52 protein-coding genes and 1 riboswitch (2 of these 53 only partly in view) are annotated in these 56,910 nt (G+C 70.0%); of the genes, 34 read left to right on the forward strand and 18 right to left on the reverse strand.

The genetic code is table 11. The features are described 5' to 3' along the window. On the reverse strand, nt 1–1,379 hold the 5' portion of the coding sequence (locus tag KLK06_RS42970; RefSeq protein WP_214641479.1) for a glycoside hydrolase 43 family protein. Its footprint begins 172 nt before the window's first position; only the first 1,379 of its 1,551 coding nucleotides appear in the window; it begins with the start codon at nt 1,377–1,379; its stop codon lies off the left edge, out of view. Nucleotides 1,380–1,526: 147 nt separating this feature from the next. On the opposite strand from KLK06_RS42970, the gene KLK06_RS42975 reads away from it, so the two are divergent. Both KLK06_RS42975 and KLK06_RS42980 read left to right on the forward strand, forming a co-directional pair. Beyond that, complete coding sequence (locus tag KLK06_RS42975; protein ID WP_214641480.1) at nt 1,527–2,027, forward strand: SigE family RNA polymerase sigma factor; 501 nt, start codon at nt 1,527–1,529, stop codon at nt 2,025–2,027. Beyond that, nucleotides 2,024–3,148 carry a hypothetical protein gene (locus KLK06_RS42980; RefSeq protein WP_214641481.1) on the forward strand — a complete coding sequence of 375 codons (1,125 nt, stop codon included), beginning with the start codon at nt 2,024–2,026 and terminating at the stop codon, nt 3,146–3,148. The genes KLK06_RS42975 and KLK06_RS42980 overlap by 4 nt, the downstream gene beginning before the upstream one ends. A gap of 46 nt (nt 3,149–3,194) precedes the next feature. On the opposite strand, the gene KLK06_RS42985 is transcribed toward KLK06_RS42980, so the two are convergent. The 5 genes from KLK06_RS42985 to KLK06_RS43005 are packed head-to-tail and all read right to left on the reverse strand — an operon-like array spanning nt 3,195 to nt 9,979. Then, nucleotides 3,195–4,439, reverse strand: a complete 1,245-nt coding sequence (locus KLK06_RS42985; protein ID WP_250906881.1) for a right-handed parallel beta-helix repeat-containing protein — start codon at nt 4,437–4,439, stop codon at nt 3,195–3,197. A gap of 56 nt (nt 4,440–4,495) precedes the next feature. Further along, nucleotides 4,496–6,280, reverse strand: a complete 1,785-nt coding sequence (locus tag KLK06_RS42990; RefSeq protein ID WP_214641482.1) for a glycoside hydrolase family 13 protein — start codon at nt 6,278–6,280, stop codon at nt 4,496–4,498. A 6-nt stretch (nt 6,281–6,286) separates the two neighbouring features. Then, on the reverse strand, nt 6,287–7,126 hold the full coding sequence (locus tag KLK06_RS42995; RefSeq protein ID WP_214641483.1) for a sugar ABC transporter permease: 840 nt from the start codon (nt 7,124–7,126) through the stop codon (nt 6,287–6,289). After that, on the reverse strand, nt 7,123–8,691 hold the full coding sequence (locus KLK06_RS43000; RefSeq protein WP_214641484.1) for an ABC transporter permease subunit: 1,569 nt from the start codon (nt 8,689–8,691) through the stop codon (nt 7,123–7,125). Before KLK06_RS43000 ends, KLK06_RS42995 begins: the two co-directional genes overlap by 4 nt. Before the next feature lie 4 nt (nt 8,692–8,695). Continuing rightward, the gene (locus tag KLK06_RS43005; RefSeq protein WP_214641485.1) at nt 8,696–9,979 is read right to left on the reverse strand and encodes a maltose ABC transporter substrate-binding protein; all 1,284 of its coding nucleotides are present in this window, start codon (nt 9,977–9,979) and stop codon (nt 8,696–8,698) included. Between the two features lie 266 nt (nt 9,980–10,245). Between KLK06_RS43005 and KLK06_RS43010 the strand changes: the two genes are divergently transcribed. From KLK06_RS43010 to KLK06_RS43020, 3 genes are all read left to right on the forward strand, one after another. Then, nucleotides 10,246–11,733 carry a glycoside hydrolase family 13 protein gene (locus KLK06_RS43010; RefSeq protein WP_214641486.1) on the forward strand — a complete coding sequence of 496 codons (1,488 nt, stop codon included), beginning with the start codon at nt 10,246–10,248 and terminating at the stop codon, nt 11,731–11,733. A 125-nt stretch (nt 11,734–11,858) separates the two neighbouring features. Beyond that, complete coding sequence (locus KLK06_RS43015; protein ID WP_214641487.1) at nt 11,859–13,199, forward strand: cell wall metabolism sensor histidine kinase WalK; 1,341 nt, start codon at nt 11,859–11,861, stop codon at nt 13,197–13,199. Nucleotides 13,200–13,276: 77 nt separating this feature from the next. After that, complete coding sequence (locus KLK06_RS43020) at nt 13,277–14,095, forward strand: SAM-dependent methyltransferase (RefSeq protein WP_214641488.1); 819 nt, start codon at nt 13,277–13,279, stop codon at nt 14,093–14,095. On the opposite strand, the gene KLK06_RS43025 is transcribed toward KLK06_RS43020, so the two are convergent. Next, a complete protein-coding gene (locus tag KLK06_RS43025) occupies nt 14,092–15,426 on the reverse strand; it encodes a cation:dicarboxylate symporter family transporter (RefSeq protein ID WP_214641489.1) in 1,335 nt (444 codons plus the stop codon). The two genes, KLK06_RS43020 and KLK06_RS43025, sit on opposite strands and share 4 nt — an antisense overlap. 105 nt (nt 15,427–15,531) lie before the next feature. On the opposite strand from KLK06_RS43025, the gene KLK06_RS43030 reads away from it, so the two are divergent. The 5 genes from KLK06_RS43030 (at nt 15,532) to KLK06_RS43050 (ending at nt 22,122) form a co-directional block, all read left to right on the forward strand. Beyond that, complete coding sequence (locus KLK06_RS43030) at nt 15,532–17,046, forward strand: ATP-binding protein (RefSeq protein WP_214641490.1); 1,515 nt, start codon at nt 15,532–15,534, stop codon at nt 17,044–17,046. Beyond that, nucleotides 17,043–17,708: a response regulator gene (locus KLK06_RS43035; RefSeq protein WP_214641491.1), complete on the forward strand. Its 666-nt coding sequence runs from the start codon at nt 17,043–17,045 to the stop codon at nt 17,706–17,708. The genes KLK06_RS43030 and KLK06_RS43035 overlap by 4 nt, the downstream gene beginning before the upstream one ends. Nucleotides 17,709–17,780: 72 nt before the next feature. Beyond that, nucleotides 17,781–19,817 carry an N-acetylneuraminate synthase family protein gene (locus KLK06_RS43040; protein ID WP_214641492.1) on the forward strand — a complete coding sequence of 679 codons (2,037 nt, stop codon included), beginning with the start codon at nt 17,781–17,783 and terminating at the stop codon, nt 19,815–19,817. 11 nt (nt 19,818–19,828) lie between these two features. Beyond that, on the forward strand, nt 19,829–20,887 hold the full coding sequence (locus tag KLK06_RS43045) for a glycosyltransferase family 2 protein (RefSeq protein ID WP_214641493.1): 1,059 nt from the start codon (nt 19,829–19,831) through the stop codon (nt 20,885–20,887). Further along, nucleotides 20,884–22,122, forward strand: a complete 1,239-nt coding sequence (locus KLK06_RS43050; RefSeq protein WP_214641494.1) for an alpha-2,8-polysialyltransferase family protein — start codon at nt 20,884–20,886, stop codon at nt 22,120–22,122. The genes KLK06_RS43045 and KLK06_RS43050 overlap by 4 nt, the downstream gene beginning before the upstream one ends. A gap of 37 nt (nt 22,123–22,159) precedes the next feature. Here the strand turns inward: KLK06_RS43050 and KLK06_RS43055 are convergent, their stop codons facing one another. Together KLK06_RS43055 and KLK06_RS43060 are read right to left on the reverse strand one after the other, a co-directional pair. After that, on the reverse strand, nt 22,160–23,326 hold the full coding sequence (locus KLK06_RS43055) for a DUF6716 putative glycosyltransferase (RefSeq protein ID WP_214641495.1): 1,167 nt from the start codon (nt 23,324–23,326) through the stop codon (nt 22,160–22,162). Between the two features lie 72 nt (nt 23,327–23,398). Beyond that, on the reverse strand, nt 23,399–24,343 hold the full coding sequence (locus KLK06_RS43060; RefSeq protein WP_308168707.1) for a hypothetical protein: 945 nt from the start codon (nt 24,341–24,343) through the stop codon (nt 23,399–23,401). 96 nt (nt 24,344–24,439) lie between these two features. Here KLK06_RS43060 and KLK06_RS43065 point away from each other — a divergent pair, with 96 nt between their 5' ends. From KLK06_RS43065 to KLK06_RS43125, 13 genes are all read left to right on the forward strand, one after another. Further along, nucleotides 24,440–25,267 carry an aldo/keto reductase gene (locus KLK06_RS43065; protein ID WP_214641497.1) on the forward strand — a complete coding sequence of 276 codons (828 nt, stop codon included), beginning with the start codon at nt 24,440–24,442 and terminating at the stop codon, nt 25,265–25,267. Between the two features lie 19 nt (nt 25,268–25,286). Beyond that, complete coding sequence (locus KLK06_RS43070; protein ID WP_214641498.1) at nt 25,287–26,240, forward strand: Gfo/Idh/MocA family protein; 954 nt, start codon at nt 25,287–25,289, stop codon at nt 26,238–26,240. A 119-nt stretch (nt 26,241–26,359) separates the two neighbouring features. Continuing rightward, nucleotides 26,360–26,500: riboswitch (cyclic di-AMP (ydaO/yuaA leader) on the forward strand. 12 nt (nt 26,501–26,512) lie between these two features. Further along, on the forward strand, nt 26,513–27,193 hold the full coding sequence (locus KLK06_RS43075) for a CHAP domain-containing protein (protein WP_214641499.1): 681 nt from the start codon (nt 26,513–26,515) through the stop codon (nt 27,191–27,193). 254 nt (nt 27,194–27,447) lie between these two features. Next, a complete protein-coding gene (locus KLK06_RS43080; RefSeq protein ID WP_214641500.1) occupies nt 27,448–27,612 on the forward strand; it encodes a hypothetical protein in 165 nt (54 codons plus the stop codon). Between the two features lie 173 nt (nt 27,613–27,785). Further along, entirely contained in the window at nt 27,786–28,226 is a 441-nt protein-coding gene (locus KLK06_RS43085) for a YciI family protein (protein WP_214641501.1), read from the forward strand. A 70-nt stretch (nt 28,227–28,296) separates the two neighbouring features. Next, a complete protein-coding gene (locus KLK06_RS43090) occupies nt 28,297–29,538 on the forward strand; it encodes an RNA polymerase sigma factor (protein ID WP_214641502.1) in 1,242 nt (413 codons plus the stop codon). 315 nt (nt 29,539–29,853) lie between these two features. Then, nucleotides 29,854–31,194 carry an extracellular solute-binding protein gene (locus tag KLK06_RS43095; protein ID WP_214641503.1) on the forward strand — a complete coding sequence of 447 codons (1,341 nt, stop codon included), beginning with the start codon at nt 29,854–29,856 and terminating at the stop codon, nt 31,192–31,194. Nucleotides 31,195–31,251: 57 nt separating this feature from the next. After that, nucleotides 31,252–32,202 (forward strand): carbohydrate ABC transporter permease, encoded by a 951-nt coding sequence (locus KLK06_RS43100; RefSeq protein WP_214641504.1) that lies wholly within the window; start codon nt 31,252–31,254, stop codon nt 32,200–32,202. After that, entirely contained in the window at nt 32,199–33,029 is an 831-nt protein-coding gene (locus tag KLK06_RS43105; protein WP_214641505.1) for a carbohydrate ABC transporter permease, read from the forward strand. Before KLK06_RS43100 ends, KLK06_RS43105 begins: the two co-directional genes overlap by 4 nt. Next, on the forward strand, nt 33,026–34,435 hold the full coding sequence (locus KLK06_RS43110) for a GH1 family beta-glucosidase (protein WP_214641506.1): 1,410 nt from the start codon (nt 33,026–33,028) through the stop codon (nt 34,433–34,435). Before KLK06_RS43105 ends, KLK06_RS43110 begins: the two co-directional genes overlap by 4 nt. Then, complete coding sequence (locus KLK06_RS43115; protein WP_214641507.1) at nt 34,416–35,417, forward strand: LacI family DNA-binding transcriptional regulator; 1,002 nt, start codon at nt 34,416–34,418, stop codon at nt 35,415–35,417. The genes KLK06_RS43110 and KLK06_RS43115 overlap by 20 nt, the downstream gene beginning before the upstream one ends. A gap of 48 nt (nt 35,418–35,465) precedes the next feature. Further along, nucleotides 35,466–36,293, forward strand: coding sequence for an aldose 1-epimerase family protein (locus KLK06_RS43120; RefSeq protein ID WP_214641508.1), 828 nt, complete (start codon nt 35,466–35,468; stop codon nt 36,291–36,293). A gap of 17 nt (nt 36,294–36,310) precedes the next feature. After that, nucleotides 36,311–37,306, forward strand: a complete 996-nt coding sequence (locus KLK06_RS43125) for a phosphotransferase family protein (RefSeq protein WP_214641509.1) — start codon at nt 36,311–36,313, stop codon at nt 37,304–37,306. On the opposite strand, the gene KLK06_RS43130 is transcribed toward KLK06_RS43125, so the two are convergent. Continuing rightward, nucleotides 37,250–39,508, reverse strand: coding sequence for a M64 family metallopeptidase (locus KLK06_RS43130; protein WP_214641510.1), 2,259 nt, complete (start codon nt 39,506–39,508; stop codon nt 37,250–37,252). The two genes, KLK06_RS43125 and KLK06_RS43130, sit on opposite strands and share 57 nt — an antisense overlap. Before the next feature lie 148 nt (nt 39,509–39,656). Next, nucleotides 39,657–40,757, reverse strand: coding sequence for an anti-sigma factor (locus tag KLK06_RS43135; RefSeq protein WP_214641511.1), 1,101 nt, complete (start codon nt 40,755–40,757; stop codon nt 39,657–39,659). A gap of 118 nt (nt 40,758–40,875) precedes the next feature. Here KLK06_RS43135 and KLK06_RS43140 point away from each other — a divergent pair, with 118 nt between their 5' ends. The 3 genes from KLK06_RS43140 (at nt 40,876) to KLK06_RS43150 (ending at nt 44,396) form a co-directional block, all read left to right on the forward strand. Next, complete coding sequence (locus KLK06_RS43140) at nt 40,876–42,072, forward strand: FAD-dependent oxidoreductase (protein ID WP_214641512.1); 1,197 nt, start codon at nt 40,876–40,878, stop codon at nt 42,070–42,072. 99 nt (nt 42,073–42,171) lie between these two features. Continuing rightward, nucleotides 42,172–43,509 carry a class II 3-deoxy-7-phosphoheptulonate synthase gene (locus tag KLK06_RS43145; protein ID WP_250906912.1) on the forward strand — a complete coding sequence of 446 codons (1,338 nt, stop codon included), beginning with the start codon at nt 42,172–42,174 and terminating at the stop codon, nt 43,507–43,509. A 119-nt stretch (nt 43,510–43,628) separates the two neighbouring features. After that, nucleotides 43,629–44,396 carry an SAM-dependent methyltransferase gene (locus KLK06_RS43150; RefSeq protein ID WP_308168708.1) on the forward strand — a complete coding sequence of 256 codons (768 nt, stop codon included), beginning with the start codon at nt 43,629–43,631 and terminating at the stop codon, nt 44,394–44,396. Between the two features lie 42 nt (nt 44,397–44,438). Here the strand turns inward: KLK06_RS43150 and trxA are convergent, their stop codons facing one another. Then, entirely contained in the window at nt 44,439–44,813 is a 375-nt protein-coding gene (gene trxA, locus KLK06_RS43155) for a thioredoxin (protein ID WP_214641515.1), read from the reverse strand. Nucleotides 44,814–45,167: 354 nt separating this feature from the next. On the opposite strand from trxA, the gene KLK06_RS43160 reads away from it, so the two are divergent. Further along, nucleotides 45,168–45,542, forward strand: a complete 375-nt coding sequence (locus KLK06_RS43160) for a hypothetical protein (RefSeq protein ID WP_214641516.1) — start codon at nt 45,168–45,170, stop codon at nt 45,540–45,542. On the opposite strand, the gene KLK06_RS43165 is transcribed toward KLK06_RS43160, so the two are convergent. Continuing rightward, entirely contained in the window at nt 45,504–46,157 is a 654-nt protein-coding gene (locus KLK06_RS43165) for a TetR/AcrR family transcriptional regulator (RefSeq protein WP_214641517.1), read from the reverse strand. The two genes, KLK06_RS43160 and KLK06_RS43165, sit on opposite strands and share 39 nt — an antisense overlap. A 109-nt stretch (nt 46,158–46,266) precedes the next feature. On the opposite strand from KLK06_RS43165, the gene KLK06_RS43170 reads away from it, so the two are divergent. After that, a complete protein-coding gene (locus KLK06_RS43170; RefSeq protein ID WP_214641518.1) occupies nt 46,267–47,226 on the forward strand; it encodes an SDR family NAD(P)-dependent oxidoreductase in 960 nt (319 codons plus the stop codon). Nucleotides 47,227–47,238: 12 nt separating this feature from the next. Next, nucleotides 47,239–47,898: a class I SAM-dependent methyltransferase gene (locus KLK06_RS43175; protein WP_214641519.1), complete on the forward strand. Its 660-nt coding sequence runs from the start codon at nt 47,239–47,241 to the stop codon at nt 47,896–47,898. Between the two features lie 34 nt (nt 47,899–47,932). On the opposite strand, the gene KLK06_RS43180 is transcribed toward KLK06_RS43175, so the two are convergent. The 3 genes from KLK06_RS43180 to KLK06_RS43190 form a co-directional block, all read right to left on the reverse strand. Next, a complete protein-coding gene (locus KLK06_RS43180; protein WP_214641520.1) occupies nt 47,933–48,427 on the reverse strand; it encodes a histidine phosphatase family protein in 495 nt (164 codons plus the stop codon). A gap of 15 nt (nt 48,428–48,442) precedes the next feature. After that, the gene (locus tag KLK06_RS43185) at nt 48,443–49,678 is read right to left on the reverse strand and encodes a glycosyltransferase (protein WP_214641521.1); all 1,236 of its coding nucleotides are present in this window, start codon (nt 49,676–49,678) and stop codon (nt 48,443–48,445) included. A 318-nt stretch (nt 49,679–49,996) separates the two neighbouring features. Continuing rightward, complete coding sequence (locus tag KLK06_RS43190; protein WP_214641522.1) at nt 49,997–51,679, reverse strand: ExeM/NucH family extracellular endonuclease; 1,683 nt, start codon at nt 51,677–51,679, stop codon at nt 49,997–49,999. 205 nt (nt 51,680–51,884) lie between these two features. Between KLK06_RS43190 and KLK06_RS43195 the strand changes: the two genes are divergently transcribed. Beyond that, nucleotides 51,885–53,219, forward strand: a complete 1,335-nt coding sequence (locus KLK06_RS43195; RefSeq protein WP_214641523.1) for a pentapeptide repeat-containing protein — start codon at nt 51,885–51,887, stop codon at nt 53,217–53,219. Between the two features lie 9 nt (nt 53,220–53,228). Here KLK06_RS43195 and KLK06_RS43200 read toward each other — a convergent pair whose 3' ends face one another. After that, a complete protein-coding gene (locus KLK06_RS43200) occupies nt 53,229–53,531 on the reverse strand; it encodes a helix-turn-helix transcriptional regulator (RefSeq protein WP_250906883.1) in 303 nt (100 codons plus the stop codon). Between the two features lie 92 nt (nt 53,532–53,623). Between KLK06_RS43200 and KLK06_RS43205 the strand changes: the two genes are divergently transcribed. Next, nucleotides 53,624–54,286, forward strand: coding sequence for a permease prefix domain 1-containing protein (locus KLK06_RS43205; RefSeq protein ID WP_214641524.1), 663 nt, complete (start codon nt 53,624–53,626; stop codon nt 54,284–54,286). Here the strand turns inward: KLK06_RS43205 and KLK06_RS43210 are convergent. Then, the gene (locus tag KLK06_RS43210) at nt 54,270–54,605 is read right to left on the reverse strand and encodes a helix-turn-helix transcriptional regulator (protein WP_214641525.1); all 336 of its coding nucleotides are present in this window, start codon (nt 54,603–54,605) and stop codon (nt 54,270–54,272) included. The two genes, KLK06_RS43205 and KLK06_RS43210, sit on opposite strands and share 17 nt — an antisense overlap. Before the next feature lie 104 nt (nt 54,606–54,709). On the opposite strand from KLK06_RS43210, the gene KLK06_RS43215 reads away from it, so the two are divergent. The 3 genes in view from KLK06_RS43215 to cydD are tightly spaced (at most 10 nt apart) and all read left to right on the forward strand, a layout consistent with a single transcriptional unit that may run on beyond the window. Further along, nucleotides 54,710–55,861 (forward strand): cytochrome ubiquinol oxidase subunit I, encoded by a 1,152-nt coding sequence (locus KLK06_RS43215; RefSeq protein ID WP_214641526.1) that lies wholly within the window; start codon nt 54,710–54,712, stop codon nt 55,859–55,861. A 10-nt stretch (nt 55,862–55,871) separates the two neighbouring features. After that, nucleotides 55,872–56,636 carry a cytochrome d ubiquinol oxidase subunit II gene (locus tag KLK06_RS43220; protein WP_214641527.1) on the forward strand — a complete coding sequence of 255 codons (765 nt, stop codon included), beginning with the start codon at nt 55,872–55,874 and terminating at the stop codon, nt 56,634–56,636. Between the two features lie 6 nt (nt 56,637–56,642). Further along, nucleotides 56,643–56,910, forward strand: the start of a protein-coding gene (gene cydD / locus KLK06_RS43225; RefSeq protein ID WP_214641528.1) for a thiol reductant ABC exporter subunit CydD. 1,418 nt of this gene lie beyond the right edge of the window; 268 of the gene's 1,686 nt are visible here — the first part of the coding sequence; it begins with the start codon at nt 56,643–56,645; its stop codon lies beyond the right edge, outside the window.

The following is a 56,910-nucleotide window of genomic DNA, read 5'->3' on the forward strand; positions in this document are numbered from 1 at the left end:
CGGAACCGCAACGTGCAGATCCCCTCGTCATCGGAGGCGATCCGCAGCCCGACGGTCGTGGCCTCATCGGGCAGCCGCGCGCTGAACCGCGTCACCTCACCCTCTTCACCCGCGTCGTACGTCCGAACCTCGACACTGACCCCGTCGCCGTCCCGAACCAGCCCCACATACGCGTAACAGGCGCCGAGCACGACCACCCCGGCCCTGGTCCCCGCCTCATCCGCCGCCAACCGGAGGGTGGTGGTGAACTGCGCGGCCACGCCGGGCAACTGCTGGCCAAGCACCTGTGGCAGGTCCCGCAGATTGCCCGGGTCGTTCGGCAGAGCACGCAGTCTCGCGTGACCGTCGCCGTCCAGGCGTAGCGCGCCAGGCACCGGATTCGCCTGCCAGTACCACTGCGGCCCGAGCTCCCCCGCGCGGAAGTCGTCGTCCCGCCGCGGCTCCCCACCGGGCTCGCCCAACTGAGCCTCCGATGCGCGCGCCGGTGCCAGGTGCTCCAGAACGGGACGTCCGCCCGACCCCATCACCGGCCACCCGTCGTCCCCCCAGCGCATCGGCTGCAGGTGGACCACCCGCCCGAACACCCCACGGTCCTGGAAGTGCAGGAACCAGTCCTCACCCTCCGGCGAGGTCACCCACGCCCCCTGGTGCGGCCCGTTGACCGGCGTGTCCCCCTGTTCCAGGACGACCCGATCCTCGTACGGCCCCGCCAGCGACCGCGACCGGAACACCGACTGCCAGCCTGTCGCGACACCCCCGGCGGGAGCGAAGATCCAGTACCAGCCCTCGCGCTTGTAGACCTTGGGCCCCTCCAGCGTCGAGTAGCCGGGCAGGTCGTCCCCCTCGATCACGGTGACGGGCGCGCCGATGATCTCGCGGGCGTTGGGCGTCATCTCCACCAGCGACAGCCGGTTGCTGATGCCACTGCGGCTCTTCGCCCACCCGAACACCAGCCACGCGCGCCCGTCATCGTCCCAGAACGGGCACGGGTCGATCACGCCCGGCCCGGGGAGCAGGAAGTGGGGCTCCGACCACGGCCCCGCGGGGTCCGCCGCGGTCAGCACGTGAACACCCTGGTCAGGGTCGGGGTAGAAGATCCAGAACAGGCCGTCGTGATGCCTGATGGAGGGCGCCCACACCCCGCCGCCGTGCCGGGGCACCAGGAACCGCTCCGCCGACGGCACGGCGGGCAGCGCGCGGCCGATCAGCTCCCAGCGCAGCAGGTCCGGCGAGCGCAGGATGGGCAGCCCCGGCGCGCGGTTGAAGCTCGACGCGACGAGGTAGTACGTCTCGCCGACGCGGATGACGTCGGGATCGGGCCAGTCGGCGTTGAGGATGGGATTGCGGTACGTGAGCCGCCCGGCCGGGTCGTCTGCCATGAATCCAAGCTCCGCAACTGGCTGAGAAAACGTTTCTTCACTATTCTCGCACGCACCGTGACACCCGAGCCGGTTGTGGGGCCGCGTTCAACAGTTCGGGCGCCTGGTCCGTCTATCTCGTGACGGACCAAGGAAAGGCATAGGCCATTGGATGAAATATCCCGCTTCGAGGACTTCGTCGCGGAACGGGCCGATGCCCTGCTGCGCTACGGATTCCTACTCAGCGGCAACCCGCACGACGCGGCCGACCTCACCCAGGAGGCGCTGATCCGGCTGCATCGCGCCTGGCCACGGGTGCGCCAGAAGCAGGCCCCGGAGAGCTACACCAGGATGATCATGGCCAGGCTGCACATCAGCATCTGGCGGCGGCGCAGGCGCGAGCGACTCGACTGGGCACTCCCCGAGACCGCCCAGCTCGACGTGCTGCCCTCCGGCGTCGAAGAGGACCTGTGGCAGGCGCTCGGCGCCCTGCCGCGCAAGCAGCGGGCCGTGCTCGTGCTGCGTTACTACGAGGACCTGACGGACGCGGAGATCGCCGACGTGCTCGCCGTCTCCCGGGGCACCGTGCGCAGCCACGCGTCGCTCGGGCTGGCCAAGCTCCGTTCCGCCGTACCCCACCCTTCAGAGATCGACGGGAGCTCCGCATGACCGATCAGTTGGAATCCCGCCTGCGGACGACGCTCGGCCACGCCGCCGAACACGCGCCGAAGGCGCCCTCCGAGCTGCGTACCCACGTCGTGGCGCGGTCGCGACGGCGCAGGACGCGCAGGCAGGCGCTCGTCGCGGCGGTGGCCGTCGCCGCGGTGGCGGTGCCGCTCACGCTGACGGCCGCCGGCGGGAAGGAAGGCGACGGCGTCGCCACCGGGACCATCGACACGCGCACCAGCCGTCCGAGCGTCATGGACGACAAGACCCCGCTGGGCGACCGCCTGATGATCGGCAACCCGTCCGAGGGGCGGCCCCTGACCATTTGGTACGCCAAGGGGAAGACGGGGACAGTCCTCTGCAGGGCCTACGAAAGCAGAAACGGCGGGGGCAACGAGAGTTGCGGCGAACCGCTCGACGTCCGGAAGGCTACTGAGCAGGGATCGACCGAGTCACTTCCCGCGCCGTCCACGGGCGTGGTGCTGTACTACGGAACCGCGCCGGCCGAAGTCGCCGGCGTCACCGCCGTGATCAAGGGTGGCGGCCGCGTCACCGGTACGATTCACCGGCCGCAGGGGGCTCCCCAGGGCATCTGGACCGTGTCCGCACCTGTGGGCAAGACGGTGACGACGTTCGAGTTCGCGGACGCCGAGGGCCGGACGAAGTCACGGTTCACCAGAAAACCCACCCTTTTCCCGGAGGCCAAGGCGGAGCCCATCGGTCCCGTCGTGCGGATGCCGGGCGGTCTCTCCGTGGATCTCTACGAGGTGCCGGGCAAGACGCTGCTCTGGAAGCTGGACGGACAGGTCGTCGGCCTGCATATCGTCGACGCCGGCCACCTGATGACCGATCTGGGCAGCAACAAGTACCCCGTGGAACTGCGGGACTACGGCAAGCACTGGTTGGGCATCGCGAGCGCGAAGACCGCCCGCGTCACCCTGATCTTCGCCGATGGCCGGTCCGTGTCGGCCGACACCCAGCCGGACCCGTGGAACCTCGACGTCAAGCTGTTCGCGGGGACGTATGACCGTACCGGCGACATCTACCGCGAGGGCTTCCAGGTCGTCGGCTACGACGACGCGGGCGTGGAGATCTGGCAGGACAAGCACCCCGCGCAGAAATGACCGCAGGCCCGGGCGGGGGCCCGGGCCTGCGGTCACATGGGGGTTTTCACCGCTGGTAGGCGCCGGCATTCGGGGCGGCGGGCAGGCCGGCGAGGTCCGTGCCGGACGATCTCCGGCCGAACCACGCCGGGCTGAGCCGGATCCCGTGGCCCAGGGCCGGAGAACCGGGCCGCAGATGGAGGTCCGTACGGGAGACGAAGCGGGGGTCCGCCTTCACCGACTTGGGCCCCAGCTTGAACCCGTACGTACGCCCCCGATAAACGCCGCCCGCGTCGTCGGCGCCCTTCCCGTCCTCGTACCCGGCCTGGCCGCCGACCGAGATCGCGTTGTTGCGCAGCTTGAGTATCGACGGCGAGCAGCCACCGTGGCAGGACCAGCCGATCGTCACCCGTCCGGGCAGGTAGACCGAGTTGTGCACCGCGATGGTGCCCCTGACCGGGCCGACGACGTGCTCGGGACCTCGGGTGACCAGGAACGATCCATTCTTGCGGGAGGAGGTGACCACGTTGAAGGCGAACACGTTCCCGGTGGCCGTGCTCCCCTTGCGGGCGCCGAGTTCGGTGAACGCCTCGTTGTCGCGGGCGGTGTTGTGCGTGATCAGGTTGCGGTCGCCGTTGAAGATCTCGACCGCGGCCCCGTCGAAGCCGTAGTCGACGCTCGGCGCGTAGCTGCCGGTGATGGTGTTGCCCGTCACCGTGTTGTCGTCGCCGTTCAGCAGGATGCCGAACGCCCCGGAGTCGTTGTCGGGTTCGGAGTCGTTCACGCTCATCCGGGCGTTGGCCGTGAGCCTGCTGTCCCTGATGATGTTGCGGGATCCGCTGGGGGTGACCAGGACGCCGGCGATGTTGTGGTCGGCCCCCACGCCGACGAGCTCGTTGCCGTCGCCGCTCAGCTCGAACCCCGCCCACTGGCAGCGGGAGGCACGCACGCCGCTGATGCGCCAGTGGTCGCCGCTGACGACGACGCAGTTGCCGTCCATGCCGGAGATCTTGGCCATGGGGCCGGTCCCGTACGGCTGGATGACGATGGGTTTGGCCGCCGTGCCCTTGGCGGTGAGGGTGAGCGAGCCGGTCCACTTGCTGCCACGTTTGACGCTGACCGCGTCGCCGGGTTTGAGGTCGGCCGAGCCGATCTTGTCGAGCGACTTCCACGGTTTGGTGGCGCTGGTGCCCGCCGCCGAGTCGTCGCCCGCACGCGAATCGACGTAGTAGGTGGTGCCGGCACGGCCGAGAGCCGGTAACGGCAGGGCGGGCACGAGTGAAGCGATGACGGCCACGGAGAGCAACCTCATGCGAACACACCACTATCTAGTTTAAATCTGAACGATGGGGCGCTTACGCTAGCGCGTCAGCGCGTGAGGCGCCAGACACGGAGCGAAGGGCCATCACCTGGCAACACATCGGTGTCAGAAGCGTTATAAACACCCGCCGCCCGGGTGGGCAGCGGCAGGGCACGGCCCGGTGCCCTACGCGCGCACACTAGCAGCGACTCGGCGCCGGTTTCCCGGAGAAAGACCAGGCAGTCGGTATCGGCATGCAACCACCGCAGCCCGCCGTGGCGCAGCGCGGGCTCGGCCCGGCGCAGCCCGAGCAGTTCCCGGTAGGAGGCCAGCGTGGCTAGGTCCTGGTCGGCGGGCCGGTCCCAGGGCATCGGGGTACGCGCGTGCTCGCCGTTCACGCCCGTCAGGCCGTACTCGCTGCCCGCGAACACCATCGGCGTGCCCGGCAGCGTGGCCTGCAGCCCGAGCGCGACGAGATGGCGGTCGGCCGAGCCGGTCACGGTGCGGATGCGCGGTGAGTCGTGCGAGTCGAGGAGCTGCCATGAGTTCGCCTGTGAGCGCCACGACAGGTGGGCGGCGAACGCGCGGAACGTCGCGTGCGTCTGGAGCCCGTCACGCGACGGCACGCCGCCGGGCACGCCGAGGAAGTTCGTCAGCTCCAGCTCGGGCGAGCGCAGCCAGGCCCACACGGGGCGGGTGAAGCCGCCGTAGTTCATCGTGCCGTGCCAGCCGTCGCGGTCCAGGTCGGGTGAGGCGTCGTGGCAGTGTTCGGCGATGAGCGCCGCGCCGGGGCCGATCTCGCGCCGCAGCAGGGCGGCGATCTCGTGGTTGTGGTCGTCGGGGCCGTGTCTGCCGGTCATGTTCGCGACGTCGACGCGCCAGCCGTCGAGCGGGCCCAGCCACTTCTTCAGTACGGCCGGTATCCGGGCACGCACCAGGTCGCTGCCCCAGTTGAGCTTGGGCAGCGACTTGACCCCGTACCAGGACTCGTAGTCGCCGGTGCCGGGATCGAAGTAGAACATCTCCTGCTCGGGCGCGCCCGGGTCGGACAGCGCGGCGGTGAACCAGGGGTGCGTGCGGCCGCAGTGGTTCGTGGTGATGTCGCCGATCAGCCGCATGCCGCGCGCGTGCAGCGCGCCGGCCAGCCGGTGCAGCGCCGCGTCGCCGCCGAGCAGCGGGTCGATCCGGTCGAAGTCGGCGGCGTCGTAACGGTGGTTGGAGCGGGCCGGGAAGATCGGCGTCAGGTAGACGGTGTCCACGCCGAGCGCCTGTACGTGGTCCAGCCGCTGGACGATGCCGTCGAGGTCGCCGCCGTAGAACTGCTGGGACGTGCCGGGGCCCGACGGGATGACCGGATCGCGGTCCCAGTCCCGCGGCAGCGCCCAGTCCGGCAGCTCCCGCATCGGCCTGGACCTGGCGAAACGGTCAGGGAAGATCTGGTAGACGATGGCGTCGGCCAGCCACGGGGGCGGCGGCTCGTGGCAGACCAGCCGGAAGTCGGTGGCGTCGGTGACGTCGTGCGTGACGAGCCCGGCCGCGGTCAGCCATGCCTGCCCGCCCGTGGTGTGCAAGAGGAAGCGGTAAGGAGTGACCGGATTGGCGGCGACGATGTCCGCGCGCCACCAGACGTCCGTCTCGCCGTACCCGCCGTACTCGCCGATGGCGCCGGGCGTGTCGGCCGACGCGGCGGTGAAGCGGGGTTCGCCGTCGCGGACCGTACGGACGTGCACGCCGGTGATCCCGGCGGACAGGGGCGCCCGCACCCGGACCGTCACCGTCGAGCCGGGTGACGGCGCCTGGGTGGAGACGTACAGAGCGGAGCCGTCGTGATGCGGCTCGCCGAGGAAGCGCAATGAGACCTATCCCTTGACGGCTCCGGCGGTGAGCCCGGAGACGATGTACTTCTGCAGCCATAGGAACACACCGACGGTGGGTACGGCGGTGAGCAGCGTGGCCGCGGCGAACATGCCGAAGTTGGCGTTCCGCTGGTCCCCCGCGATCATCCCGTACATGCCGACGGCCAGCGTCTTGCTCTCGGGATCGCGCAGGAAGACGTTGGCCATGATGAACTCGCTCATCGTGCCGATGAAGGCCAGCAGCGCCGTGACCGCGAGAATCGGCGTGACCAGCGGCATGATGACCCGCCAGAAGATCTGCGCGTGCGTGGCCCCGTCGACCGTGGCCGCCTCGTCCAGCTCCTTGGGGACCGTGTCGAGGAAGCCCTTCATCAGCCAGGTGTTCACGCCCAGCGCGCCGCCCAGATAGAGCAGCATGAGCCCCCACACGGTGTTGAACCCGAACGCCGGGTAGAGCTCGGTCACCCTGGTGAAGATCATGAAGATCGTCACGATGGCCAGGAACTGCGGGAACATCTGGATGAGCAGCAGCGCCAGCAGCCCGACCCGGCGCCCGCGGAACCGCATCCGGCTGAAGGCGTAGGCGGCGAACATCGACAGCAGCAGGCTGGCGAACGACGACGACAACGCGATGAACGTCGAGTTGAGGAACCACCTGGCGAACGGATACCTGTCGGAGGTGAACAGGTCCGCGAAGTTCCCCAGACTGGCCCCGGTCGGCAGCAGGTCGGTGGAGGCCAGCGTGCCCAGCGGGTTGATCGCGGCGGAGAACACGAACAGGATCGGGAACACCGCGAACGCGCACACCACCAGCACGAACACGTGCCGCAGCGCGAGTCTCATGCGTAGACCTCCTCCTGCTTACGGGTCCGGCGGAAGGCCACCGCGGAGATGAGCGCCACGATCGCGAAGATGAACACCGAGATCGAGGCGGCGAAGCCGAACTGCGCGCCATAGGTGCCGAACGCCAGCCGGAAGGTGTAGGTGATCAGCAGGTCGGTGGCCCCCACCTGCGGGCTCTCCGCCGGGAACGGGCCGCCCTCGCTGGTCAGCGCGATCGCGTTGAAGTTGTTGAAGTTGAAGGCGAACGACGAGATCAGCAGTGGCGTGAGCGCCACCAGCAGCAGTGGCAGCGTCACCCTGCGGAAGCCGTGCCACGGCGTCGCCCCGTCGATGGCGGCGGCCTCGGTCAGCTCGCGCGGGATCGCCTGGAGCGCGCCCGTGGTCACCAGGAACATGTACGGGAAGCCCAGCCAGAGGTTGACCAGGATGACCGCCAGCCTGGCGGTGGACGGCTGCCCCATCCAGTCGACGTCCAGCCCGAAGAGCTGGTTGATCAGCCCGAAGTCGCGGTTGAACATGTCCCGCCAGACCAGCAGCATCGCGAAGGCGGGCATGGCGTAGGGCAGGATCAGCGCGATCCGGTAGGCGTGGGTGCCGCGCATGCGCGGGTGGTGCAGCGCCAGCGCCACCGCCATGCCGAGCGCGAACGTGGAGGCCACGGACGCCAGCGCGAACACCACGTTCCACCCGAAGACCCCGATGAAGTACCCGGAGATCGTGGGGTTCGTCAGCACCCGGGCGAAGTTGGCGAAGCCGACGTTCACCTGCCAGCCCTGCGCGAGGTGCGCGCCCTTGGCGTTGACGAAGTAGCCCTGCCCCTCGTCGGCCGTCCACCGGTCGCCCTCGCCCTGGACGCAGTCGCAGCGCGCGTCGTAGACGAGCGCCGCCCGCCCCTCGACCGCGCGGCTCAGCCCGTTCGCCTTGATCAGCCCGCCGCGGGTCGGTACGGCCAGCGCCGCGATCTGCTGCGCCCTGGCCGCCGCCTGCGGGGCCGTCAGCACGGTGAAACCGGGCGCCCGCAACACCTTGCCCGTCACGCCCACCTGGGCGCCGGTCACCGGTGCGAGCCCGGCCGGGTCGCCCGACTGGACCTGCTTGGTCTCCGGGTCCACCAGGAGGAAGACCAGTTTGTCGCCCTTCAGCGCGCTGGTCAGGTTGTACTCGGGCGAGCCGGGCGCCTGCCGCACGGAGCCCGTCTCGATCGCCGTGATGGCCGCCGTCTTGTCGCCGCGGTGGCCGTCGCCGAAGTTCGTGAACGCCGTGCTCACCGTGTAGAGGACCGGGAACACCTGGAAGGCGATCAGGAAGAGGGTGCCGGGGATCAGGTATTTGGCCGGGATGAACCGGCGGGTCAGATAGAGGTAGGCGATCACCGCCGTGGCGCCGCCCAGGATCACCAGGGCGGGCCACGACCCGGCCGCCACCAGGGGCGGCGCCGCGTACACCAGGAGCGCCGCCGCCACCGCGAGCACCGCGATCCTGCTCACCAGGAAGGCCGTGGTGATCTCGCGGCGGGGCCGCGGGGGAGCATGCGCCCCCGGGGCCTCACGCACGTCCAGGGTCATGGCGTCAGTTCTTGAGCGAGCTGTCGATGGCCTTCTGCGCGGCCGCCGCGGCCTTGGCCGGGTCACCGCCCTTGACCACCGCCGCCTCGGCGATGCCGAACGGCTCCCAGACCGCCTGCATCTCGGGGATGGCCGGCATCGGCAGGCCGTTCTTGCCCGCGTCCATGAACTTGCCCGCGTCGGGGTCGCTCGCGCCGACCTCCTGCAGCGCCTCGGTCAGCGCCGGGGGCCGCGGGTCGGCCGCGTACAGGGCCTTGGCCACGTCCTTGTTGGTCACGTAGTTGGCGACGAACTCCTGCGCGAGGGTCTTGTTCTTGCCCTTGGAGGCCACGAAGAACGACTGGACGCCGACGAACGGCGTGGCGGGCTTGCCGTCCTTGAACGACGGGACGGGCGTGATGTCGTAGGTGATGCCGCCCTTCTTCACGTCGCCCATGGCCCAGGGGCCGGAGATCAGGAACGCGCACTTGCCGCCCGCGAAACTGGCGACGTAGTTCTCGTTGGTGATCGACGTCTTGAGCGCGCCGTCACCCTTCTCCCCCAGCTCCTTCAGCTTGCCGAACGCCTTGACCGAGTCGGGTGAGCCGAGCAGCACCTTCTTCGGGTCCGGGTCGCCGGAGGCGGTGGTGCCGAACAGTGAGCCGCCGCCCGCCGCGAAGAGCGGGTAGACGTGGAAGGCGTCGCCCTTCTGCGCCACCGGCAGGCAGAGCACCTCCTTGACCTTGCCCGCCGCCTTGAGCGCCTTGCCCTGCTTGACCAGGTCCTCCAGCGTCGCGGGGGCCTCGGGCGCGAGCTTGGTGTTGCGGATCAGCGCGATGTTCTCCACCGCGTACGGCGCGGCCATCACCTGCCCGTCGAACGTGACCGCCTTCATGGCGATCTCCGGGAACGCCGCCTTCTGCGCGTCGGTGAGGTTGACCGGGTCGATGGCGCCGTTCTGCACCAGGTTGCCGATCCAGTCATGCGCGCCGACCATGATGTCCGGGCCGCTGCCCTGCTGGGAGGCGGTGAGGAAGGTCTGCTGGTTGTCCTTGCTGATCTCCTTCACCTCGACGGCCACGCCGTTCTCGGTGCCGAACTGGTCGGCGAAGGGCTTGAGCGCCTTGACCCGGTTGGGGTCGGCCCAGATCACGAGCTTGCCGCTGCCCTTGTCGGCGGCGGGGGCCGAGGCCGAGGCGGCGGAACCGCTGGGGGCGGCGGAGGGGGTGCCGGGCTGCGAACCGCCGCACGCCGTGGCGGCCAACGCCAGGGACGTGAGAGCGGCCACACCCAGAGCTCGCTTGCGCATGGGACCTCCTGAGGTCACGGAGGGAGCATTGACCGCTTTCGCGGCTTATATTTCCGGGACGTTAGCGAGTCTTTGCAAGAATTGGAAGAACTTGCGAAAGAGCGTTACCTGATCCAGATGCGCTGGATACTCCCTTGACCTCGCCACCTGGTCTCCCGGGAGAAGTACGGTGTTATCTGCAACTTTCCGCAACTTACGCTTGACCCCACAGAACCACGCAGGCCATCCTGCACCAGACATCACGGACATTTCCCCGGAGGACCGCAATGCTCGGCAACGACGATTGGTGGCGGGACGCCGTCGTTTACCAGGTGTACCCACGCAGCTTCGCCGACGCCAACGGCGACGGCATCGGGGACCTGCCGGGCGTGCGCGAGCGCCTCGGCTACCTCGGCGAGCTGGGCGTGGACGCCATCTGGTTGAGCCCCTTCTACACCTCGCCGATGGCAGACGGCGGCTACGACGTCGCCGACTACCGTGACGTGGACCCGATGTTCGGCACGCTGGCCGACCTCGACGGACTGATCGCGGACGCGCACGAGCTGGGCATCAGGGTGATCGTGGACCTGGTCCCGAACCACTCCTCCGACCGCCACCCGTGGTTCCAGGCGGGGCTGCGCGACCGCTACATCTTCCGGGACCAGCCCAACGACTGGGAGTCCATCTTCGGCGGGCCCGCCTGGACGCAGGTGGCCGACGGGCAGTGGTATCTCCATCTCTTCGCGCCCGAACAGCCCGACCTCAACTGGGAGCACCCGGAGGTGCGGGCCGAGTTCCGCGACATCCTGCGGTTCTGGCTGGACCGCGGGGTGGACGGCTTCCGCGTCGACGTGGCGCACGGCATGGTCAAGGCCGCCGGACTGCCCGACGTGGGGCCGAAGGAGGGCCGCCAGGCCGAGATGCTCGGCGACGAGCGCGTGCCGTACTTCGACCAGGACGGCGTGCACGAGATCTACCGCGAGTGGCGGCCGATCCTCGACTCCTACCCCGGCGGGCGGATGGCCGTCGCCGAGGCGTGGGTGTCCTCGCCCGAGCGGCTGGCCCGCTACGTCGGCCCCGACGAGCTGCACCAGGCGTTCAACTTCGACTTCCTGCTGGCCGACTTCCACGCCAAGTCGTTCCGCGCGGTCATCGAGAAGGCGCTGGCCGAGGCGGAGCTGGTCGGCGCGCCGACCACCTGGGTGCTGTCCAACCACGACAAGCCCCGGCACGTCACCCGGCACGGCGGCCTGGCCCGGGCCAAGGCGGCCACGCTGCTCATGCTGGCGCTGCCCGGCTCGGCCTACCTCTACAACGGCGAGGAGCTCGGCCTGCCCGAGGTGCTCGACCTGCCGGACGAGCTGCGGCAGGACCCGGCGTTCCGGCGCAGCGGCGAGAGCCGTGATGGCTGCCGGGTACCGATCCCGTGGACCACCGCTCCCGGCTACGGTTGGCGGGACCCGTGGCTGCCGATCCCCGACTCGTGGGCGCCGCTGTCGGCCGAGGTCCAGCACGACGACCCCGGCTCCACGCTGAACCTCTACCGGGCCGCGCTGCGCCTGCGCAAGGCCCACCCGGCGCTCGGCGGCGGCACGCTGGCCTGGCTCGACTCCCCCAAGGACGTGCTGGCCATCGAGCGCTCGCCCGGCCTGGTCGTCGTGTTGAACACCAGCGACGAGCCGGTGGAGGTGACCGGCGAGGTGCTGCTGTCGAGCGGCCCGCTCGCCGCCGACGGCACCCTCCCGCCCGACACCACGGTGTGGCTCCAGCGCTGAGGCCGGACGCGGCCCGTACGGCCTTCGCCGGCTGTGCGGGCCGTACGACCCACGCGGGCTGATCATGGGGGAAATTTTCCCTTTGATCGCCATATAGCGGTACTTACCGTTAGTAGCCTCGTTTAATGTCACGCCTCTGGGCGAGGTCGCTCCGTGGCCGCGTCACGATCGTGGCGGCCGCCGTAGCCGCCTCCGTACTGATCCCGGCAGGGGTCGGCAGCGTCATCGTCGCCAAGTCCGTGATCGAGGCCCACGTGTGGGAGAAGACCAGGGACGCCGCCGAACAGGTGGCGGTCGAGTCACGCGGGCGCGATCTCCCTCTGGGCGCGGCGATACCGCTGCCCGACCCGTACGTCGACCTGATCCAGGTCGTGGCCCCGGGCGGTGCGGTGATCGGGACGAGCGACGCGGCCCGCAACCTGCCGCCGCTGAGCGACGTCTGGCCCACGCCCGACAACCGGGTCATCAGCACCACCAACTGCCTCCCGAGGCAGTGCATCCACCTGACGGCCGTCCGCGTGTCGTCGGCGCCGAACTCGAACGTCGTGTACGCCGGGCGCACCACGCCGGGCGCACTGGACATGCCGATCCTGGAGACCGTGGTGTTCACCCAGATCGTCGTGCTCATGGCCCTGGCCATCTGGGCGACCTGGCTGGTGATGGGCCGGGCACTGCAGCCGGTGGGCGCGATGCGGGCCGAACTCGACGAGGTCAACGCCAGCGACCTGAGCCGCCGGGTGACCCAGCCCCCGGGGGACGACGAGGTCGCCGAGCTCGCCCGGTCCGTCAACGGCACGCTGGCCCGCATGGAACGTTCCGCGTGCCAGCAGCGCCGCTTCGCCTCCGACGCCTCGCACGAGCTGCGCACTCCCATCGCGGCGCTGCGCGCGCAGTTGGAGAGCGCCCAGCTCTACCCCGAGGACACCGACTTCATCGCCCTGGTGGACAGCGCGCTGCACGACACCGACCGGCTCGAAGCGATCGTCACCGACCTGCTGCTGCTGGCCAGGATCGGCTCGCGCGTGGACGTGGCGAAGGAGCGGGTGAACCTCGCGGCCCTGGTCCGCGACGAGCTGGCGTGCCGCGACGACCCGCTGCCCGTCAAGCTGGCGCTGGACGAGAGCGTCGTGGTGGACGGGGTACGGATGCAGCTGGCCCGGGTGCTGACGAACCTGCTGGACAACGCCCAGCGGCATGCCGAGAACATCGTCAGGGTGGTCGTCAGCAGGGAGGCGGGCATGGCCGTCGTGGCCGTGGAGAACGACGGCGTGGAGATCGCGCCGACGGACCGCGAGAGCATCTTCGAGCGCTTCACCCGCCTGGACGCGGCCCGCAGCCGCGACGCCGGCGGGACCGGTCTGGGCCTGGCCATCGCGCGCGACGTGGCGGTGGCGCATCGCGGCGAGATCCGCGTCGAGGACTACCGCGGCGGCGCCCGCTTCGTCCTGAGGCTGCCCGCCGTGTGACACGATCCATCCCCGGTTGCTCACCTTGTGACATGAACCGGTGGATTTACATGCCCTTTGTCCGAGATCATGGGGACATGACGGAACAAGCGCCGCAAGGTGTGGACCCGCACATCCCCAACGCGGCGCGGATGTACGACTACTTCCTCGGTGGCAAGGACAACTTCAAGGCCGACCGGGAGCTCGCCGAACTGGTCATGAGCGTGTTACCCGAGGTCAGAGAGGGCACGAGGCAGAACCGCAAGTTCATCGGGCGAGTGGTCGAATACCTCTGCCGTCAGGGCATCACCCAGTTCCTCGACCTGGGCTCCGGTCTCCCGGCCGCGGAGAACGTGCACGAGGTCGCCCACCGGTTCGCGCCGGACGCGCGCGTGGTGTACGTCGACAATGACCCCGTGGTCGCCGCGCACGGCCGCGCCCTGCTGGCCGACCCCGAGAAGGTCACCATGGTGCTGGGTGACGGCCGCGAGCCGGAGAAGATCCTCGGGCACCCCGAGGTGCTGTCCGTGCTGGACTTCGACCAGCCGGTAGCGGTGCTCATGATGTTCTTCCTGCACCTGGTGCCCGACGAGGACGAGCCGCACGAGTTCGTCGCCACCTACCGCGACGCGGTGGCCCCGGGCAGCTACCTGGTCATCTCCCACGTCGGCAACGACGTCGTGCCGGAGCGGGTGGCCAAGATCAGCGAGTTCTACCAGAAGGCCAACGCGCCGTTCTGCCCACGCCCCGGCACGGAGATCGCCCGGTTCTTCGGTGACTTCGAGCTGATCCCGCCGGGGCTGGCCAGTGGCCTGGGGCCGGAGATCGGCTGGCCGTTCAACGACCCCCAGGAGACACAGTTCCTCGATGAGGAGATGGCGCGGATGGGCTACGCGGGCATCGGCCGCAAGCTCTAGACCGCCGTCATCTCTCGTTTCTCGTCCGCAGCGGGCGGTTCGGGTCGTACGTCCTCGTCCAGCAACGTCGCCTCGTCGAACGGCACGTTGCCGGCGAGCACCTCGGCCGCCCGCGCCCTGTCGAACTCGCCCGTCCAGGTGGCGACGAGCACGGTGCCGATCGCGTTGCCCGCGAAGTTCGTCAGCGCCCGCGCCTCGGACATGAAGCGGTCGATGCCGACGATGAGGCCGACGCCGTCGACCAGGTCGGGCCGGTGCGACTGCAGGCCGCCGGCCAGCGTGGCGATCCCGGAGCCGGTCACGCCCGCCGCGCCCTTCGAGGCGACCATCATGAACGCCAGCAGCGCGAGCTGCTCGCCGAACCGCAGCGGCGACCCGCTGGCGGAGGCGATGAACAGCGTGGACATGGTCAGGTAGATCGCGGTGCCGTCGAGGTTGAAGGAGTAGCCGGTGGGCACCGTGATGCCCGCCACGGTACGGCTCACGCCGAGGTGCTCCATCTTGGCGATCAGCCTCGGCAGCGCGGCCTCGGACGACGACGTGGACAGGATCAGCAGGAACTCACGGCCCAGATAGCGGAACAGCGGCCAGAGCCCGATCCTGGCCACCCCCCAGAGCAGCGGTCCGAGCACCAGGCCGACGAACAGCACGCAGGTGATGTAGAAGGCGATCATGATGATGGCCAGGCTCTTGAGGGCGTCGATGCCGGTGGCGCCGACGACCGCGGCGATGGCGCCGAACGCGCCGACCGGCGCCGCCCACATGATCATGGCGAGGATGCGGAACACCAGCCGCTGGATGTGCTCGATGGCCGTCAGGATCGGCGCGGCCTTGGGCCCGATGGCCTGCAGCCCGAATCCGGTGAGCAGTGCGACCAGCAGCGTCTGCAGCGTCTGACCCTCGGTGAACGCCGAGACCAGTGTGGTGGGGATGATGCCGAGCACGAAGTCGGCCGAACCGGTGGCGCCCCCCTTGGCCGCCTCGCCCTCGGCGACCTTCTTGGCGGCGTCGGTGAGGTGCAGCCCCGAGCCCGGGTCGATGAGGTTACCGACCAGCAGCCCGATGATGAGGGCTACCGTGGACATGATGAGGAAGTAGCCGATGGTGAGCCCGCCGACCTTGCCGACCTTGGCCGCCTTGGTGACCGAACCGATGCCGAGCACGATCGTGCAGAAGATGATCGGGCTGATCATCATCTTGATCAGGTTGACGAAGCCGGTGCCGAGCGGTTTGAGCGCCTGGCCGACGTCCGGCCAGACGAATCCCACCAGGATCCCGAGCAGGACCGCCACGATGACGGCCAGGTAGAGATAGCGAGTGCGATCACGCATGGAGGGTCTCCGGTCGCTATGAGTGAAAATGCTAACTATGCGACTATGCGGTCCGTGGTGATCCAGGTCACTATTGCGTAAGTTTCGTTCATTGAGAGGTCCCCGATGCGCCGCTGGAGCCTGGCAGGGCAGATGTTGCTCCTGCAACTGCTCGTGGTCACCGTCACGCTGGCGGGCGCCACCACGCTCGTCTCCGTGCTGGCCGACCAGCTCGTCACCGCCGAGGCGGCGGGCGCGGCCAGAGCGGCGGCGGCCGCCGTGGCGGCCTCGCCGGATGTGCTGGCCGCTCTGGACGAGCCGTCCCCCACCACGCGGCTGCAGCCGTACGCCGACCGGGTGGAAGCCGAGTCGGGCGTCGACTTCGTCACCATCATGAAGCCCGACGGCACCCGCTACACGCACCCCAACCGCGCGGAGATCGGCAAGCGGTTCCTCGGCCACATCGACCGCGCGCTGCACGGCGAGACGTTCACGGAGACCTACACCGGCACGCTCGGCCCGTCCGTGCGGGCGGTCGCCCCGGTCCACGCGGGCGGCCCGAACGGCCCGATACGGGCGCTGGTCAGCGCGGGTATCAAGGTCGACAGAGTGAGCGCCAGGCTGCGCGGCCAGCTCGTCTGGACCGGGCTCATCGCCCTGCTCGGGCTCGCCCTCGGCGCCGTCGGCACGTGGCTGGTGACCGCCCGGCTCCGCAGGCAGACGCACGGGCTCGGCCCGGTCGAGCTGGGCCGCATCCACGAGCATCACGACGCGGTCCTGCACGCCGTACGGGAGGGGCTGCTGCTGGTCGGCAAGGACGGCACGCTGACGCTCTGCAACGACGCCGCGCGGCAACTGCTCGATCTGCCCGCCGACGCCGAAGGGCGGCACCTGGACGAGCTGGGCCTGTCGGGGGTGCTCGACACGGATCAGGAGCGCGTGCACCTGGTCGGCGACCGGGTGCTGGCCGTCAACGGCGCGGCCAGCCGGCTCGGCACCGTGGTGACCGTGCGGGATCACACCGAGCTGCAGGCACTCGCCGGGCAGCTGAACGCCGAGCGCGGGTTCGCCGACTCGCTCCGGTCGGCCGCCCACGAGTCGGCCAACAAGCTGCACACGGTCATCACGCTGGTGGAGCTGGGCCGTACCGAGCAGGCGGTGGCGTTCGGCACCGCCGAGCTGCGGGCGGCGCAGGAGCTCACCGACCGGGTGATGGGCGCGGTGCGCGAGCCGATCCTGGCCGCGCTGCTGCTGGGCAAGAGCGCCGAGGCGGCCGAGCGCGGCAGCGAACTGGTGATCAGCCAGGACAGCGAGCTGGACGACCTCGGCCTGGACCCCGGGGAGCTGGTGACGATCGTCGGCAACCTCATCGACAACGCGATCGACGCGGCCACCCGCGTCGAGGTGCTGCTGCGGGGCGGCCGTGACGGCTTCCTCATCCGGGTGGCCGACGACGGGCCCGGCCTGATCGCGCCCGACGCCTTCCGGAAGGGCTGGACCACCAAGGGCGACGGGCACGGGCTGGGGCTCGCGCTGGTCGGTCAGGCGGTGCGGCGGCTGGGCGGCACGATCGAGGTGGACGGCTCGGTGTTCACCGTACGGCTGCCCGTGCCGCGGCCCGTACCGGAGCCGGTCCGATGATCTCGGTGCTGGTGGTCGAGGACGAGGAGATCACCGCCGAGGCCAACCGCATCTACGTGGGCCGGGTGCCGGGCTTCGAGGTGGCGGGCGTGGTGCGGTCGGGCGGGGAGGCGCTGCGGTTCCTGCGGCGCACGCCGGTCGATCTCATCCTGCTCGACCTGTACCTGCCCGACATGCACGGGCTGGAGGTCTGCCGGGCCGTACGGGCGGGCGGGCTGCTGTGCGACGTGATCGCCGTCACCTCCGCGCGCGATCTGGCCATGGTGCGCAGGGCGGTGTCGCTGGGCATCTCCCAGTACCTGCTCAAGCCGTTCACCTTCGCGACACTTAACGAGAAGCTGACCGGCTATGCCCGGTTCAAGGAGGAGGCCGGCGAGATCGTCGGCCAGGGCGACGTGGACCGGGTGCTCGGCACCCTGCGCGGCCGCTCTGACCTGCAGAAAGGGCTGGCCCACGACACCCTCGACCTGGTCGCCGCCGAGCTGCGCCGCCAGCCCGCGGGGATGTCGGCGCAGGCTGTCGGGACGGCGGCCGGAGTCTCCAGGGTGACCGCCCGCAGATACCTGGAACACCTGGTGGAGCTGGGGGTGGCGGTCCGGATGCCACAGTACGGAGGGGTGGGCCGTCCAGAGTTGCTCTACCGGATCCCCCCGGAAAGTTAATGGGGGGGACGCTGCCAGTTCAATCCGCGCCTCTAGCTTCGGGAAGCAACCCGTTAGCACTGAGGAGTCACGTTGCGAGTCCTGGCCGTTGTTCCCGCCCGCGGAGGTTCCGCAGGCGTTCCCCTGAAGAACCTCGCGCCGGTCGGCGGTATTCCCCTGGTCACCCGTGCCGTGCGCGCTTCGCTGCGCAGCGAGCTGATCGACCGGGTCGTGGTCAGCACCGACCACGCGGGGATCGCCGAAGCCGCCAAGGAGGCGGGCGCGCTCGTCGTGGACCGTCCCGAGGAGCTCAGCGGCGCGACCGCCTCCAGCGAGTCGGCGGTGTTGCACGCGCTCGACGCGCTCGACGAGGACCCCGAGGTGGTCGTCCTCGTGCAGTGCACCAGCGCGTTCATCGACTCCGCCGACCTGTCGGCGGCCGTGCGCAAGGTTCTTGACGGCGAGGCCGACACGGTCGTGTCCGGCCTGCCCACGCACGAGTTCCTCTGGACCGCCGCCGGCGGCGGGATCAACCACGACCCCGCGGTCAGGCAGCGCAGGCAGGACCGCGAGCCGCAGTTCCGCGAGAACGGCGCCTTCTACGTCATGCGCACCTCCGGGCTGCGCGAGCACGGCCACCGCTTCTTCGGCACCGTCGCCGTACAGCCGGTGCCCGCGCGCCACGCGATCGAGATCGACGACCCCGAGGACCTGGAGCTGGCCCGCGCGCTGGCCCCGTTCGTGGACGTACCCGAGCCGATCGACGTCGACGCGGTCATCACCGACTTCGACGGCGTCCACACCGACGACCGCGCCTACGTCGACTCCGACGGCCGCGAGATGGTGCTGGTCAGCCGCTCCGACGGAATGGGCATCGCGCTGCTGCGCCGGTCCGGGGTGAAGGTGCTGGTCATGTCGACCGAGCACAACCCGGTGGTGGCGGCCCGCGCCCGCAAGCTGGGCGTGCCCGTGCTGCAGGGGATCGCCGAGAAGCGGGTCGTGCTGCGCGACTGGCTGACGATCGAGGGCCTGGACCCGGCCCGTGTCGCCTACGTGGGCAACGACGTCAACGACCTGGGCCCGATGGCCGAGGTGGGCTGGCCGATCGCGGTGCCCGACGCGCACCCGCGGGTGCGGGCGGCCGCCAGGGTCGTGCTGTCCAAGATGGGCGGCGACGGAGCCGTACGCGAGCTGTGCGACAGGGTCGTGGCGGCCCGGCCCGAGACGCCCGCGCCCGAGGTCAAGCGGCGTCCCAGGTTCGGCCCGGTGGCGGTCGGCGAGGTGCTGGTCGGCGACGGCGAGCCCGTCTACGTCATCGGCGAGATCGGCATCAACCACAACGGCGACCTCGACCTCGCGCGCCGGCTCATCGACGTGGCGGCCGACGCGGGCTGCCAGGCGGTGAAGTTCCAGAAGCGCACCCCGGCGATCTGCGTGCCCGAGGCGCAGAAGGGGCAGATCAGGCAGACGCCCTGGGGCGAGATGACCTACCTGGAGTACAAGGAGCGGACCGAGTTCGGCCACGACGAGTACCGCCAGATCGCCAAGTACTGCGACGAGCGCGGCCTGCACTGGTTCGCCTCGCCGTGGGACGTGCCCTCCATCGAGTTCCTGGAGGAGATGGACGTCGTGGCGCACAAGGTGGCCTCGGCCAGCGTCGCCGACCACGAGCTGCTCCGCGCCCTCGCGGCGACCGGTAAGCCGCTGATGCTGTCGACCGGCATGTCCACGCTCTCCGAGATCGACCAGGCCGTCGAGATCCTCGGCACCGAGAAGCTGATCATGATGCACGCCACCTCCACGTACCCCCTCCCGCCGGAGGAGGCGAACCTGCGCACGATCACCACCCTCAAGGAGCGCTACGGCGTGCCGGTCGGCTACTCCGGCCACGAGCGCGGCCTGCAGATCTCGCTGGCCGCGGTGACGCTCGGCGCGGTCTGCGTGGAGCGGCACATCACGCTCGACCGCACCATGTGGGGCTCCGACCACGCCGCGTCGCTGGAGCCCGCCGGCCTCGAACACCTGGTACGCGACATCCGGATCATCGAGCAGGCGATGGGTGACGGCGTCAAGCGCGTCTTCCCGGGCGAGGAGGCACCCAAGGCCCGCCTGCGCCGCGTCACCGTCTGACGAGCGCCATCTTGATCACTCTGTCCGTCATCGTCCCCGTGCGTGACGGCGAGCGTTTCATCGCCGACGCGCTCTCCTCGCTCGGCCGCAACGCCCGGCCCGACTTCGAGTTCATCGTGGTCGACGACGGGTCGGTGGACGCCACCGGCGACATCGTCGAGGACTTCCGCGCCGACCTGCCCGGTCTTGCCGTCCTGCGCAATCCGGCGCCGGTCGGCCTCGCGGACGCCCGCAACACGGGGCTGTCGGCCGCCTCGGGCCGGTACGTCACGTTCATGGACGGGGACGACTGGCTCGCCCCCGGCTACCTGCCCCAGCTCGTCGAGGCCATCGACGGGCTCGGCTGCGACTTCGTGCGTACCGACCACGTGCAGGTCGAGGGCCGCAAGCGGGTCGTGGGGGGGGCCCCCGCGGGGCGGCGGGGGGGGGGGGGGGGCCGCCCCCCCGCCGGGGGCGGGCCCCCCGGGGGGGGCCCCCCCCCCCCCCGGGGGGGGGGGGGGGGGGCGGCCCACGACCCCCGGGACGCGATCCTGCCCGCGAACGTGCGGACCATGGTCGACTACCCCTACGCGTGGGCCGGCGTCTACCGGCGCTCGCTGCACGACCTGCTGCACTTCCCCGGCTCCCTGCACACCGCGGAGGACCGCCCGTGGATCTGGCGGCTGCACCGGGAGGCGGCCACGTTCGCGGTGGTGTCGCTGGCCGGGGTGTTCTACCGGCGGATGGTGTCGGGGTCGCTCACGCGAGTGGGCGACGAGCGGCAACTGCACTTCTTCGACGCCTTCGAGCTGGTGTTCAAGGACCTTGAGGAGGAGTTCCTGCCGAAGGCCGTACGCAACTTCTGCGCGCTGCTCGCGCACCACCTGGAGATCGCCGACCGCTTCACCCCGCAGTTGCGCGCCCGCTTCGAGGAGCGCGGCGCGGAAATGGTACGAGCGCTGCCCACCGGCATGGTGGTGGACGCGGTGGCGCGCATGTCCGTGGACCGCGAGGCCACGCTGCGGGCGCTGCTGCCCGACCTCCCCCCAAGCCCCCACGTCCGGCTCCGCCGTGAACGGGAGGACTCATGACCACGGTCTTCTACGCCTCGACGCTGTTCGGGGCGATGTCGCTGGCGGCCGGGATCGACGACGGCCGGTTCGCCGAGGGACGCAGGGTCCTCATCGTGTCGAACAACGCGGCGACCCCCGAGGTGACCCTCCCCCTGGACCGGACGCCGGGCTTCGCGGTGCTGCGCTCCCGCTTCGACGTGATCCACTCGTGGAACGAGCTGATCGCGCCGCTGCACCCGTCGGAGTGGAAGGCCCGCGTCATCGAGGTGCCGATGATGGAGCGGCTGATCCGCTCCCAGCTCGCGCTCGAAGACGTGGACGAGCTGGTGCTGGAGTCGATCGCGGTGCCGCCCGCGCGGACGATCGCGGGGCTGGTGCGCGACTGCCCGATCACCGTCTACTCCGACGGCCTGATGAGCTACGGCCCGACGCGCGACCCGCTGCCCGCCGAGATCTTCCGCCGCATCACCCGCCTGCTGCACCTGGACCTCGTGCCGGGGCTGGAGCCGCTCTTACTGAGCGAGTACGGCGTGCCGGCCTCGCTCCTGCCGGACGAGGCGTTCCTGTCGGTGGTCCGGCAGGTGGCGACGACCGCGCCCGACATGCTGGCCGGGCAGGCGATGATCCTCGGGCAGTACCTGTCGGCGCTGGAGATCGTCACGCCGGAGGAGGAGGCGGCGCTGCACGAGTCGATGCTGCGCGGCCTGGTCGCCCGCGGCTACTCGACCGTGGTGTTCAAGCCGCACCCGGCGGCCGGCCGCAGGCACGCCCAGCTCCTCAGGGCCGCCGCCGAGCCGCTGAACGTGCGGCTGATGGTGGCCGATGAGAGCGTCCCCGCCGAGGTGTGCTTCTCGGCGCTCCGGCCCGAGCTGGTCGTGGGCTGCTTCTCGACCGGCCTGGTGACGGCCGGGCGGTTCTTCGGGCTGCCGGTGGCCTCGTACGGCACCGAGCTGGTGCTGGAGCGGCTGGCCCCGTACGAGAACAGCAACCGGGTGCCCGCCACGATCGTCGACGCGCTGCTGCCCCGCATGTCGGTGGACGGCACGATCGAGCCGGCGCCGCGCGGCTACCTGCGGGAGCTGGTGCGGGCGGTGGGCTACTGCATGCAGGCGGAGACGTATCCGGAGCTGCGGCCGGTGGACTTCGACTTCGACCCGCGCTACTTCAAGCGCAAGCGGCTGGAGACCCTCGACCTGACGGCCAAGCCCACCGCGCTGACACGGCTGCGCCGGAAGATCAAATCGGCCATCTGAGGGGCGGGCGGCGCCCCGCCCCCTCGGGGGCACTCCCTCAGGACAGCGCCCGCAAATACCGGCGCATCCGCCGCTTGGCCCGGTAGCCCGCACGCAGCACGGTGGGGTGCACCTCCAGGCGCATCCTGGCGCGGCGGCGGGCGGCGGCGTGCTCAGGCCCGTCGAGCAGCGACCTGGCCGGGACCCGGGGGCCGCCGGTCACCAAGCCACCCAGCAGGCCCGCCCAGTTGTTGCGGTCCACCGGGTGGAAGTAGTTGGCCGCGCACCACCCGGCGTCGGCGGCGCGGAAGCCACCCATGGCCAGCTCGTCGAGCGTGCCCAGCAGCCCGCTGCCCTCGAACACCAGGTTGATCATCTCCGCGCTCACGCCGAAGTCGCTCAGCACCAGCAGCGGCACATCCTGCGCGATGGCCTCCAGCGCCGCCGTCGAGCTGACCGTCACGAACCCGGCCGCCTGAGCGAGCTGGTCGTGCATCGAACCCGCCTCGAACACCACCCGCCCCGGCTCGCCCAGCTCGCGCCAGAGCCGCTGGTAGTGGTGCCGTTCGTTGTGCGTCTGCCGTTCGTCCTCCAGGGCGCGCAGCTTGACCACCACGTCCAGGTCCGGCCGGAAGGCGGCCAGCTCGGCCAGGGACAGCAGGACGCGTTCGCGATCCTCGCGCTCGCGCGGCACCTTGGCCTGGGTGGCGAACACCACCCGGTTCCCGCCGCCGCGCACGGCCCGCGGGCGCAGGAACGGCAGCCGGGCCAGCCCGACCGCCCCTCCCCCGCCGAGCTGGGCGGCGATCCCGGCGAACGCGGCGGCCTCCCGCTCGCTGTGCACCACGAACAGGTCGCAGCCGCTGCGGAACAGCCACGCCTTCTCCGTCGCGGGCACCGAGATGCCCGGCAGCCCGGTCACGAACACCGGCCGCGGCCGCAGCCCGGCGAACGCCTCGGCCACCAGCACGTCCACGACCGGCCCCGTACAGGCCACGATGATCGCGTCCGGCCGCGTACGTTCGGCCAGCCGCCGCAGCGCCCGCGCCGACATCAGCGGCGGCGTGGGACCTTCGCCCACGGCGGCGGCGATCTGCTCGGGCGACGGCGCGATCGGCGTACGCACCACCACGAGCTCCGTCACGCAGCCGGCAGGCAGGTCGCCGAGCAGGCAGGCCGCCCACTTCAGGTACGAATCGGAGTCGGCCACGGCCAGCACTCTCACGCGGTAACTCCAGTCGGATGCGGGTTGACGCAGGTCACCCGGTTGTTCCAGTCAGGTAGGGGTTGGCGCCGGTCACCCGGCCACACCGGTCAGATGCGAACGCAGGGCGGGGGCCGCCCTGCTGGTCCACCAATCGTCCGGTACGTCCACCGGCTCGACCGCGACGCCGCGCGGCGTGAGCAGCACCCGCAGCGAGGTGATCGCGGTGGACGGCAGGCTGAGCACCCGCTGGCTGGGGTCGAGGCCGCGCAGGGTCAGCTCGGCGGGCACGCCGGCGTCGTACACGGTGATCTCGGGCCGCTCGCGGATGAGCGCCACGTCCGCAGGGTCCTCGCGGCGGTGCGGGAAGTAGGCGAGCGGCTCCTCGGCGGCCAGGTCCGTCAGCCAGCTCAGGTAGCGGTCGCGGCGCACCAGCCCGTTCCTGACGAGGGAGGTGCCGAGCACGACGGTCCGCTCGACGGGTCCGGGCCCGCCCAGCGGCTGCTCGCGCAGCCAGCCGAAGTCGTGGCGGACCAGGTCGACGCCCACGGCGCGGACGGCCAGCGCCAGCTCGTCGGACACCGGCAGCGCGGTGAAGACCGACACCCGGCTCGCGCGCAGCCTGATCGCCGCCGCCAGCCCCAGCGCCGCACGCAGCTTCCCCGGCTGCGCCCGCGCCCGCAACAGCGGCTTGTACGGCCCAGCGGCCAGCAGTTCGAGCAGCCGGAGCGTGGCCAGCCCGTCGTCGACGATCACGATGCGCCCCGGATGGGAGACGAGCCAGCGGACCTGAACCCGGCCGGAGAAGGCATCGCCGACGGCGTGCGGCGAGCGCGGCATGCGCTCGCGCGGCTCGGCCAGCTCCAGCCCCTCGGGCAGCGCCAGGTCGGACAGCGCCCGGCGCGTGGCCTTCAGCGCCCGCAGCCCGGCGCGCGGGACGACGGCAGTGGCCGGCCCGAGCAGCCCAGCGCGGTGGGCCTCGATGGCGCACAGCATCTGGAGCGGGGACTCCACCCAGGCCGACGCCGGTTTGCCCACTCTGTTCTCCCCGCCCGGTGATGACCCATTCACGACCGCTTCAAGCTAGCCCGGCCGCCTTAAGTCGTCAGAAACGACACGTGAACAATGGAGACCATGAACTCTCTACTCCTCAACACGGACGGCGTACAGGTGCCGCAGCTCGGGTTCGGCGTCTGGCAGGTGCCGAGCGACGAGGCCGAGCGGGTCGTGACGACCGCTCTGGAGATCGGCTACCGCCACGTCGACACCGCCAGCGCCTACGAGAACGAGGAAGGCGTCGGCCGTGCCGTACGCGCCTCGGGGATCCCGCGCGAGAAGCTGTTCGTCACCACCAAGCTCTTCAACCCCGACCATGGCCGGGCCGAGGCGGCGTTCGACGAGAGCCTGTCGCGGCTCGGGCTCGACTACGTGGACCTCTATCTGATCCACTGGCCGTTGCCGAAGCACGGCACGTACGTACAGGCGTGGCGCGGCCTCGAGAAGATCTACCGTCAAGGGCGGGCGAAGGCGATCGGCGTGTCCAACTTCACCATCGAGACGCTCACCCGGGTTATCGACGAGGCCGACATCACGCCGTCCATCAACCAGATCGAGCTGCACCCGTACTTCCAGCAACGGCAACTGCGGGAGTTCCACGAGGCCAACGGCATCCTCACCGAGGCGTGGAGCCCGCTGGGGCAGGGCCAGGGCCTGCTCGGCGACCCGGCGCTGACCGTGCTGTCGGAGAAGTACGGCAAGACGCCCGCGCAGATCGTGCTGCGCTGGCACATCCAGCTGGGCAACGTGGTGATCCCCAAGTCGGTCACGCCGGCCCGGATCAAGGAGAACTTCGAGGTGTTCGACTTCGTCCTCGACACCGAGGACATGGCCGCGATCGGCGCCCTGAACACGGCGGACGGCCGCATCGGCCCCGATCCGGACACTTTCCACTGGATGGGTTGATTCCCTACGATCTCACCCCATGAAGGATCTCGCATGGGGCATCGCGGCCACGGGTGTCATCGCCAGGAAGGTCGGCGCGGTCATCGCGGCCGAGCCGGGGATGCGGGTGGCCGCCGTCGGCTCCCGCGACCTCGGCCGCGCGCGGGCGCTGGCCTCGGAACTGGGCGCCGAGTCGGCGCACGGCTCGTACGCGGAGCTGTGCGCCGACCCCGCCGTCGACGCGGTCTACGTGGCGACCCCGCACGCCCAGCACCTGGAGGTGGCCGAGGCGGCGATCGCGGCGGGCAAGGCGGTGTTGTGCGAGAAGCCGCTCGCCGCGTCCGTCGCCGACGCGGAGCGGATGGTCCGGCTCGCGCGCGAGGCCGGGGTCTTCCTGATGGAAGCGATGTGGATGCGGTTCAACCCGCTGATTCAGCGGGTGGCCGCCGATCCCCGGTTCGGGGACATCCGGTCGGTCCAGGCGTCGTTCGGCTTCACGTTGCCATACGACCCCGCGCACCGGCTGTGGGCGCCGGAGCTGGGCGGCGGGGCACTGCTCGACCTGGGCATCTACCCGTTCGGGCTGGCGCAGCTCCTGCTCGGGATGCCGGAACGGGCGCACATCACGGGCTCGCTGGCGCCCTCGGGCGTGGACGCGGAGGCGGGCGGGGTGCTGATCTATCCGGGCGGCAGACGGGCGCTGGTGGAGTGCTCGCTGCTGGGCCCGTACGCGAACGACGCCTACGTCGTGGGGACCGGCATGCGCGCGGACATCAAGGCGCCGTTCTGGGCCCCGGAGCGGGTCGTGCTGAGCGGGCCGTCGATGGAGACGGAGGAACTCGTGCTCGATCCGGCGGACAACGGATACGCCGGCGAACTCCGCGAAGTACGGTCCGCCATGGCCGAGGGCAGAACAGAATCCGCGATCATGCCTCTTGACGAAAGCCTTGCCATGATGGGGCTTCTGGCGGACTCGCGGGGGCAACTTTCCTGACCAGCGGTTTAGCCATTTGTAATCCCCTTGCCCCATGTATTACCTTGTACGACATCTGAGGTATACGTCCCTGTTTGTCCGGTTCGTTGCCTTGACCATCGCACAAGCATCACAGGATCGTCCTGTGACCGCTGAATCCGCCTCGTGCGGAACCGGGGACCCACGTCCTTTGGGGTGAATCGGCACGTCAGTCAGTGCCGTAGGGCAGCTTCCACGCCCGAACCCGTCAGCTAACCCGGTAAGCGGCATGGAAGCAAGGAGAAACCCCCTCGATGGCCATGAGTCGTCTTACCCGTACCCCCAAGCTGACCTTCGTTCAGGCCGCCCTCGGCGTGGCCGTCGCGGCCGCCGCCATCGGCGGGCAGCCCACCGCCCACGCGGAGACCGTCGGTTCCAGCACCCAGAAGCACGCCGCCGTCGCCGCGGATCACCCGGAGGCCAAGGTCCAGGCCAAGGCCAAGATCTCGGCCGCGCAGGTCCTGGCCCTGGCCAAGGCCCAGGTCGGCACCTCCGAGGACGCCGCAGGCGGCGGCACCAAGTTCCAGAAGTGGTACATGAACACCCCGCGCGCCCTGGAGACCGTCAAGCGTGACGGCGGCAGCAGGCGGGAGTACCTGAACGCGGCCTGGTGCTCGATGTTCGTCTCGTGGGTCGGCGCACAGACCGGCGCGCGCAGCATGGTCGGCTGGGACGCCTACACCGTCGAGCACGCCCGCTGGTTCGCCAAGAACCACCGCTGGGGCCAGGCCCCGAAGCCGGGCGCCGTGGTGTTCTTCTCGTGGAGCGGCAGCAAGAGCCTGGACGACATCCAGCATGTCGGGTTCGTCGTCAAGGACAACCACAACGGGACGATCTCCACGATCGAGGGCAACACCGGCAACGGCACGGTCGCCCAGCGCGTCCGGCCGACGTCCCAGGTGGTCGGCTACGGATACCCGAACTACACCGGCTGACGGCTGCTCCCCGAGTCCTCCGGTGCGTCTCCCCCGACCTCACCCGTAAGCCTCTCCTGTCGACGAGCGCGCGTCCTTTGGGCGCGCGCTCGTCGTACGTCTCGTGACAACCTCGGCCACCTGCTTCGGAACAGCCGAAAGGCCATCATGGCCGCCGTATCCCCCCAAGTTTGGGGATGTACGGGTCCGCCCGTCACCTCCAACACTGGCGGTGACCGGGCAACATGCCCGTTCTCGATACCGCAGGAGGGGACATGTCACCGACGACGCAGCAGGACAACTGGCGCTTCTGTAACAAGTGCTACACCCTTTGGTGGAACGGTCGCCCCGACAACGGGCACTGCCCCGCGGGTGGCGCCCATGAGGGGCACGGCAGCTGGAACTTCTACCTCCCGGCGAACCCCGCCGAGCACATCTGACGCAAGCCCGGGCCCCGCCCGGCCGATCTCCCCGCGACGCCACGGCTTCGCGGGGAGATCGGCATGTACGCCCCAGATCCGCCCCGCCCCTTCGAGCTGGTAAAGAATTCTGCGCACGTGTCGATTCGGGGCCCGACTGTTCGACGCGTTCGTGAGAGTGAAGGAGGCGGATTATGAAGTTCATGATCGTAGGGAAGGCCAACGAGGCGACCGAGGCCGGAGCACTGCCCAGCCAGGAGCTCGTCGACGCGATGGGCGTCTACAACGAGAGCCTGGCCAAGGCGGGGGTGCTGCTGGCCGCCGAGGGGCTGTATCCCAGCTCTCACGGCGCGCAGATCGCCTACACCAAGGATGGCAAGGCGACCGTGCTCGACGGGCCGTTCGCCGAGGCCAAGGAGTTGATCGCCGGGTTCTGGCTGATCCAGGTCAAGTCCCGGGAAGAGGCCATCGCGTGGGCGCTGCGGGTGCCTGTTCCCGGTGGGCATGAGGGGATCGGGCTGGACGTCTGGCAGGTGTTCGACGCGTCCGACCTGCCGGACGAGTCGATGAGCCCCGAGACGGCCGAGCGCGAGGCGGCCTTGCGGGAGCGCCTGATGGGATCCACCGAAGATTAGCCCGAATGCCGGGCGGCGCTCCCGGACTCGGCTTGCGTGACCCAGGTTGAGCTGGTCTTATAACCAGGTGATGGCTTCCGATACGCACCGGGCGATCGAGACGGTCTGGCGGATGGAAGCGGCGCGGCTCATCGCCGGCCTGACCGGGCTGGTCCGCGACCTCGGTCTGGCCGAGGAGCTGGCCCAGGACGCGCTGGTCGCGGCGCTGGAGCAGTGGCCGGAGTCAGGCGTGCCGGGCAATCCCGGAGCCTGGCTCATGACCGTCGCCAAGCGCCGCGCCATCGACCTGCTGCGCCGCCAGGAACGCTACGCGCGCAAGCTCACCGAGATCGGCCGCGAGCGGTCCGAGCCGGGCGCCGAGGAGGAGCTGCCCGGCATAGACGAGATCGAGGACGACCTGCTGCGGCTGGTGTTCACGGCGTGCCATCCGGTGCTGTCCACCGAGGCGCGGGTGGCGCTCACGCTGCGAGTGCTCGGCGGGCTGACCACCGACGAGATCGCCAGGGCGTTCCTGGTCCCGGAGCCGACGATGGCGCAGCGGATCGTCCGCGCCAAGCGGACGCTGGCCGACAAGCAGGTGCCGTTCGAGGTGCCGCAGGGCGAGGAGCTCGCCGGACGCCTGTCGTCCGTCCTGGAGGTCATCTACCTGATCTTCAACGAGGGCTACTCTGCCACGGCCGGTGACGACTGGATGCGGCCGGGGCTCTGCGAGGACGCGCTGCGACTCGGCCGGGTGCTGGCCGGGCTGATGCCCAAGGAGCCCGAGGTGCACGGCCTGGTCGCGCTGATGGAGATTCAGGCCTCGCGCGCGGCGGCCCGGGTGGGCCCCTCCGGCGAGCCGATCCTGCTGCTGGAACAGCACAGGGGCCGCTGGGACCGCCTGCTCATCCGCCGTGGCCTGGAGGCGCTCCAGCAGGCCGAGGACCTCGGTGGCGACCTCGGCCCGTACGTGCTGCAGGCCGCCATCGCGGCCTGTCACGCGCGGGCGCTCACCGCCGAGGAGACCGACTGGCGGGCCATCGCCACGCTGTACGAGGCGCTCGCGCGGATGTCGCGATCGCCGGTCGTCGAGCTCAACCGGGCCGTCGCGCTCGCCATGGCGTACGGTCCGGCGGTCGGCCTGGAGCTGGTCGACCAGCTCGTCGACGAACCGGCGCTCAAGGGCTACCACCTGCTGCCGAGCGTACGCGGGGATCTGCTGGTCAAGCTGGGCCGGCCGGATGAGGCACGGGCCGAGTTCGAGCGGGCGGCGGCCATGACCCGCAACACCCGCGAACGCACCCTGCTACGGGAACGCGCCGCCGCCTGCTGACCGTCTCGAAGGGCGTGACTACGGGCACGACCACGAGAAAAGCCCGCAGTACGTGGGCGACATGCCCAGAAAGCAAACACAAACGAGTCCCTTGTGATGGGAGCGCTCCCAAACGGCTCTTTGCGCCCTTCATCACCAAAAATCCCTTTTGAAGATGAGAAATCACCCCATTGGTAACGGTTGCGTTTCAGCGCATTGACGGGCCAGAGCCGCAAGTGCACCCTTTGTGGGAGCGCTCCCAAGGATTTCCCACCGCGGCCCGGAGCGTGTGCCGCGGTGCACCTCCCCACCCATTCACCCGAGAAGGGGTCCCCCATGATGATCCGCAAGCGTCGCGGCGCTCTCGCCGCGGCTTCGGCCCTGGCGGCGGCGGCGCTGACCGTCGCATCCTGCAGCTCCGGCGGCACTCCGGCCGCCAGCAGCGCACCTGCCTCCTCCGCGGCCGCCGAACCGGTCACGATCCGGGTGCAGGATTTCGGCGGCGGCTCGAACTTCGGCTACAAGAACGCCATCACGAAGTGGAACGCCGAGCACAAGGACATCCAGATCAAGGAAGAGCACCTCACCGACCAGTTCGAGCAGCAGTACTGGCCGCAGATGATCCAGTGGCTGCAGGCCGGCAACGGCGCGGGCGACGTGGTAGGCATCGACGAAGGTGGCATGGGCCTGGCCAAGGCGCACCCCGAGTGGTGGGCCGACCTGAAGGAATACGGCCTGGAGTCCCGCAAGGCGGACTTCCCCGCTTGGAAGTGGGAGAACGGCACCACCGCCGACGGCAAGCTGTTCGGCCTGGGCACCGACATCGGCGGCATGAGCATCTGCTACCGCTCGGATCTGTTCAAGAAGGCCGGGCTGCCCAGCGAGCGGGACAAGGTCAGCGCCCTGTGGCCGTCTTGGGACGCCTTCATGAAGGTCGGCCAGCAGTTCCAGGCGAAGGTGAAGGACACCAAGTTCGCCGACGGCACGAACACGCTCTACCAGGTGGTCCTCTACCAGGAGGCGGCCAAGAACGGCAACGTCACCTACTTCGACAAGGACAACAACCTCATCGTCGACAAGAACCCGGCGGTGAAGGCGGGCTTCGACTTCGCCACGAAGATGAGCCAGCAGGGCCTGACCGCCAAGCTGCGTAACTTCACCGACGAGTGGGCGGCGGGCACCCAGAAGGGCGCGTTCGCCACGGTCGGCTGCCCGTCGTGGATGCTCGGCGTGGTCAGCGGCAACGCGGGCGACGGCGGCAAGGGCAAATGGGACGTGGCCGCGGTTCCCGGCGGCGGCGGCAACTGGGGCGGCTCCTGGCTGGCCGTGCCGAAGCAGAGCAAGCACCCGAAGGAAGCCGCCGCGGTGGCGGACTACCTGACCAACGCGCAGACCGAGGCGAGCATCTTCACCGACTTCGGCAACATGCCGAGCAACACGCAGGCGCAGCAGGACTCGGCCGTGCAGAGCGCGAAGAACGAGTTCTTCAACAACGCTCCCATCGGCGAGATCTTCGCCAAGTCGGCGGCGAGCCTGCAGCCGGTCTTCCTCGGCGTCAAGCACGCCCAGGTCAAGAACGCCATCGAGTCGGTGATCCAGGGCATGGACGACGGTTCGGTCCCCTACGGCAAGGCCTGGCAGCAGCTGGTCGACGACGCGGTGAAGGCCGCGGGCTGATCTCCCTGCCCGGCCCGCACCGAAGCGGGCCGGGCTACTGCCGCCGAAAGGTCACTCATGAGTATCGACACCCTCCCGCGGGCGGTGCGGCCCAGCCGACATCTCCCGCCCGGCCGCCGCTGGCGTTCCCGACTGGACGTCAAGGTGATGCCGTACACCCTGGTGTCCCCGTACTTCATCCTGTTCGCCGCCTTCGGGCTCTTCCCGCTGGCGTTCACGCTCTACTACTCGCTCTACGACTACGACCTGGCCGGGACCACGGAGTGGACCGGGCTGGGCAACTACGCCAAGCTGCTGGCCGACGAGGACTTCTGGAACGCCGTCACCAACACCGTCGGCATCTTCTTCCTGGCCACGATCCCGCAGTTGCTGCTGGCGCTGTTCCTGGCCAACGCGCTGAACAAGCGGTTCCGGCTGCGCCTGGCCGTCCGGATGAGCGTGCTGCTGCCGCTGGTGACCTCCGTGGTCGCGGTGGCGGTCGTGTTCACCCAGCTCTTCGCCCGTGACTGGGGCCTGGTCAACTGGATCCTGAGCTGGTTCGGCGTGGACGCCATCAACTGGCGGGCCGAGCGGATCCCGTCGTGGCTGGCCATCGCCACCATGGTCGACTGGCGCTGGACCGGCTACAACGCGATCATCTTCCTGGCCGGGATGCAGACGATCCCGCGCGACCTGTACGAGGCCGCAGCGATCGACGGCGCCACGCGGCGGCGGCAGTTCTGGCAGATCACGCTGCCGATGCTCCGCCCGACCATGATCTTCGTGGTGCTCAACTCCACGATCGGCGGGCTCACGCTGTTCTCCGAGCCGACCACGTTCTACGGCGGCAACGTCGACGGCGGGTCGCAGGGGCAGTTCCAGACGGTCGCGATGTTCGTCGTCAAGCAGGGCTTCCGGGAGTTCGACTACGGTTACGCCGCCGCGGCGGCCTGGCTGCTGTTCCTGCTCATCCTCGTCGGAGCGTTCGTCAACTTCATGTTCGTGCGCAGGATCGGGGGCACCAAATGACCAACTGGTCGCCGACCCGCATCACCAGGGCCATGCTGGCGCTGGCCATCGTGCTGTCCGCCTTCCCGCTGTACTGGATGCTGGTCATCGCCTCGCGCACCAACTCCGACGCGGTCGCGGTGCCGCCGCCGTTCCTGCCGGGCGGCAACCTCGGCCAGAACATCGTCGCGGTGCTGAACAACGAGGACGCCCACTTCCTGCTGGGCCTGACCAACTCGTTCATCGTGGCGAGCGTCGTCACCGTCTCGGTGGTCATCATCTCGACGCTGGCCGGCTTCTCCTTCGCCAGCCTGTCGTTCAAGGGCAAGAACGTGCTGCTGCTGCTCGTCCTGCTGACGATGGCCGTGCCGCTGCAGCAGATGGGTGTGGTGCCGCTCTACCGGCTGATGGTGAGCCTGGGGTGGACAGGCACCCTCAAAGCGGTCATCCTGCCGTACCTGCTCAACGGGTTCGGGGTGTTCCTGATGGCCCAGTACACCCGCCAGGCGGTGCCGATGGAGCTGGTCGAGGCGGCCAGGGTCGACGGCGCGGCCACCCTGCGGATCTGGTGGAACGTCGTGCTGCCGGCCGTGCGGCCGGGCATGGCGGTGCTGGGGATCAACACGTTCATGCTGATGTGGAATGACTTCATGTGGCCGCTGATCGTGCTGACCCCGGACAATCCGACCGTACAGATCGCGATCACCTCGCTGAACGCCAGGTTCTCCACGAACTACACATTGATCTTCGCGGGAACGGCGCTGTCCATCATTCCGCTCATCGCGGTATTCGTCGCATTCGGCCGCCAGATCGTCGGCGGACTCATGGAAGGTGCGGTCAAGGCGTGACGACACAAGAGGAACAGACACGTGCCGGGCTGCGCTTCCCCACGGGATTCGCATTCGGGTCGGCCACCTCGGCGTACCAGGTCGAGGGCGCGGTCGACGAGGACGGGCGCGGCATCTCCATCTGGGACACCTTCGCCAAGACTCCCGGCCGCGTGCTCAACGGGGACAACGCGGACGTGGCCATCGACCACTACCACCGCTACCGGGAAGACGTCCAGATCATGGCGGAGCTGGGCCTGTCCGCCTACCGCTTCTCGGTGTCCTGGCCCCGGATCCAGCCCGACGGGTCGGGCCGGATCAACCAGAAGGGCCTCGACTTCTACAAGCGGCTCACCGACGAGCTGCGGCAGCACGGCATCGACCCCTGGCTGACCCTCTACCACTGGGACCTGCCCCAGGCGCTGGAGGACAGGGGCGGCTGGCCCAACCGCGACACGGCCTACTGTTTCGCGGACTACGCGGCGACCGTACACGAAGCGCTGAAGGACTACGTGCATACCTTCAGCACCGTCAACGAGCCATGGTGCACCGCGTTCCTCGGCTACGCCTCGGGCGAGCACGCCCCGGGGCGCCGCGAGCCGGAGAACGCGATCAGGGGCGCGCACCATCTCAACCTCGCCCATGGCCTCTCCGTACAGGCGATGGGCGCCAGGCGGGTCGGCGGCTGCGTGAACCTCTACGCGATCACCCCGGCCACCGCCAGCGAGGCGGACCAGGACGCGGCGCGGCGCATCGACGGGCTGCAGAACCGGTTCTTCCTCGACGCGCTGATGACCGGCCGCTATCCGCAGGACGTCCTCGACGACCTCGGCATGGACCTGGACTTCATCCAGGACGGCGACATGGCGACCATCAAGGCGCCGATCGACCTGCTGCTCGTCAACTACTACAGCCGCTTCACGGTTTCGGGAGCACCAGGCGGCAGAGCATCGGCGGCGGCGGCGCCCACGGACACCGGCTCGCCCTGGGTCGGCAGCGAGCACGTGTCGTTCGTCAACGGCGGCCGGCCGGTCACCGCGATGGGCTGGGAGATCGACCGGAGCGGCCTGCTGGAGGTCCTGTCCAGGGTGGCGCGGGACTATCCGGCGATCCCGATGGTCGTCTCCGAGAACGGCGCGGCCTTCGACGACGTCCTGGAGCACGGCCGGGTGCACGACGCCGAGCGCGTGGCCTACCTGGACGCGCACCTGCGCGCCTGCCGCGACGCGATCGACGCCGGCGTGCCGCTGGAGGGTTATTTCGCCTGGTCGCTGATGGATAATTTCGAGTGGGCATGGGGCTACGGCAAGCGTTTCGGCCTCGTGCACGTGGACTTCGAAACCCAGCGGCGCGTACTCAAGGACAGCGCCATCTGGTACTCGGAGATCATCCGGCAGAATAGGCGCCATGAACAGACCGACTCTTGAGGCAGTGGCTGCTCGGGCCGGGGTGGGCCGGGGCACGGTGTCGAGAGTCATCAACGGTTCGCCCAATGTGAGCGAGAAGGCCCGCGACGCCGTGCAACAGGCCATCCAGGAGCTGGGCTACGTGCCCAACCGCGCGGCCCGGGCACTGGTCACCCGGCGCACCGACACGGTGGCGCTGGTCGTGTCCGAGTCCGAGCTGCGCGTCTTCGACGAGCCCTACTTCGCCGGGACCATCAGGGGCATCGGCTCGGCGCTGGCCGAGACGGGCCTCCAGCTGATCCTGGCGATGGCCCAGTCGCAGGAGGAGCACGACCGCCTGGAGCACTACCTGACGGGGCAGCACGTCGACGGCGTGCTGCTCCTGTCGCTGCACGGCGCCGACCCGCTGCCCGGCAGGCTGGAGGCGATGGGCGTGCCGACCGTGCTGGGCGGCCGGCCCGTCGGCCTCACCCCCTACAGCTACGTCGACATGGACAACCGGGCCGGGGCCCGGCAGGCGGTCAAGCACCTGATGGGTCTCGGCCGGCGGCGCATCGCCACGATCGCCGGCTCGCAGGACATGGGCGTGGGCGTCGACCGGCTGGCCGGCTACCACGACGCGCTGCTCACCTCGGGCGCGCGGGAGCTGGTGGCCTATGGCGGCGACTTCTCCGAGGAGAGCGGCGCGGCGGCGATGGGCGAGCTGCTGGCCGCCGAGCCGGAGATCGACGCGGTGTTCGCCGCCTCCGACCTGCTGGCGGTGGGGGCGATGCGGGTGCTCAAGGCCGAAGGCCGGGCCGTCCCCGATGACGTGGCGGTGGTGGGGTTCGACGACTCCAAGGCCGCCATGCACACCGACCCGCCGCTGACCACCGTGCACCAGCCGGCCGAGGAGATGGGCCGCCAGATGGCGCGGCTGCTGGTGGCGCGCATCAACGGCGAGGTGCTCCGCCAGCCCGTGGTCATCCTCGACACCCACCTGGTGCGCCGGGCGTCGGCTTGACCGGCGGATATCCTTTGCCCGATCCCTGACTCGAGAGAGGACGCCTCCGTGCCCCAGCTTGCCGCCGGCGGATACACCGCGCAGGTCAGCCCGCGTGGCGCCGCGCTCAGGACGCTCCGGCACGGCGAGCGCGACCTGATCACGACCTGGCCCGCCGACGGCCCGGTCCCCTACTTCGCGGGCACGATCCTCGCCCCCTGGCCGAACCGGGTGGGCGGGGCCCGCTACCCGTTCGGCGGACGGACGCACGAGCTGGCGGTGAGCGAACCCGAGCGCGGCCACGCCCTGCACGGGCTGGTGTCGGGCGTCGACTGGCAGGTCGAGGAAGACCGGCACGCCTTCGTACGACTGGCGCACACGATCACCCCGACGGCCGGTTACCCGTTCACGCTGGCCCTGCGGGTGGTGCACCGGCTCGACGAGCACGGCCTGACCACCACCGTCACCGCCCGCAACGAAGGCGACGCCGCCGCCCCCTACGGCTGCGGCCCCCACCCCTGGCTGCTCGGCGACGACCTGGAGCTGCCCGCCGCCAAGGTGCTGGTCACCGACGAGGAGCTGCTGCCCCGCTCCCTCGACGACGTGTCCGGCTCCCCGTACGACTTCCGGCGGGGCCGGCCGCTCGACGGCGACGTGATCGACCACGCGTTCACCGGACTGGCGGCCGGGCAGGCCCGGGTCGGCGGCGTACGCATGACGTGGGACCCGGCCGTGCTGCCGTGGGTGCAGGTCTGCACCAGCGGGCAGCTCGGCTACGAGGGCGTGGCGGTAGAGCCGATGACCTGTCCGCCCGACGCGTTCAACTCCGGCACCGACGTGGTGGTGCTGGAGCCCGGCGGCGAACATGCGGCGAGCTGGACGATCAGCGCCGCCTGACCCCAGAATCAGGACTCGTGGACAGCAGGACGAAACGGCGTTTATCGCCCACCGAGCTCGACGACCTCGCCCGGCGCGCGCTCGGCGCGGGCGTGACCGCATCCACTGAACTCACCGACGGCTACGCCAACGCGGTCTGGCGGCTGTCCCTCGACGACGGTCGCGAGGTGGTGCTCAAGCTGTCGCCGCCGCCCGAGCTGGATCAGCTCAGTTACGAGCGCAACCTGCTGCGGATGGAGGCGGCGGCCTACGAACTGGCCGCCGCCGCGGGCGTGCCGGTGGCGACGCTGCTGGGCGCCGGGTTCGACGACCCCGTGCTGGGCGGCGACTACCTGCTGCTCGGGGCGCTCGACGGCGTGTCCTGGAACGACGTGAAGCCGGAGGGCGAAGCCGAGCTCCGGCGCGAGCTGGGCCGCCTCCTGGCCAGGTTCAACGCCGTGACGGGCGAGGTTTTCGGCTACCCGCACGCGGCCATCACCGGCGGCACCTGGCGCGAGGCGTACCTGGCCATGGTGGGGGCGCTGCTCGCCGACACCGAGCGCTACCCGACGCCGCTCCCCCTGCCCGCCGCGGAAATCGGCGCGCTGCTCGCCGCAGCCGCGCCCGTCCTGGACGAGGTGACCACGCCGCACCTCGTCCACTTCGACGTCTGGGCGGGCAACGTCTTCCTGGACCTCACGGGGACGCCCAGGATCCAGGCCATCATCGACCACGAGCGGGCCTTCTGGGGCGACCCGCTGGCCGAGTTCGTCACGCCGACCATCTTCGGCGAGCTACGCGAGGACGACCCGCTGCTGGCCGGGTACCGCGAGGTGACCCCGGTGGAGCTCACCCCCGCCGCGCGGACCCGGCTCGACCTCTACCGCGCCTACCTCTACCTGATCCTGCTGGTAGAGAACGGGCCGCGGCAGTACCCCGAGGCGGAGTACGCGCGGATCCGCGACCTGGCCACCACCTCACTCATGGACGTCCTCGACCGCCTCGTAGGACTTGCCCCCGGGACCCACGGCTAGCTTCCCGCACTGACCGGCGCTCAGGCCGGTGACCTTGTTCGGTACGCCCAGGTCCACCGGCGCGGGCGTGTTGCCCGTACAGGCGAGCGCGCCCTTGACCGTGGTGCCCGACAGGATCGGCGCCGCGTTCGAGGTCAGCAGGGCCGCGCCGCGGATGTCGGCGCCCACGACGGCCAGCGCCCCGGCGCGGTCGACCGTCAGCGCGCCGTCCACCCGCGCGCCGAGCACCTGCACCGAGGCGGCCTTCGAGGCGATGAGCGCGCCGTCGACGCGACCGCCGGTGACGACCACCGAGGCCCCGGCCCGCACGGTCACCGGGCCGCTCACCTGCGCGTGGTCCAGGCAGGTGACGCCGTCGGCGATGGTCAGCGGGCCGCGCTGGACGCCGGTGACGGTCCTGGTGCAGGCCGGCGGCGGCGCGATCGTGGTGACCGTGAAGCTGCCCGCCTTGCCGTAGTTGCCCGCGCCGTCGATCGACCGGTACTCGATCGCGTGCCGCCCCCTGGGCAGCTTGCCGTACACGAGGGAGTCGATGACCGTGCCGTTCTCGGTGAACGTCCACGGCAGCTCGGAGGAGGTCGGCCAGCCGAAGTAGTTGAACCAGCCGTCCCCGTCGACCCTCGACTCCGAGACCACGTATCCGCCCTGATCGTCGGTCCCGGTCAGCTTCATCGTGAACGGCCCGTTGTAGACGTAGGTGTCACCGGACCTGACGAGCGGCCGCGACAGCTCGTAGCCGGTCTTCGGCGAGGTGGCGTCGACCGTCCAGGTCAGCGTCCGGCCGCCGACCGTCGCGGTGAGCGTGTGCGTGCCGTCCGCCGGCTTCAGCGCGCCGAGGTCCAGGTCGCTGTCGCCGTCGCCGACCCGCTTCCCGTCGAGCGCCCACGCGACCGCGGGCACGCTCGCGGCCGGGTGCGTGGTCTCCACGTACACGACGCCGGTACGGCCCAGCGGCCGGTCCACCGGTGTGGACGAGACGATGCCGGGGGTGACGCCGTCAGGCGGGGTGGTCAGCGACGTGTCGACGGTCCAGGAGCGCGAGGCGCTCATCGCGGCGCGGATCGCCGGGTCCCTGACGAAGGTCGTCGGGTCGGTGACCGTGGCCTTGACCGTGTGCGTGCCCGGGGTGAGGCCGAGGGTGCGCAGGTCGAGCGTGTCCGGCTCGCCGCCGGGCAGGTCCGCGCCGTCGACGTTCCAGGTGACGGTGAGCGCGTGGCCATTCGGGCGCATCGGCTCCACCCAGAGCACCCGGTCCGCGCCGACGGACGTGTCCGACGGGGTGGCGTCCTGGATCACCGTCGTCTTGGCGGTGATCCGCTGCGCCATCACCTCCCGGCTCACCTGGTCGTAGTAGTAGCCGAGCGTCTTCATCATCGAATGCCGGCTCGGCCGCCAGATGCCCGTGGTGGCGTACATGCCGCCCTCGTAGCGGCCGATCGGGCCGCCGGACTCGCTGGGCTCGCCCAGCCAGCGCCACCACTTCTTCTTCTGGTCGAGCATTTGCTGCTCGGTCAGCAGCGTGTGATGGGCGGAGGCGGGCTCGGGTCCCGTGTAGGCGCCGCCGGGGACGCCGCGCTGGTAGTAGTCGTACTCGTCCTGCAGGCCGCCCAGGGAGTGGCCCAGCTCGTGCGGGCTGATCAGGGCGGACATGGAGTTGCTGCCGGACGCGGTCGCGTAGGAACCGCCCGCGCCGCCGTACGTCCCGCTGTTGGCCAGCGCGAGGATCTGCCGGTTGGCCGTGGTCGTGCCGGTGACCAGGTTCGCGTAGCGGGTGGCGGCGGTGTTGTCCATGGTGATCAGCCGCTGGACGCTGTTCGCGTTGCACTGGCCCCAGAAGCCCATGCTGAGCGGGGTGGTCTTCTTCGGCGAGGTGAGGGCGGGGTCGCAACTGACGCCCGACTCGCCGGAGACGATGTCCACCCGGTAGACGTTGATGTAGGCGCGATAGGACTTGTACGGCTCGATGGACCACATCACGTTGAGGTGCCGGTCGACATCCGCCTGGAACTTCGCCTGCTCGGACTCGGTGTAGCCGTCGCCCATGATGACCAGGTTGAACCGTTTGGCGGGCGCGCCGGTGACCTGGACCGGCACGACGGTGGCAGCGCCGGGCGCGGCGGCTGCGTCGGCTGCGTTGGCTGGGAGGACTGGGGGGACGTATAAGACGGCGGCGGCCAGGATCAGGGCCGCGGATCTACGCATGCCCCGCATTATCGGCCTGTTGTTCGGCCGGCGTCTTATAGGAATCGCCGATAACTTCGGGGTGATCGCTTCCGAACGACCATCCGACGTCCCCAGCCTTCCGCCGTACAGCTGGGCGCCCCTAGAGGCTCAGCCCGTGCGGTGCGGGTCAGGCCGTGGGGAGTTCGGCGAACAGGACCGGTTGGGTCGTGGGCTGTTCGGAGCCGCCCGCCGGTTCGACCGTGAGGCCGATGTGCTCGTCTCCCTTGGCCGCGGTGGCCAGGATGGGCGTGGTGACGCCGTCCGGGCGCTGGTTCAGGAGCCCCGCTGGGCGGATGCCGTCCCGGCCCATCAGCCACAGCTCGTACACCCTGGACCGCGGCAGCTCGGGCAGGCCCGACGACGTGAACACCATCCGCCCCCGGGCACGCGAGACCACGACGGTGCCGCTGCCGCCCGCGGTGATCGGCTGCCGTACGGTCGTGACGTCGGGCGCGGCCAGGACCGCGGCGACCTCGCCGTCTCTGGCCTGGAGGTCGCCCAGGTCGCGGCGGGCGTCGAACACCACGACGCCGAGCGCGATGGCCGCCGCCGTGGACACCGCGGCCAGCCCCGCCACCGCCCGCCCCCGCCGGCGCCGCATCGGCACGACGACGCCTTCGGACGCGGCGGCGATCTCGGGCGCCACCGGGCCCTCGAACGGGCCCCGGATCGTGGCCGGATCACCGCCCCCCTCCTGAGACCGCCCGCCACCACTCCCAGGCAGCCCCTCACGGACCGTCGCCTCGTCCGACCGCCGCCTCACGTCACGGTCCGTCGCGCCATCACGCGGCGGCGGTCCCGCCTTCCAGACCGTCACGTCACCCGGCGGGCGGCTCGCGTCGGGGAGGGTCGTGTCCCATGGAGACGGGCTCTCGGCCGGGTGGGTCGCGTCCCAGACGGCCGGGGACGATGCCGGGTGGCGGGGGCGCCAGACGGTGGGGGCGTCGTCGGCGGGTAGCGGCCGTACCCGGTCGGCAGGCTCCTGTCGTACCTGGGCGGCTGGCTCCTGTCGTACCTGGGCGACGGCCGCGAGGACGCGGGCGCGTAGGGCGGCGGGCGGTGGTTCGGCGATCGCGAGGGCGAGCAGGACGGCCGTCTCACGCAGGCGCCGCACCTCCGCCCGGCACGTGGGGCACTCCTTCATATGCTTTTCGAACAGCACCCCGTCGCTGTCCGGCAGCGCGTGCACGGCATAGGCGCCGGAGAAGGTGTGGAGCTCCTTGCTCATATCGCACTCCACGTCGCTCGGGGGTTCACGCCCTTACTTCGGCGTCTCGGGCGTTTCGGATGGCAGATGGTCTATGCATTTCTCCACAGAGAGCTACAATCTCATCGGGTGATGAAATATGTCCTGTGTAATAGCGGGTGGCGGACCGGCGGGCGCGATGCTCGCCCTCCTGCTGGCCAGAGCAGGCGTCGAGGTGACCCTGCTGGAGAAGCACGCCGACTTCCTCCGTGATTTCCGTGGCGACACGATCCATCCATCGACACTTCAGGTGCTGGACGAGCTGGGGCTGGTGCAGGAGTTCCTGATGCTCCCCCACCGCAAGACGTACGGGGCGACCCTGCTGACCGACGACGGGCCGATCCAGCTCGCGAACCTGCGTGGACTGCCGGGCAAGTACGACTACATCGCGTTCGTCCCGCAGTGGGATTTCCTGAAGCTCATCACGTCGGCCGCCCAGAAGTACCCGACGTTCCGCCTGCTCATGGAGGCCGAGGCGACCGGCCTGATCCGCGAGGGCGGCGCGGCGCGTGGGCTGCGGTATCGCGACAAATCGGGCGAGCACGAGATCCGGGCGGAACTGACCGTGGCCGCGGACGGCCGCGGTTCGACGTTGCGCGCGGCGGCCGGGCTGGTGCCGCAGGAGTTCGGCGCGCCGATGGACGTCCTGTGGTTCCGGCTGCCGCGGGTCGAGAGCGACCCCGACCAGACGTTCCTGCGGATCTCGACCGGCCACATGATGGTCGGCATCAACCGGGAGACCTACTGGCAGCTCGCCTACATCATTCCCAAGGGCGGCTTCGACCGGCTGGCCGAGCAGGGCATCGACGCGTTCCGCGAACCGGCGGCCAGGCTGCTGCCGTTCATCGAGGATCGCATCGGGCAGATCACGAGCTATGACGACGTCAGCATGCTCACCGTGGTGCTCAACCGGCTCCGCCGCTGGCATCGGCCCGGGTTCCTGGCCATCGGCGACGCGGCGCACGCGATGTCACCGATTTTCGGCGTCGGCATCAACCTGGCGGTGCAGGACGCGGTCGCCACGGCCAACCTGCTGGCGGAGCCGCTGAGGGCGGGCCGGCCCATCCCGGAGGCGCTGCTGCACCGGCTGCAGCGTCGCCGCCTGCTGCCCACCAGGGTCACGCAGGCCGCGCAGCGTGTGGCTCAGGATCGGCTGATCGGCCCGACGATCAACAGCCAGGTGGGCCCGCCTCGCATCCCCGGCAACCTGACGCGCAATCCGCTGGTCAGCGGGGTGTTCCGGCGTTTCCTCGGCCTGGGAGTGCGCCCGGAGCACGTGATGACGCCCGAACGCTGACCCCGCTCGGCCCGTCCGGGTGCGCGTCCGTTCTCACAACGTGGACATCGGGGTCGGTGACCGCGGGCCGGTAGCATACCCTCGTATGTCGTGAGCGCACTGAGCAATCCCGAGGAACTCGATTCCTGGCGAGCCCTGCCGGCGGCCCAGCAGCCTGACTGGCCCGACCGCAGCGAGCTCGAGAAGGTCGTCGCCGAGCTCGGCGGCCTGCCCCCACTCGTCTTCGCCGGCGAGTGCGACCAGCTCAAGGAGCAACTGGCCGCTGTCGCGCGAGGCGAGGCGTTCGTGCTGCAGGGCGGTGATTGCGCCGAGACGTTCGCCGGAGCGACCGCCGACAATGTGCGCAACAAGCTCAAGACGCTGTTGCAGATGGCGATCGTGCTGACGTACGCCGCCAAGGTGCCGGTGGTGAAGATCGGCCGCGTGGCCGGGCAGTTCGCCAAGCCGCGGTCCAAGGGCACCGAGACGCGTGACGGCCTGGAGCTGCCCGCCTACCGGGGCGACATGGTCAACGGGTTCGCCTTCACGGCCGAGTCCCGCAATCCCGATCCGTGGCGGCTGCTGAAGGCCTACCACTCCTCGGCCGTGACGCTCAACCTGGCCCGCGCGTTCACCAAGGGCGGCTACGCCGATCTGCGCCAGGTGCACGCCTGGAACCAGGACTTCGTGGGCGAGTCCCCGGCCGGTCGCCGCTACGAGCAGCTGGCCAGGGAGATCGACCAGGCACTCGCGTTCATGCGCGCCTGCGGGGCCGACCCGGAGGAGTTCCACACGGTCGAGTTCTACTCCTCGCACGAGGCGCTGATCCTCGACTACGACCGGGCGCTCACGCGTATCGACTCGCGGACCGGCCAGCCGTACGACGTGTCGGCGCACATGGTCTGGATCGGCGAGCGCACCCGTCAGCTCGACGGCGCGCACGTCGACTTCTTCGCCCGCATCCGCAACCCGATCGGCGTCAAGCTCGGCCCGACCACCACGCCCACCGAGGCGCTGGCACTGGTCGAGAAGCTCAACCCCGAGAACGAGCCGGGACGGCTCACGTTCATCACCCGCATGGGCGCCTCCAAGATCCGCGAGCACCTGCCCGCGCTGGTCAAGGAGGTCACCGCGGCGGGCGCGCAGGTCGCCTGGATCTGCGACCCGATGCACGGCAACACGTGGGAGGCGCCGAGCGGCCACAAGACGCGCCGGCTCGACGACGTGCTCGACGAGGTGACGGGCTTCTTCGAGGTGCACCGCGCGCTCGGCACGCATCCCGGGGGCATCCACATCGAGTTCACGGGCGACGACGTGACGGAGTGCGTGGGCGGCGGTCACGAGATCGTCGAAGACGACCTCTCGCGCCGCTACGAGACGGCCTGCGACCCGCGGCTCAACCGCGGCCAGTCGCTCGACCTCGCGTTCCGGGTGGCTGAGCTCTACCGCTCCAGCTGAGTACGTCCGGCAGCCCCGGTTGCGCCGGGGCTGCCAGAGGATTCTTCGGTCATGCCCGGCCGCCATCTTCTATGATCGCCCTGATAAAGATGAGAAATACTCAACTATGGGGAGAGATCGTGGACAGCGCTCCGGATGGCGTGGACCCGAGCGTGCCCAACATCGCCCGGATGTATGACTACTTCCTGGATGGCAAGGACAACTTCGCCGCCGACCGGGCCGCGGCCGAACAGATCTTGAAGCTGTTCCCCGACACCAGGGAGTCCGCCAGGGCCAACCGCGCCTTCCTGCGCCGGGCCGTACGCCATCTGGTCGAGTCAGGCATCGAGCAGATCGTGGACCTGGGCGCGGGGCTGCCCACCCAGGGCAACACGCACGAGATCGCGTCCGAGGCGCACGTCGTCTATGTCGACTACGACCCCGTGGTGTGCGCGCACGGGCGGGCCCTGCTGACGGGCGCGAACGTGGACTTCGTGGAGGCCGACATCAGGGACACCGGCGCGCTGCTGGAGGTCCTGGGCGAGACGATCGACTTCGGCCGGCCGGTGGCGTTCCTGATGCTGGCGGTGCTGCACTTCATCCCCGACGAGGCCGCGTACGGGATCGTCGGCAGGCTCCGTGACGCCGGGCCGTCGGGCAGCCACCTGGTCATCAGCCACGCCGTGGACGCCAAGCCCGACACCACCCCACAGGCGCTGGAGATCTACGAGCACGCGACGGCCGCGCTGAACCTCCGGACGCCCGAGGAGATCGCCCGCTTCTTCGACGGCTACGAACTGGCCGAGCCCGGCCTGGTCTACCCGCAGGACTGGCGCCCCGACGCCGACGAACCGCTCCTGGAGGCCGCCACCAACGTCGGCTACGCGGGAGTCGGCCGCAAGCCGTAAACGAGAAAAGCCCCGCTGGTACGGCGGGGCTTCGTGGTGCGGTCAGTTCTGCTCGGCGCCCTTCAGCTCGTCATTGAGCTCGGCCCTGATCGCCTCCATGTCGAGAGCGCGGACCTGGCTGATCAGGTCTTCGAGCGCGGGCTCCGGGATCGCGCCGGGCTGCGCGTAGACCACGATGCCGTCCCGGATCGCCATGAGCGTCGGGATCGAGCTGATGTCGAAGCCCTGGGCGAGCGCCTGCTCCGCATCGGTGTCGATCTTGCCGAAGGTGATGTCCTCGTGCTTGTCGGACGCCTTCTCGAAGATCGGCCCGAACATCTTGCACGGGCCACACCATTCGGCCCAGAAGTCCAGCAGGACAATCCCCTTGTCGGCGATGTCGTTGAAGTTCTTCTCGGTTACTTCGATGCTCGCCACCAGTGGCTCCTCGTATCGTCGAGTGAAGTCGGTATGTCATCTCAAGGTGCAAACCTGTCAACCACGTACCTGCCACCAGCATTCCATGCCCACATCACGGACCGACCGCACGGCATGCGGACCACCCGTGACGCAGAATCAGCGACCCGCCGAGCGGCGACCGGGTGTGCGTCGGCGTTGCCGGACCAGTGCGGCAGGTGGGTGTCGAATTCGGCCTCACGACCCACATTGGTGGTGGGAGTGACGACGTCCGGGCTTGTGGGCACACGACTTCTGCCAGAAGATCGATTCCCCGAACAGCTCCAATAGCTCGTCCGTCCGTCCATCCGTCCATCCATCCGGAGAGGAAGCGCTGTGGGCATCGATCGGCATCCGCTGAGCGATCTGGAGAGGTCTCTCCTCACCGTCGCCGACGAGTACGGCTTCCGGCTCACGCACGTAGTGAAGTACTACTGCGAGCTGGAACAACCCGACCGAGGCGTAGTCGTCTATCTCAACCGGCAACGCACGCCGTCGAACGCGATCGCGGTGATGGTCCATCCGGAGACCGACCTGACCCGGCTGTTCGACCTGGCGGGAGCGACGATCCCCGCCGACTTCAGACACGGCACGAACCTGCGCCGATTCCCGAAGAGGCTGCACACCGGCAAGCGGCCGATCACCTACGGATACTCCATCGAGTGTGATGATTCAGGCGTCTTCGGCCGCCTGCTCGATCGTCTCGTTTGACGCCGGACCCGCCGGCGACAGAGCACCGATGCTCTCCGTGCCCGCCGGCCTTCCGGTGCGGAGGGCGTCCAGCAGGTAGTTGAGCAGACGTCCGGCCTGATCGGAGTCCAGGGCCGCGATGGCTGCGCCGTGCGCGGCGACCAGGACGTCCAGCGGCTCGACGCCCTGCCGGAGCACGCCGTCCCGCACCCCCGCGTCGAGGAGCCGGCTCACCGCGTCGAGCGCGCGAGCTCTGGCGCCCGGGAAGGTGACGGTGTTCGTGTCAGTCGCCGCCGTGGCACGCAAAGCCCGCGCGAGGCCGTGCTTGGCGGTCAGGTAGTCCACCCATCGTCCGAGCCAGAGGCGTAGCGCCTCGTCCGCGGGCATCGTAGCGAGCACCTCATCCGCCGAATCGCAGACCCGCGCGAGCTCGCTCGCGTGCGCGGCCTCGATGAGGGCCTCTCTCGTCGGGAAATGTCGGTACAGGGTGCCGATGCCCACGCCGGCCTCTTTCGCGATGCCCTTCAGCGAGGTTCCGGGACCTTCGCGGGCGAACGCACGGGTCGCGATCTGAAGGAGCCGTTCACGGTTCGCCCGGGCGTCGGCTCGGGGCTGTCTGGGGTCCTTCGTGGCCATAGATCGCTTTCTGCAGAGTCCACCCAAGCGTTGTAATCGGAGCCGGGTCCGCTTATATTGAAGCTAACCGGACCCTGCTCCGTTTAATCCTAGATGAAGGAACCTCAGCATGAACACCGACCACGTCACGACCCCTTTCGGACCGGCCACCACCGCCGAGGAAACCGTCGAGGGCGTCGACCTGTCCGCCAAGAAGGCCATCGTGACGGGAGCGTCGTCGGGAATCGGTGTGGAGACCGCGCGGGCGCTCGCCAAGGCCGGCACCGACGTCACCCTCGCGGTCCGCGACACCGCCGAAGGCGAGAAAGTCGCCGCCGACATCGTGACGTCCACCGGCAACGCGCACGTGCACGTCGCGTTCCTGGACCTGTCGGCCCGCGACTCGATCGACGCCTTCGTCGCCTCATGGCGGGGTCCGCTCGACATCCTGGTCGACAACGCCGGCATCATGGCCACCCCCGAGCGGCGCACCGCCGAGGGCTGGGAGCTGCAGTTCGCCACCAACCATCTCGGCCACTTCGCCCTCACTGCCGGGCTGCACGACGCGCTCGCGGCCGCCGGGCACGCCCGCGTCGTCGTCGTGAGCTCCGTGGGCCACGTCAACGGGGACATCATCTGGGACGACATCAACTTCGAGAACCACCCGTACGACGAGTGGAAGGCCTACAGCCAATCCAAGACCGCGAACATCCTGTTCGCCGTCGAAGCCGCCAAGCGCTGGGCCGACGATGGCATCACGGTCAACGCGCTCAACCCCGGCCGCATCTGGACCACCGGCCTGTCACGGCACATGTCCGCCCCACCCGCATCATTCGACCCCGAATCCAGCGACGGCGTGACGGTCAAGAACATCGCCCAGGGCGCGGCCACCTCGACCCTCCTAGCCGCCTCCCCCCTCGTCGAAGGCGTGACCGGACAGTACTTCGAGGACTGCCAACCAGCCGCCCCGCACACACCCGGACTCCGGCGCGGCTTCGCGGCCTACGCCGTCGACCCCGACGCCGCCGCCCGCCTCTGGCAGGTGTCCGTCGACATGATCGGCAACGCCCGCCGGCCCGAGAGCGTCTGACATGATCGGCCGATGATGGAAAACAGTGCTTTGATCGCATCGTTCTGGGATGCTTTCGCCGTTTCCTTCGACGAAGAGGCCGATCACGGCCTTCGGGAGCCCCACGTCAGAGCGGCCTGGGCGGAACGCGTGCGTTCGTGGATGCCTTCTTCGCCCGCCGATGTCCTGGACCTGGGTTGTGGCACCGGCTCGTTGTCCTTGCTGCTTGCCGAGCAGGGCCACCGACCGATCGGGGTGGATCTGGCGCCGCTGATGGTCGAGCAGGCCCGCCGCAAGCTCACGGGGGCCGGCTTCGATGCCGTGATGATGGTGGGCGACGCGAGCAGCCCGCCCGCGGAGGCGGGAACGTCCTTCGACGTGATCCTGTCCCGTCACCTGCTGTGGACCTTGCCTGCCCCTGAACAGGCGCTGCGCCGATGGGTTGATCTGCTGCGCCCTGGCGGGCGTCTGGTGCTCATCGAGGGCCGCTGGGCAGCCGCCGAACCGAGTGAGGACCACTCCTATCCAGCGGAAACCGCGGCGATGCCGTGGATGGGCGGAGTCGAGGCCGAGCGGCTCGTGCGGGCACTGCGACCGATGGTGCGGACTTCACGCGTCGAGCCACTTCTTGATCCCGCTCTATGGGGACGGTCCATCCAGGACGAGAGATATGCCGTTGTCGCCTTCGCGTAGCGGTCGCATGCCGGCAAGGTCCGTCCGGGCGCGTCTATCGCAGATGGCTCACCGAAGCGATCTCCATCACCGCTTGATCGTCGAGCGTGGTGATCGCGCAGGACGGGACGCCCTCATGCCACAACCGTTCAGGCACCGCCTGATCGCCGATCAGTGTCCGCAGCAGGTCGACGGTGACACCGCCGTGGGTGCAGACCGCGATCGGCCCAGGAGCGCCGGCGAGGTCTAGGAGGAAGGCATGGAACCGTTCGCCGGCCTGGGCAGAGGAGTCGCCGGCTTGGGGAACGAAGCTGCGGTCACGCACCGAGGCCGCCCAGTCGACCAGAAACTCCTCGATCGGTCGAGTGCCGTCCCAGTTCATCCGTTCCCGCAGCCGAAGATCCTCATTGATCGAGAGGCCGGCGACCGACGCGATGACTTCGGCCGTCTGCTTGGCCCGCCGCATCGGGCTACTGAACACGGCTCGCAGACCGGCGCAGCGAAGCCGCTCGGCAGTCCGGCCGGCCTGCAGAAGCCCGAGCTCCGTCACCCCGGGATCTATGGTTCACGCGGACCCGGGCGGCCTTTCCCGGTTGACTGCGTCGAGGAGTAGTTTCGCGGCCACCGTCGCCCCGTCGGTGCGGATTGTGTCGGCCACGGCCCTCGCCCGTGTTCGGGTCTCGGGTGTCAGGGCCGTTCTGAGCGCGGCGGACAGGGAGTCGAAGGTCGCCGTCGGGCCTTCGTGTGCCGCGCCGATGCCCAGCTCGGCTACCCGGGCGGCCCAGCGCGGCTGGTCCGCGATCTGGGGGACGAGCACCTGGGGCGCGCCGGCCCGGGCCGCCGTCGTCGTCGTGCCCGCGCCGCCGTGGTGCACCACGGCGGCCACCCGGCGGAACAGTGCCTGCTGGTTGACCTCGCCGACGACGAAGCAGTCGTCGGCGTCGTCGATCAGGGCCAGGTCGGCCCAGCCGCGGGCGAGGAGTACGCGGCGGCCGAGCGCGCGGCTCGCCTCGATGGCCGCCCGGGCGATGTCCTTCGGGGCGTGCGAGGCCATGCTGCCGAAGCCCACGTACACAGGTGGGGCGCCCGCATCCAGGAACGCCTCCAGCTCCTGCGGGAGCGGGCGGTCGTCGGGCAGGATCCACGCCCCGGTCTGCACCACGTCGAGGTCCGTCAAGCCCTTCGACGGCCACAGCGTCGCGTCTGCCGCCAGCCACGGCTGGTCGGTGAAGACGTAGTCGCGGACGTTGTCCACCGGCGGCAGGCCGATCGCCGCCCGGTGGCTGTTGAGCGCCTCGCCGTACAACGCGTTCACGCGCTGGGCGTCCTGTTCCCACAGCACCCGGTTGTCGGTCTCCTCCTGCGGGGATGGCGTGCCCGGCCGGCGCCCCGGAGGGAAGTGCCGCGACGGCAGTCCGACAGTGTGGAAGCAGGCGCACACGTAGCGGATGCCCAGTTTCTCGGCCACGTCCCGTGCGCCGGCCGGCATCAGGCCGGTCGCCAGCAGCGCGTCGCATCCCTCGGCCGCCGCGGTCAGCGTGTCGAACCGCGCGGCGACCAGCTCGGCCGCGAGCCGGAAGGCGTCTTCCGCCGTCGGGCGCTTCGTGCCGGCGACCACCGAACGCACCGTCGGGCCCAGCGGCACCAGTGGCACGCCGGCACGCGCCAGCAGCGCCGCGAACTCCTCGTCCGGCGGCGCGCACACCCGGGCATCCGCGCCGAGTTCCCGTAGCCGCACCGCGAGACCAGCCAGCGGTTCGACGTCCCCGCGCGATCCCCACGTCGACAACAACACACGCATTTCGCGTCCCCCATTTCCGCAGGCTCTGGCCTTTCGGTCGGCAATCATGAGGCACGACCCGGGTCTTGCCGCAAGCCCCCCAGTGCGCTATAGCTTGGAAGTGGAAGGGAGCGGAAGCTCCTTGCAGCGGAGCCCGGGTGAACATGCTCCCGCTCCCGCCCGACGCCGAGATCGCGCTACTACAAGTCCGCCGCGATCGAGGGCGTCGAGGGCGCCAAGCTCTCCGGCACCGTGTACGTCAACCCGAGCGGGTCATGGCGGGACGGGTTCAATCCGTGGCGGCCCACGCGGTGTGCGGGGCCGCCCGTGACGGAGGGGTCAGCGGCCCGGCAGTGTGAGGCCTATGACGAGCGGGTCGTGGTCGGAGGAGCGGAAGGCGTCCGGCTTGTACAGGGACGGCGGGTTGTACTCGGTGTTGTAGTCAAGAATGCGCGGTTCGTCCGAGTTGATGTGCCAGATCGTCGCGCTGGTGACCCGCTTGAGCAACTGCCGGCCGACCAGCGCGTGGTCGAGCTCGCCGGCCAGCCCGTCGAACAGGTAGCTGTACCGCAGCGGCGTCGGCACGAACTTCTTGGTCACGCTGGTCAGCCCGCCCGCCTCCAGCGTGTGGATCGGGTCCTCCTCGCCGTAGGCGTTGAGGTCGCCGAGCACCACCGGGTTCGGCAGGTCCTTCAGCAGCCCGAGCAGCGTCTCGGCCTGCTTGACGCGGGTGGCGTTCCAGCAGCTCTGCCCGTCGCCCTGGTCGGCGTCGGGGCCGCTGGACGGGCAGGTGCCCTTGGACTTGAGGTGGTTGACGACCATCGTGAACGGCTGGCCGCCCGCCGCCCGGCGGAACGTCTGGATCAGCGGCGGCCGGCTGAACACCGCGTCCTGCGACGCCTGCGGCGCGCCGACGGGCGTCAGCTTGGCGGGCTTGTAGATCACCGCGACCTGGATGGCGTCCGTACCGGGATACGGGTGCTGGAGCGCCGCGTACGTACCCGCGCCGACCTCGGCGTTGACCGCGTCCACGAGCGCCTGGAGCGCCGTCTGGCCGTTGTTCTCGACCTCCATGAGGGCGACGGCGTCGGCGTTGAGGCCCTTCAGCGCCGCCACCAGCTTGGCGAGCTGCCGCTGCTGCTCCTCGGCGTTGGTGGCGCCGCGCGAGCCGAGGGTGGTGAACCAGTTCAGCGTGTTGAACGAGGCCACCTTGACGTTGCCCACGACCGGGAACGGCCGGGGCAGCCGCGGGTTGGTGTTGTGGTAATTGATCGGCTTGGTGGGTTGCAGGCGGTAGATGCCGAATCCGTAGCCGAGCACGCCGGTGATGCCCACGGCCAGGTCGCCGGTCCGCACGATGGGCGGCAGGGTGGCCGGGTTCTCCCTGCTGGAGCCGTCGTCGATGAGCAGCGAGCGGCGCGCGTTCAGCGCCGCGTCCACGCCGTGCCGGTCCGTCGGCTGGAACAGCCGCCCGCCGGAGGAGACGGTGACCTCGCCGTAGCGGCCCAGGTTGTAGTGCTCGCTGACGGTCAGCGGCTGCGGGAAGGTGAGCAGCATGTTCTCGACGGGCTCTCGCCCGTCACCCGGCAGCTTGTACGGCTGAGCCGCCACCGAGCCGGTGCCACAGACGTCCACCGCGGTGACCGGCGACAGCTCCGTCCACCCGTTGTACTCCGTCGCCTTGCCCGTCACGAGCACCCGGTCCCCGACCGCGACGTCCTTGAGCGTGTCGCGGGCGTAGGCGAACAGCCCCTCGGAGGTCTTCGGATCGGCGTCCGGCTTCGGGTCTTGGAAGAAGAAGCCGCTCAGCTGGTCGCCGCGCTGGAAGTCGCCGGTGACGACGCCTTCGACGGTGACCGTCTGCCCGGCCAGGGGGCTGGCGTCGCCGTCGCCCTGCACTTCCGCGATCCGCCGGCTCGCCGGCGTGTCGCACGGCGTGGCCGGTGCGGCGAGCGCCGGCGTGGCGGGGAGGGCGGCGGCCACGACGAACGCGACGAGTAAAGCTCGGAATGAAACACGCATGACCGGCACTTTAGAGGGAATTGTGGTCACATATTTCCACATAAAAGTGGCTAGAACATTAAATCATCGAACCTTGACATGGGGTCCTTCCGGGTATGAGGACTGCATGGACTGGGTCACCTGCGCCTCTTCGGCAGCCTGCACGGGAATAGCCCGCCAACCGTACGACCGTTGCCTGGCACACCTGCGACCAGACGAAGTAGCCGTGACACTCGACGAAATTACCCCCGGCCGCCTGCTGGACCTGCGCGGCACGCCGATCAACGGCCCGCTGCTCGGCAAAATCATCGAGGCGACGGGCGGCAGACCCGGCCGGGCCCGGCTGGACCGGGCCACGTTCACCAGCGACGTACGGCTGTCCGGCGTGACGTTCACCGGTGACGTGTCGCTGGACGGCGCCAGGTTCGAGCGGCTGGCATCGTTCTTCGGCGCTCGCTTCGAGGGCAACGTGTCGCTGGCCGGGGCCGCGTTCGCCCGCGAGCTGTCGTTCCACGGCGTCCGCGTACGCGGCCACCTGTCACTGGACCGGGCGGTGATGTCGCGTGACGCGCTGTTCAGCCAGGCCGTGTTCGGCCACGGGCTGTCGTGCGAGCGGGCCAGGTTCGACGGCTACGCCACGTTCGACGGGGCCATGCTGGGCGACGGCGCGAGTTTCCGCGGCGCCAGGTTCGGCCGGACGCTGTCCTTCCGCAAGGTCACCGGCCACGCCGGGTTCGACACCGCGCACTTCGCGGCCGACGCCTATCTCTCGGCCACCGGCCGGCTGTCCGCCTCGCGGGCCCGCGCCGACGGCAGCTTCGACGTGGCCGTCGCGTCCGGCCGGGTGGACCTGCGGCGGATGGAGGTCGCCGGCGGGGCGACGATCCGGCTCACCGACTCCCAGGCCGACCTGGAGGGGGCGGTGCTGCGCGGGCCCGCGATGGTGACCGGGCGCGGCTGGTCCACGCTGACCTCGCTGCGCCACGTCGACGCGGCCGACCTGGCGCTGTTCGGGCTCGATCTGTCGGCGTGCAGGTTCGCCGGGCTGGCCCGCCCGGCCGCGGTCCGGGTCAAGAACTGCACGTTCGCGCTGACCCCGCGGGGGGTGCGGGTGAGTCTGCGCTGGCCGATGCTGCGCTGGTTCTCCCGGCGCAGCGCGCTGGCCGACGAGCACACGATGCGCGGCTGGACCGCTCCCGGCGACAGCCCCGCTCGCCATCCGGCCACGGACGACCGTCCGACGGCGCAGGATCCGCCCGCCGGGCCCGACCGGCTGACGGCGCCCGACCGGCTGGCCGTCCTCTACGCCGGGCTACGCGCCCAGGTCGACGACGTCGACACCTCGGCCGACTTCGCGTTCGCGGCGATGGAGATGCGCCGCCAGGCGGGCCGCCATTGGTTGTTGTCGCTTTCGTGGCTGCTGTGGGGGTACGGCATGCGGATGGGCCGGGCGGCGGCCTGGATCGCCCTGCTGATGGCGCTCACCTTGGGCGCCGTCTTCTGGACGTCGGCCTCGCACGCGGAGCGCGCCGCCGACCCACCGCCCGCCGTACACCACTAGAGCGTGTGTCTAATCCAGCAGGGAGGTGGGCCGATCTCTCCAGAAGCGTTCGTACGGTGTGAGCCAGTCACGGATCTCCATGAGCGGCGCGGCCTCCAGCCGGTAGAGCCGTTCGCGGCCCCGCCGGGTCTCGGCCACCAGGCCGGCGTCCTTGAGCACCTTGAGATGCTCCGAGACGCTGGGGCGGCTCATCTCGAAGCGTTCGGCCAGCCGCCCGGCCGGCTGCGTGCCCTCGTCGAGCAGCAGGCGCAGCAGCTCTCGCCTCGCCGGGCTGGCCAGCGCGGCGAACACGTGGTCGGCGGAGATGTGCATGTCAGCCACTATATGTAGGAATTTCCCTACATATCAGGGTATCGGGGATGTCCCGGATAACAAAGGAGGATCTCCCTCCGTAAGATAGGGGCATGCGCATCGACGACTACGTGGCCGAGCTGGGCAAGTCCCTGTGCGGGCCGCCGGGCCCCAAGCACGATCTGGTCGTCGAGGCGCATGACAGCCTGGCCGACACCGCCGACGCGCTGGAGGCCGAGGGTCTGGCCCGGGCCGAGGCCGAGCGGCTGGCGGTGCGGGAGTTCGGCGCGATCACCGAGATCGTGCCCAGCTACCAGCGGGAGCTGACCGCCGCGGCCGGCCGGCGGCTGGGCCTGCTGCTGCTCATCAGCCTGCCGATCACCGTGCTGATGTGGTCGGTGATCTGGCGCTTCTACCCCACCAGCTCCGTGGTCACCTGGGCCGCCAGGCCCGACTGGTACCACACCGCCTCGCGGGGGCTCGACATCCTGCAGCTGGCCACGGGCCTGTACGGCGGGCTGTCGCTGTTCGCGCTGGGCCGGGGCACCCGGTGGATCCGCAGGCCGCAGCTGGTCACCAGGTGGCTGGGGATCATCGTCTGGCTGATGCTGCCGGTGACCGCGGGGCTGGGCCTGCTGCTCTCCTACGGGGCCGGGCTGCAGGAGAGCGCCCAGACCTTCCTGCCCGCCGTACTCGCGAACCTCATGACGGCCGCCTTCTGGGGCCTGCAGCTCTACGGCGCGACCCGCTGCCTGCGCATCACCCGGGCTGCCTGACCCCCGGCCGCAGCACACCACCGATCACACTCGCGAACTCGGCCCAGGCCGACCGCTCCCCTTCCAACTGCTTCCGCCCCGAATCGGTCAGGCGGTAAGTGCGCCGCTTGCGCCCGCCGACCGTGGCCCACTCGCTGGCCAGGTAGCCGATCCGCTCCAGCCTGCGCAGCGCCGGGTAGACGGTGCCGGTCGGCACGTTGAGCGCGCCCCCGCTGCGTTCCTGCAGGGCCTCGATGATGGCGTAGCCGTGCAACGGCTCGCGCTCCAGCACGGAGAGCAGCAGAGCGTCCATGTGGCCGCGCAGCGCGTCGGGGTTCATGACTCCGATCCTAGATAACCCTTCATTGAGTAGCCAGTCTACAGGTAGGCCGTCTATATGTAGACTGCCTATAGGTAGGCAGACACAATGAAGGGGGTTGGCGCATGGAAGCGCTGGAACTCGCCCGGTTGCAGTTCGCGGTGACGGGAAGCCTGCACTTCCTGTTCGTCGTGCTGACGTTGGGGCTGGCGCCGCTGGTGGCGATCATGCACACGCGCTGGGTGCGGGCGGGCAAGCCGTTGCACGAGCGGCTGACCAGGTTCTGGGGCCAGATCTATGTCATCAACTACGCGCTGGGCGTGGTCACCGGGCTGGTGATGGAGTTCCAGTTCGGGCTCTCGTGGAGCGGGCTGTCCCACTACGCGGGCGACGTCTTCGGTGCTCCGCTGGCCATGGAGACGCTGGTGGCGTTCTTCCTGGAGTCGACGTTCCTCGGCCTGTGGATCTTCGGCTGGGGGCGGCTGCCCAAAAGGGCGCACCTGGCGTGCATCTGGCTCGTGACGCTCACCGCGTACGCCAGTGCCTTCTTCATCATGGCGGCCAACTCCTTCCTGCAGAACCCGGCCGGAGCGCTCGTCAGAGGCGACCACATGGAGCTGGTCGACATCGGCGCGCTGTTCACGAACAAGACGCTGATCTTCTCCTTCCCGCACGTGATCGGGGCCGGGCTGTTCACCGGCGCCATGGTGCTGGTCGGGGCGAGCGCCTACCAGCTGCGCCGCCGTACGTCCGAGGTGGAGTTCTTCACCAAGTCGCTGCGCACGGGCGTGACCATGGCCTCGATCGGCATCTTCCTGACCGTGGGCTTCGGCTACGCGCAGTTCGCCGGCATCCAGGAGGGCAAGTTCAAGGGCGACTCGGGAGCGGTGCCGCTCGGGATCATGTTGGAGGTCGGGCAGTGGCTCGCGCTCGTCGTGCTGTTCCTGATGCTGCCGCTGATCCGTTTCCTGCCGCGCTGGCGGTGGACGCATCCGCTGCTCATGCTGATGACGCCGCTGCCGTTCGTGCTGGCCATCATGGGCTGGCTGGCCAGGGAGATGGGTCGGCAGCCGTGGATGATCTGGGAGAAGCTCACCGTCGCCGACGCCATGACGCCCGGCCTCACCCCGCCGATGATCACGGGTTCGCTGGTCGCCTTCGCGGCCGTGCTGGGGCTGCTGGCGCTCGTCGACTACGTCCTCATCGCCAGGGTGGTCAGGCGCGGGCCTCGTGACCTCGACCTCGGCGCCGTCCGCGAACCCGCGCTGACCTACTAGGAGTCGAGAGATGGAACTGATCTGGTTCACCTGCTTCGCCCTGCTGCTGGCCGGATATTTCGCGTTGGAGGGCTTCGACCTGGGGGTCGGGCTCCTGCTGCCGGTGCTGGGCAGGTCGGTCTCCGGCCGGGACCGCATGGTGGCGGCCATGGCCCCGTTCGTGCTGGCCAACGAGGTGTGGCTGGTGGCGGTCGCCGGGGCGCTGTTCGGTGTCTATCCCTCGCTCGAGGGCGAGGTGTTGTTCGGGCTGTATCCGGTGGTGGTGGCCATGCTGCTGTCCTGGATCCTGCGCGACACCGGGCTGTGGTTCCGCCGCCGGGCCGAGGGCGCGGCCTGGCGGGGCTTCTGGGATCTGATGATCACTGTCGGCTCGCTGGGGCTCTCGTTCGGCTGGGGCGTGGCCCTGTACGCGGCCGCCACCGGGTTCGGCTCGTCCCTGCTGAACCCGGTGGGGTTGATGCTGGGCGTGGTGGTGACGCTGCTGTTCGCCTTCCACGGCTGGACGTTCCTGGCCTGGCGCTCCCCCGACCTGGCCGGGGCCACCCGCTCGGGCCGCGCGCTGGCCGTGTCGGGGGCGGTGGCCGCGCTGCCCGCCGTCGGGGTGCTCCTGGGCAGCCTGCCGTACCTGCTGGACCACACCGCGCCGGCCGCGACGCTGAATGTGCTCAGTGTCATGGCGCTGCCGTTCGCGCCGATCGTGGTCGCCGCGCAAGTATGGGTGTGGCGCACTTTCCGTCCTGGTAAGAACGCCATCCGCATCCCGTCGTTCTTTTGAGGGCTCGTGCACAAAGATCTCCTGCGGCTCATGCGGGCCGAGCAGTCGGTACGGCGCCATCTGGCCGTCACCTTCGCGGCCGCGATGGCGGCCGGGCTGCTCGTGCTCGTGCAGGCGGAGCTGCTGGCCGGGGTCCTGTCGGGCCGGTTCACGGCCGTGGCGCTGGCGGGCCTCGCCGCCGTGGTGGGCGTACGCGCGCTGCTCGCCTGGACGCAGGGCATCTTCGCCGGCCGTACCGCGACGGGCGTCAAGTCCGCCCTCCGGCACCGCCTTC

The organism is Nonomuraea sp. NEAU-A123, assembly GCF_018603905.1.
Lineage (GTDB): Bacteria > Actinomycetota > Actinomycetes > Streptosporangiales > Streptosporangiaceae > Nonomuraea.

Bases quoted from the DNA above. Each gene is read 5' to 3' on its own strand.
- KLK06_RS42980 (WP_214641481.1), top strand. From the start codon at position 2,024: ATGACCGATCAGTTGGAATCCCGCCTGCGGACGACGCTCGGCCACGCC.
- KLK06_RS42985 (WP_250906881.1), bottom strand. From the start codon at position 4,439: ATGAGGTTGCTCTCCGTGGCCGTCATCGCTTCACTCGTGCCCGCCCTG.
- KLK06_RS42995 (WP_214641483.1), bottom strand. From the start codon at position 7,126: ATGAGACTCGCGCTGCGGCACGTGTTCGTGCTGGTGGTGTGCGCGTTC.
- KLK06_RS43000 (WP_214641484.1), bottom strand. From the start codon at position 8,691: ATGACCCTGGACGTGCGTGAGGCCCCGGGGGCGCATGCTCCCCCGCGG.
- KLK06_RS43005 (WP_214641485.1), bottom strand. From the start codon at position 9,979: ATGCGCAAGCGAGCTCTGGGTGTGGCCGCTCTCACGTCCCTGGCGTTG.
- KLK06_RS43010 (WP_214641486.1), top strand. From the start codon at position 10,246: ATGCTCGGCAACGACGATTGGTGGCGGGACGCCGTCGTTTACCAGGTG.
- KLK06_RS43015 (WP_214641487.1), top strand. From the start codon at position 11,859: ATGTCACGCCTCTGGGCGAGGTCGCTCCGTGGCCGCGTCACGATCGTG.
- KLK06_RS43020 (WP_214641488.1), top strand. From the start codon at position 13,277: ATGACGGAACAAGCGCCGCAAGGTGTGGACCCGCACATCCCCAACGCG.
- KLK06_RS43025 (WP_214641489.1), bottom strand. From the start codon at position 15,426: ATGCGTGATCGCACTCGCTATCTCTACCTGGCCGTCATCGTGGCGGTC.
- KLK06_RS43030 (WP_214641490.1), top strand. From the start codon at position 15,532: ATGCGCCGCTGGAGCCTGGCAGGGCAGATGTTGCTCCTGCAACTGCTC.
- KLK06_RS43035 (WP_214641491.1), top strand. From the start codon at position 17,043: ATGATCTCGGTGCTGGTGGTCGAGGACGAGGAGATCACCGCCGAGGCC.
- KLK06_RS43050 (WP_214641494.1), top strand. From the start codon at position 20,884: ATGACCACGGTCTTCTACGCCTCGACGCTGTTCGGGGCGATGTCGCTG.
- KLK06_RS43065 (WP_214641497.1), top strand. From the start codon at position 24,440: ATGAACTCTCTACTCCTCAACACGGACGGCGTACAGGTGCCGCAGCTC.
- KLK06_RS43070 (WP_214641498.1), top strand. From the start codon at position 25,287: ATGAAGGATCTCGCATGGGGCATCGCGGCCACGGGTGTCATCGCCAGG.
- KLK06_RS43075 (WP_214641499.1), top strand. From the start codon at position 26,513: ATGGCCATGAGTCGTCTTACCCGTACCCCCAAGCTGACCTTCGTTCAG.
- KLK06_RS43080 (WP_214641500.1), top strand. From the start codon at position 27,448: ATGTCACCGACGACGCAGCAGGACAACTGGCGCTTCTGTAACAAGTGC.
- KLK06_RS43085 (WP_214641501.1), top strand. From the start codon at position 27,786: ATGAAGTTCATGATCGTAGGGAAGGCCAACGAGGCGACCGAGGCCGGA.
- KLK06_RS43090 (WP_214641502.1), top strand. From the start codon at position 28,297: ATGGCTTCCGATACGCACCGGGCGATCGAGACGGTCTGGCGGATGGAA.
- KLK06_RS43095 (WP_214641503.1), top strand. From the start codon at position 29,854: ATGATGATCCGCAAGCGTCGCGGCGCTCTCGCCGCGGCTTCGGCCCTG.
- KLK06_RS43100 (WP_214641504.1), top strand. From the start codon at position 31,252: ATGAGTATCGACACCCTCCCGCGGGCGGTGCGGCCCAGCCGACATCTC.
- KLK06_RS43105 (WP_214641505.1), top strand. From the start codon at position 32,199: ATGACCAACTGGTCGCCGACCCGCATCACCAGGGCCATGCTGGCGCTG.
- KLK06_RS43115 (WP_214641507.1), top strand. From the start codon at position 34,416: ATGAACAGACCGACTCTTGAGGCAGTGGCTGCTCGGGCCGGGGTGGGC.
- KLK06_RS43130 (WP_214641510.1), bottom strand. From the start codon at position 39,508: ATGCGTAGATCCGCGGCCCTGATCCTGGCCGCCGCCGTCTTATACGTC.
- KLK06_RS43135 (WP_214641511.1), bottom strand. From the start codon at position 40,757: ATGAGCAAGGAGCTCCACACCTTCTCCGGCGCCTATGCCGTGCACGCG.
- KLK06_RS43140 (WP_214641512.1), top strand. From the start codon at position 40,876: ATGTCCTGTGTAATAGCGGGTGGCGGACCGGCGGGCGCGATGCTCGCC.
- KLK06_RS43165 (WP_214641517.1), bottom strand. From the start codon at position 46,157: ATGGCCACGAAGGACCCCAGACAGCCCCGAGCCGACGCCCGGGCGAAC.
- KLK06_RS43170 (WP_214641518.1), top strand. From the start codon at position 46,267: ATGAACACCGACCACGTCACGACCCCTTTCGGACCGGCCACCACCGCC.
- KLK06_RS43175 (WP_214641519.1), top strand. From the start codon at position 47,239: ATGATGGAAAACAGTGCTTTGATCGCATCGTTCTGGGATGCTTTCGCC.
- KLK06_RS43185 (WP_214641521.1), bottom strand. From the start codon at position 49,678: ATGCGTGTGTTGTTGTCGACGTGGGGATCGCGCGGGGACGTCGAACCG.
- KLK06_RS43190 (WP_214641522.1), bottom strand. From the start codon at position 51,679: ATGCGTGTTTCATTCCGAGCTTTACTCGTCGCGTTCGTCGTGGCCGCC.
- KLK06_RS43200 (WP_250906883.1), bottom strand. From the start codon at position 53,531: ATGCACATCTCCGCCGACCACGTGTTCGCCGCGCTGGCCAGCCCGGCG.
- KLK06_RS43205 (WP_214641524.1), top strand. From the start codon at position 53,624: ATGCGCATCGACGACTACGTGGCCGAGCTGGGCAAGTCCCTGTGCGGG.
- KLK06_RS43210 (WP_214641525.1), bottom strand. From the start codon at position 54,605: ATGAACCCCGACGCGCTGCGCGGCCACATGGACGCTCTGCTGCTCTCC.
- KLK06_RS43215 (WP_214641526.1), top strand. From the start codon at position 54,710: ATGGAAGCGCTGGAACTCGCCCGGTTGCAGTTCGCGGTGACGGGAAGC.
- KLK06_RS43220 (WP_214641527.1), top strand. From the start codon at position 55,872: ATGGAACTGATCTGGTTCACCTGCTTCGCCCTGCTGCTGGCCGGATAT.